Raw genomic sequence first — 56,103 nt, 5'->3', positions numbered from 1 at the left:
GCGATCGTCGCCGGCTCGATGATCGGCACGAGCAGCACCACCGCCTATGTCGAAAGCGCCTCGGGCGTGCAGGCCGGCGGCCGCACGGGCCTGACCGCCTTCGTCGTCGCCATCCTGTTCCTCGCCGCCCTCTTCATCTCGCCGCTCGCCGGCTCCGTGCCGACATACGCGACGGCACCGGCGCTGCTTTACGTCGCCGGCCTGATGATGCGCGAACTGACTGAGGTGGAATGGGAAGATCTGACGGAAGCGGCACCCGCCGCGCTCACCGCGCTCGTCATGCCCTTTACCTATTCTATCGCCAACGGTCTTGCTTTCGGCTTCATCAGCTATGCGGTGCTGAAGCTCTTCACCGGCAAGTGGCGGCAGATCCATCCGGCAACGGCCATCGTCGCCGTGCTCTTCATCATCCGCTTCGCCTTCTTCGCGGAGTAGGCGAACAACCAAAATGAAAAGGGCCGCGTCATCGACGCGGCCCTTTTTTCCTTTCCGGTCGTCCCTGATCTCAGCGGATCAGGAACGGTTCGTCGTAGAAATGCTCCTCCAGGTTCACGCCCTCACCGCCGCGGTCGATGACGGCAAAGTCGGAGACCGCGTCGAGCGGCGTCAGGATGCCGTGCCAGACATTGCGGCCGATATTGACGCCCTGTCCGGGCGCCGTGCGGAAGGCGATGGGATCGGCTGGGCCATCGGCGGTTTCGTGCGCCACCACAACGAGGAAGGATGCATCGCTGAGCGGGATGAACGCCTGGCTGCCGAGCGGATGGCGCTCGACCATGGTCAGTTCCAAAGGCAGCGGATAGGGTTCGCCGCGCAGCAGGCTGATCATCGGGCGGGCCTTTTCGCCCGTCGTCTCGATGTAAGCGAGGTCGTGGTAGCGCGTGCACTTGCCCGCATTGATGGGGAACTGGTGCGCGCCCTGTTGCTCGATGACCTGGCCGAAGGGCGCGAAGGCCTCCCGGGTCAGCGGCTTTATGTCGATGGTCTTCATGTTTCCTCCCACGGCGCAACGGCCAGATGCGGACAGGCACGATTGCCGTCCGGATGTGATGGCGACGGGGTGGGGAGATGCCCCGTCGCCCTATGGATACCAGAACTTTGTCAGCCTGGCAGCAGAGCTTTCAACCGCAGCAGCGCGATCCGCTCGACCTGCTTGCAGGCGGTGGCGAATTCCGTATCGCGGTCGTTGGCGATGCGCGTTTCGAAGGCGGCGAGAATGCTCTCCTTGGTGTTATCGCGCACGGCGATGATGAAGGGGAAGCCGAACTTCGCGACATAGGCATCGTTGAGCGCGGTGAAGCGGTCGCGCTCGGCGTCGGTCAGCGCATCGAGCCCGGCGGAGGCCTGCTCTTCGGTCGAGCTTGCCGTCAGCCGCTTCGCCTGCGCCAGCTTGCCGGCGAGATCGGGATGCGCGACGAGCACGCCCAGCCGCTCCTCGGCGCTGGCGGCACGGAACTGGAACGTGAGGGCTGCGGCAAGGCCGATGGCCGTATCGTTGGCCGGCGAAAGTTCACCGGCAAAGGCGCGGCGCGCGATCCACGGCGAATGCTCGAAAATATCGCCGAAGCGCGCCACGAAGGCCGCCTCATCCATGCGCGACGGGCGCTCGGCCACGGCCTGCGGCGGATGGGTCCTCGCCCAGTGTTCGGCGATATCGACGCGGCGGGCAACCCAGACCTTGTCATGGCTCTGCACGTAGTCGATGAAGCGGGCAAGCGCCATGACGCGGCCGGGGCGGCCGATCAGCCGGCAATGCAGGCCGATCGACATCATCTTCGGGCTGCCGGCCGCGCCCTCGGCATAGAGCGCGTCGAAACTGTCCTTGAGGTAGCTGAAGAACTGGTCGCCGCTGTTGAAACCCTGAGGCGTGGCAAACCGCATGTCGTTGGCGTCGAGCGTATAGGGAATGATGAGCTGCTGGCGGCCTGCGTGCTCGTACCAGTAGGGCAGGTCGTCGGAATAGGTGTCGGAGATATAGTCGAAGCCGCCGGTCTCGGTGACGAGGTCGACGGTATTGACCGAACAGCGGCCGGTATACCAGCCGCGCGGCCGCTCGCCGGTGACGAGCGTGTGCAGGCGGATCGCCTCGGCGATGGCCTGGCGCTCCTCGTCGGCCGGCATGTCCTTGTGCTCGACCCATTTGAGGCCGTGCGAGGCGATTTCCCAGCCGGCCTCGAGCATGGCGGCGACCTGCGCCGGCGACCGCTGCAGCGCGGTTGCCACGCCGTAGACCGTGACGGGCACGGCCTTTTCCGTCAACAGCCGGTGCAGGCGCCAGAAGCCGGCGCGCGCGCCGTATTCGTAAATGGATTCCATGTTCCAGTGGCGCTGGCCGGCCCATTGCGCCGCGCCGACGATCTCTGAAAGGAAGGCTTCGGACGCCGCGTCGCCATGCAGCACGCAGTTTTCACCGCCCTCCTCGTAGTTCAGCACGAACTGCGCCGCAATGTGGGCGCCGTCAGGCCATTGGGCTGCCGGCGGGGTCTCGCCATAGCCATGCATGTCGCGGCAATATCGCATGAACGCTCCTCCAACGTTGGTATGGCGCATGTCTAGCCGAAAACCGCGCGCGTAATTTCCCCGGAAAATTTGAAAGTCTCGAACGATCTCGCTGCTTTTCAGCGGATTGGGGCTGACAGATAGTGAATGCAGGCGCATTGTGTTCGGGAGGGTAACATGCAGTCTCATCGCCAGGGAGCCGGACGGCTCACGACCCATGTTCTGGACACGGCGCGCGGCAGGCCGGCAGAGGGCCTGCGCATTGATCTCTATCGGGTAGACGGCGACGCATTCCACCTGATCGCCACGACGAAAACCAATGACGACGGGCGTTGCGATGCGCCCTTGCTTGCGGGCGAAACGATGAAGGCCGGCACCTACGAACTGCGCTTCCATGCCGGCGATTATCTGGGCCGCAGCGCGGAAGGGCCGCTTTTCCTCGATATCATCCCGATCCGCTTCGGGCTTGCCGACGAGGACGCGCATTACCATGTCCCTCTTCTCGTCTCGCCTTTCAGCTATTCCACCTATCGCGGGAGCTAGAGCCATGACAGCCGCAACGATCCGCTCCGAACTGCGCTTCGTCCTCAACGGGCAGGATGTGACGCTGCGGGATGTCGCGCCCGACCAGACGCTGCTCGACTGGCTGCGCGTCTCGCGCCTGCTCAAGGGCACCAAGGAAGGCTGTGCGGAAGGCGACTGCGGCGCGTGTACCGTGCTCATCGGCCGGCTGACCCCGGCGGGCGGCCTCGTTTATGAGGGCGTCAATGCCTGCATCCGCTTCATGGGCTCGCTTGACGGTTGTCACGTCGTGACGGTGGAGCATGTCGCCGCGCGCGACGGCACGCTGCATCCCGTGCAGCAGGCCATGGTGGATTATCACGGCTCGCAATGCGGCTTCTGCACGCCTGGCTTCGTCATGTCGCTCTATGCGCTGTGGATGGAGGCGCCGAACCCCAGCGATCAGCAGATCGAGACGGCGCTGCAAGGCAATCTCTGTCGCTGCACCGGCTACGAGCCGATCCTGCGCGCCGCCCGCGCCATTTCGAGCTATGGCGGCACGGACAGGGATCCGCTGCTTGCCGAGCGCGCCGCGATGATCGAACGGCTCAAGGCGCTGAAGGACGGCGCGCGCGTCGAGATGGGCACCGGCAGGAACCGCTTCGTGGTGCCGGCAAACCTTGACGACTTCGCGGCTCTGCTGGCGGCCGAGCCCACCGCGACCGTGGTCGCCGGTTCCACCGATGTCGGCCTGTGGGTGACGAAGCAGATGCGCGACATCACGCCCGTCGTCTTCATTGCAGGGCTTGACGAACTCAAGTCGATCGCGATGCAGGACGGCACGGTGTCCATCGGCGCTGGCGTCACCTACAGCGAGGCCTTCGAGACCCTGTCCGCGCAGATCCCGGCACTCGGCCCGCTGATTGCCCGCATCGGCGGCCAGCAGGTGCGCAATATGGGCACGATCGGCGGCAACATCGCAAACGGCTCGCCGATCGGCGACACGCCGCCCGCACTGATCGCGCTCGCCGCCACGCTGACCTTGCGCAAGGGCGCGGAGCGGCGCACCATCCGCCTTGAAGATTACTTCATCGCCTATGGCAAACAGGACCGCCAGCCGGGCGAATTCGTCGAGGCCGTGCATGTGCCCGTGCCGAAGGCGGCGGAGCGCTTCGCCGTCTACAAGGTGACCAAGCGGCGCGACGAGGACATCACGGCCACGCTCGGGGCTTTCCGGCTTTCGCTCGCCGCCGATGGCACGGTCGAGGATATCTGCATCGCCTATGGCGGCATGGCGGCGACACCGAAGCGCGCCTTTGCCGTGGAAAAGGCGCTGATCGGCCAGCCGTGGAACGAGGCCACCGTGGAGGCAGCCATGGCGAAATATGCCGAGGACTACCAGCCGTTGACCGACATGCGTGCCACGGCCGAATACCGCGCGCTGGTCGCAAGGAACCTGCTGATGCGGTTCTTCCTGGAAACGACATCCGCCGCGACGCCCGCCCAGGTGTCCAGATACGAGGCTGCGTGAGGCCATGAACAAGCACACCCCCGACCTCAAGGCCGAGAAGATCGAAGGCGGCGTTCATGCGAGCGTGCGCCACGATTCCGCGCACAAGCATGTCGCCGGCAGCGCCGTCTATATCGACGACATCACCGAGCCCGCCGGCACGCTGCATGCCGGGCTCGGCCTTTCCACCGTCGCGCATGGCACGATCCGGGCGATCGATCTTTCGGCGGCGCTTGCCGCCCCGGGCGTCGTCGACGTGCTGACCCATGCGGACATTCCCGGCGAAAACGACATCTCGCCATCGGGCATGCATGACGATCCCGTGCTTGCCGCCGGCAAGGTGCAGTTCCACGGCCAGCCGATCTTCTGCGTGATCGCCGAGACGCGCGAGCAGGCGCGTCGCGCCGCGCGCCTCGCGAAGGTCGATTATGAGGAAATGCCTGCCGATATCGACATCTGGGATCTCGATGCCGCGACCCACCCGCAGGTCTTCCCGCCGCTCACGCTGAAGCGCGGCGAGGCGGCGGTTGCGCTTGAAAGCGCGCCGCGTCGCATCAAGGGCCGCATGCGGCTCGGCGGGCAGGATCACTTCTACCTTGAGGGACAGGTGTCGCTGGCGGTGCCCGGAGAGGACGACGAAGTTCTCGTCTACTGTTCTACGCAGGGGCCGAGCGAGACGCAGCACATGGTCGCCCATGCTCTGGGCGTGCCGAGCCATGCCGTGACCATCGAGGTGCGCCGCATGGGCGGCGGCTTCGGCGGCAAGGAAACCCAGGCCAACCAGTGCGCAGCGCTTGCCGCCATTGCCGCCAAGCGCCTGAACCGCGCGGTGAAGCTCCGGCTCGACCGCGACGAGGACATGGTGGCGACCGGCAAGCGGCACGATTTCGCCATCGATTACGATATCGGCTTCGACGATGAAGGCCGCATCCACGCCGTCGATTATACTTTTGCACTCAGAGCCGGCTTTTCGGCCGATCTTTCCGGGCCGGTCGGCGACCGCGCGCTGTTTCACTGCGATAACGCCTATTTCTTCCCGCATGTGCACGCAAAGACCGCGCTGCTGCGCACCAACACCGTCTCCAACACCGCGTTCCGCGGCTTCGGTGGCCCGCAGGGCATGGTGGGCGCCGAGCGCGTCATCGACGAGATCGCCTTTGCAACTGGCAAGGACCCGCTGGACATCCGCAAGCTGAATTTCTACGACGCGATGGGCGTCGAAGGGGAACGCAACCTCACGCCTTATCACCAGAAAGTTGGGGACTGCATCATCCAGCGCATCGTCGCGGAGCTGGAGGAAAGCGCCGATTATGCCGGTCGCCGCAAGGCGATTGCCGACTTCAACGCCGGGAGCCGCATCGTCAAGCGCGGCATCGCGCTGACGCCGGTCAAGTTCGGCATATCCTTCACCAAGACGGAATCCAACCAGGCCGGCGCGCTGGTGCATGTCTATACGGACGGCTCCGTGCACATGAACCACGGCGGCACGGAAATGGGCCAGGGCCTGCACCTGAAGGTCGCGCAGGTGGTGGCCGAGGAGTTCCAGATCGATCTCGACCGGGTGAAGATCACGGCGACGACAACGGCCAAGGTGCCGAACACCTCGCCGACGGCGGCTTCTTCGGGCGCGGACTTGAACGGCATGGCCGCGCAGGACGCAGCGCGTCAGATCAAGAACCGGCTGATAGACTTCGCCGCCGAAAGCCATCAGGTGCCGCGCGACCAGGTGGTGTTCCTGCCCAACCGGGTGCGCATCGGCAATTCGGAAATGGCCTTCAACGATCTGGTGAGGAAGGCCTATGTGGCCCGCGTCCAGCTCTCGGCCGCCGGCTTCTACAAGACGCCGAAAATCCACTGGGACCGCTCCAAGGGGCGCGGCCACGCCTTCTATTATTATGCCTATGGCGCGGCCTGCTCGGAGGTCTCCGTCGACACGCTGACCGGCGAATATGTCGTCGAGCGCACCGACATCCTGCACGACGCCGGCCGTTCGCTGAACCGGACCATCGATATCGGCCAGGTCGAGGGCGGCTTCATCCAGGGCATGGGCTGGCTGACGACGGAGGAATTGTGGTGGGATGGCAAGGGCCGGCTGCGCACGCATGCGCCTTCCACCTATAAGATCCCGCTCGCCTCCGACCGCCCGAAGATCTTCAACGTCGCGCTGACGGACTGGTCGGAGGCCTATGAGCCAACGATCCACCGCTCGAAGGCGGTGGGCGAGCCGCCGCTGCCGCTCGGCCTTTCCGTGTTGCATGCGCTGTCGGATGCCGTGGCAAGCGTCGCCGACCACTCGATCTGCCCGCGCCTCGATGCGCCAGCAACGCCTGAGCGCGTACTGATGGCCATCGAGCGCCTCAGGGCCGAAAAGCGGGGCTAGGGCAATGTCCGGCGCGCGCGAAGATATCCGCGATTTCCTGCGCCGCGTGCCGGCCGCCGTGCTGGTCGAGGTGACGGGCGCGGCGGGCTCGACGCCGCGCGACACCGACGCCTGGATGCTGGTGTCGGAACGGGCGATCTTCGCCACCATCGGCGGCGGCCAACTCGAATATATGGCGATCGATCAGGCTCGCCGGGCGCTGCGCTCGGGCCTGGCCGCCGAGCCGATGACCGTGCCGCTCGGGCCTGACATCGGCCAGTGCTGCGGTGGGCGCGTCGGCCTGTCCTTTGCAGCCGTCACGCCTGATATCGCAGCGCGGCTGATCGCGAAAAGCGACAGCGAGATGGCGTCGCGCCCGCATGTCTACGTCTTTGGTGCCGGCCATGTCGGCGATGCGCTGGCTATGGCGCTGTCGCTTGCGCCGCTGCGCGTCGTGCTGGTGGATACGCGCGAGGATGCGCTGGAGGCCTCGACCGTTCCGCGCATCGAGACCTGCCTGACGCCCATGCCGGAAGCCCTGGTGCGCGATGCGCCTGATGGCAGCAGCTTCGTCGTCCTCACCCACGACCACGCGCTGGATTTCCTGATCGCCGCCGAGGCGCTGAAACGGCCTGACGCCGCCTATGTCGGCATGATCGGATCGAAAACCAAGCGCGCCACCTTCCGCAACTGGCTGTCGCGCGAAAGCGCAAACCCCGCCCTGATCGAAAACCTCGTCTGCCCCATCGGCGGCGCCACGGTGAAGGACAAGCGCCCCACCGTCATCGCCACACTGGCCGCCGCAGAAATCCTGACGGCGGCGCTGGCGTGGCGGGCGGGAAACCTTCAGTCCGCCGGAGAGGCGCCAGCCGGCTCATCATCGAGCAGCTTGCCGATCAGACGCTGACAGCGTTCGGCCATGAAGTCGATCATCAGGCGGACCTTGGGGTCCTGGAAGCGCTTGTGCGGATAGATGGCTGCGAGCTGGGCGGAGGCGGGCGGGGCGTCCTTGAGGATCTCCACAAGGCGGCCCTCCGAAAGATGCGCCTTCACTTCGAACAGCGGCTTGTTGATGATGCCGCGGCCCTCCAGCGCCCATTGGGTCAGCACGTCGCCGTCGTCGCTGTCATAGGGGCCGGCCACCTCGAACTTGCGCGGGCCCTCGGCCGTCACCAGCGTCCAGTAATATTCCTTCGATCCGGGATAGCGCAGCAGAAGACAGTCATGCTTGTCGGAAATCAGCGCATCGGCGTTGGTGGGCGTGCCGCGGCGCGCCAGGTATTCGGGCGCCGCGCACAGCACGCGCTCGCATTTGAGGATGCCGCGCATACGCAGATTGGAATCCTCGAGCACGCCGAGCTTGAAGGCGATATCGACGCCTTCGGCGAGGATATCGACATTGTGGTCGGACAGGCGCAGGCGCACCTCGATATCGGGATACTGGTCGTGGAATTCGGGAATGCCCGATGCGATAAGGCGCCGGCCGATGCCGAGCGGCGCGGTGATCCTGAGCGAGCCCTTCGGGTTGCGCGACAGGTCGGCAATGGCGCCTTCCGCCTCGTTCACCGCCTCGATGATCTTGACCGCACCATCGTAGAAGACGCGGCCATGCTCGGTGGGCGATAGCTTGCGCGTCGTGCGGTTGAACAGCCGCACGCCGAGATGGCGCTCCAGTTCCTTGATGCGATTGCTGGCGACGGCCGGGGTCACGCGCTGGTCGCGCCCTGCTGCCGAGAGCGTACCGAGTTCGACCACGCGAACGAAGACGCGCACATTATCGAGATAGGACATGCGTCTTTCTACCACATCGCCGTGTAGAGCAAAGAGCCGTCCATCTTATAGATTTTTTTGAAAGTGTTCGGGACTTCCCGGGATTTCAGCGAAAATCACTTGATGGCACACAAGCCGGTGAAGATCGGGAGGAGGCCCCCATGTACGAATACGCCATCGCCTGGGACTGGCTGATGTTCGCCGTCCGCTGGCTGCATGTCATCACCGCCATCGCCTGGATCGGCTCGTCGTTCTACTTCGTCGCGCTCGATCTCGGCCTGAAGAAGCATCCCGCGCTGCCGCCGGGCGCGCATGGCGAGGAGTGGCAGGTGCATGGCGGCGGCTTCTACCACATCCAGAAATACCTGGTGGCGCCGGCCAACATGCCCGAGCACCTCGTCTGGTTCAAATGGGAGAGCTACGTCACCTGGCTTTCCGGCTTCGGCATGCTCTGTCTGGTCTATTATGCCGGGGCGGATCTCTATCTGATCGATCCGGCCGTGCTGGACGTTTCCAAGCCCGTGGCCATCGCCATCTCGCTCGCCTCGCTCGGCATTGGCTGGATCCTCTACGATCTCATCTGCAAATCGCCCTTCGGCAACGACAACACGCGGCTGATGGTGGCGCTTTATTTCATCCTCGTCTTCGTGGCCTGGGGCTACACACAGCTCTTCACCGGCCGCGCCGCGCTGCTGCATCTCGGCGCCTTCACGGCCACGATCATGTCGGCCAACGTGTTCTTCATCATCATTCCCAACCAGAAGATCGTCGTCGCCGACCTCATCGCCGGCCGCACGCCCGATCCGAAATACGGCAAGATCGCCAAGCAGCGTTCCACGCACAACAACTACCTGACGCTGCCCGTGCTCTTCCTGATGCTGTCGAACCATTATCCGCTGGCCTTCGGCACGCAATTCAACTGGATCATCGCCTCGCTGGTCTTCCTTATGGGCGTCACCATCCGCCACTATTTCAACACCCGCCATGCCAACGCCGGCAACCCGACCTGGACCTGGCTGGTCACCGCGCTTCTCTTCGTCGCCATCATGTGGCTGTCGACGGTGCCGAAGGTGCTGACGGGCGAGGCTGAGAACGCAAAGGTTTCGGCCGGCCAGCAGCCCTTTGTGACGGCGGAGGCCTTCCCGAAAGTGCGCGATACCGTGCTCGGTCGCTGCGCCATGTGCCATGCCAAGGAGCCGGGCTGGGAAGGCATGGTCGCGCCGCCCAAGGGCGTCGTGCTGGAGACCGACGGCGAGATCGCCGCCCATGCCCGCGAAATCTACCTGCAGGCGGGCCGCTCGCATGCCATGCCGCCCGCCAACGTGACCCAGGTGTCCGACGAGGAGCGCCGCCTGTTCGTCGCCTGGTACGAAAGCACCGTAAACGGGGAGAAAACCCAATGACCGAACGTCTCATTCGTGGCCGCGTGCTGAGCTTCGTGGCCGAACCACAGGGCATAGACGACACCGCCTCCTATCGCTACTTCGAGGACGGCGCCGTCCTCGTGCGCGACGGCCGGATCGTCGAAACCGGCGACCACGCGGATGTGCGCCGCGGCGTCGGTGCCGATGTCGAGATATGCGACCACCGGCCGAACCTCGTCCTGCCGGGCCTCATCGACACACATCTGCATTTCCCGCAGACGCAGGCGATTGCCTCCTACGGCGCACAGCTTCTCGAATGGCTGAACACCTATATCTTCGTCGAGGAGCAGAAATTCGCCGAGGCCGCCCATGCGGGCGCTGTGGCGGATCGCTTCATGGACGAGCTTCTGGCCAATGGCACGACGACGGCCGTCGCCTATTGCTCGGTGCATCCCGAAAGCGTCGACGCCTATTTCACGGCGGCCGAGGCGCGCGGCATGCGCATGATCGGCGGGAAGGTGATGATGGACCGCAACGCGCCGGATGCGCTGCGCGACACGCCGCAGCAGGGTTATGACGAGACGGCGGCGCTGATTGGGAAATGGCACGGCCGCGGCCGCGCTCGCTACGCCATCAGCCCGCGTTTTGCCATTACCTCGACGCCGGAGCAGATGGAGATGAGCCAGGCGCTCGTCGCCGAAAATCCGACCTGTTACGTCCAGACCCATCTTTCGGAAAACCACGACGAGATCGCGTTTGCCACCTCGCTCTATCCTGACGCGAAGGACTATACGGACATCTATGCGCGCTATGGCCTGCTCAACGAGCGCATGCTGCTCGGCCATTGCATCCATCTGAGCGACCGGGAGATCGGCGTCCTGGCGGAAACGCGCAGCGTCGCCGTCTTCTGCCCCACGTCGAACCTTTTCCTCGGTTCGGGGCTCTTCGACCGCGACCGCTTCGACAAGGCGGGTGCCCGCTGGTCGGTGGCGACCGATGTCGGCGCCGGCACCAGCTTCTCCATGCTGGAAACGATGGACGAGGCCTACAAGGTGCTGCATCTCAACGGCCAGAAGCTGACCCCGTTCAATTCCTTCTACCGCATGACGCTGGGCAATGCCCGTGCGCTCGGGCTGGAAAAGGAGATCGGCACCCTCGACGCAGGGACCGAGGCCGATATCGTCGTGCTCGATTCCCGCGCCAAATCGGCGATGGAATACCGCATGCGCACGGCGAAATCGCTGCTCGAGGAACTGTTCATTCTGCAAACGATGGGCGACGACCGCTGCGTTGCGGAGGTCTACGTCGCGGGCAAGCCGATGAAGGGGCGCAGCCTGAAGCGAGAGGCGGCGACGGGCCGCCAGCTCGAGAACGCCTGATTACTTGACGGTGCAGATGCCGTTGGCGCCGCCGTGTCCCGTATAAGAGACGGCGACCGAGCCGTCGGGGTTGATGCTCAGCGAGATCGTCACCCCGTACCCCTTGGCCTCGTAGTAGTTGTCGTTGAAGACGTGCAGCTTGGCTTCCTTGCCGTTGATGTAGATCGGCCCGCCCTCGTCCGCATGCACCTCGATGTTTCCGGGACAGGTGGCATTGACGAGCGGGACTTTCGCCAGCGCCGGGCCGACGGCGATGACAATGGCGGTGGCGATGGCAAGACGGGCACGGGTCATCGTAGAATCCTCTCTTATCCGGTCCTGCAGACTGACGTGTGTGCTGCCGGAGTCAAGCGCGCCGGGAACGCCCGCCCATCGCCTTTGTCAGGCTTGCCGCCGCTGCCATGACGACCGGGCCGAAGGCTTCGATCTTGCTGTCGGGCAGGCGAACGGCCGGGCCGGAGACGGAGATGCCGGCGACAGCTTCGCCATATTCGTCGAAGATGGGCGCGGCCACGCAGCGCATGCCGAGCGTATGCTCCTCGTCATCGATCGACCAGCCGCGTGTGCGGATCGCCGCGATGTCGTCCAGCAGCGTCGGGATCGTGTCGCGGGTCTTTTCCGTGAAATGCTGCAGCGTGCGGCCGGCTAGCAGCGCCTCGATGCGGGCATCCGGCCAGGTCGACAGGATCGCCTTGCCGATGCCCGAGGCATGGATCGGCCCGCGCCGGCCCGGCCGGAAAAAGGCGCGCATCGGCGCATGGCTTTCCACCTGAGAGATGAACACCACGTCGCCGTCGTCCTCGATGGCGATGTTGGCTGTTTCGCCGCAACCTTCCATCAGCTGTTTCAGGAAGGGCCGGCTGATCGTGCCGAGCTTGCGGAAGCGCAGATAGGCGGTACCGATCTCGAAGGCCTTTACGCCGATTGTCCAGGCGCCGGTCTCCGCGTCATGGGCGACCATGCCATGCTGGGCAAGCGAGGTCAGCAGCCGGTGCACGGTCGAAGGCGCCATGCCGGACTGGTCGGCAAGGTCGCTGAGGCCGGCGCCGTCTGCCTGCGCGACGAGGTCGAGCAGCTTCAGGCTCCTGTCCAGCACCTGCACGGAGGAGGGCGCCGAATCCGCCGCCGGTTTGCGACCGGGGCGTCCCCGCGTCTTCTCCTGATGCTCCGCCATGCGCTTTTCTCCTGTCACCGCCGTCATGACATAGCCGCCCCGGATCGATTGTTCCAGATTTGTTGAAAATGTTTATTTCCACATAATGGGATTGATTTCCATTTTATGATTGCGCACCGCCCGGGATGCGATACCTTTGTCATCAGAGACGGAGGAAATCCCATGGCGAAAATGCGAGCTGTCGATGCAGCGGTGCTGGTTCTGGAGAAGGAAGGCATCGATTGTGCCTTCGGCGTTCCCGGTGCAGCGATCAATCCTTTCTATGCGGCGCTGAAGGCGCGGGGCTCCGTGCGCCACATCCTTGCCCGGCATGTCGAGGGCGCAAGCCACATGGCCGAGGGCTATACCAGGGCGCGCGCCGGCAATATCGGCCTGTGCATCGGCACGTCGGGGCCGGCCGGCACCGATATGATCACCGGCCTCTATTCGGCCTCTGCCGATTCGATCCCGATCCTCTGCATCACCGGCCAGGCGCCGCGGGCCCGCCTCGACAAGGAGGATTTCCAGGCGGTGGATATCGCCAAGATCGCGGCTCCCGTCACCAAATGGGCCGTCACGGTCATGGAGCCGGGGCTTGTTCCCTATGTCTTCCAGAAGGCGTTCCACACCATGCGGTCAGGCCGTCCCGGCCCTGTTCTCATCGACCTGCCGATCGACGTCCAGCTTGCCGAAATCGAATTTGATATCGATGCCTATGCGCCGCTCGAGCCCTACAGGCCGGCGGCGACGCGCGCCCAGGCGGAAAAGGCGCTCGCCATGCTGAACGCAGCCGAGCGGCCGCTGATCGTGGCGGGCGGCGGCATCATCAATGCGGATGCCTCGGACCTGCTTGTCGAATTCGCCGAAATCGTCGGTGTGCCCGTCATTCCGACCCTGATGGGATGGGGCGTCATTCCGGACGATCACCGTCTGATGGCCGGCATGTGCGGCCTGCAGACCTCGCATCGCTACGGCAATGCCACGCTGCTCGCGTCCGACTTCGTGCTCGGCATCGGCAACCGCTGGGCCAACCGCCACACCGGCAACATCGCAACCTATACGGAAGGCCGGACATTCGTGCATGTCGATATCGAGCCGACCCAGATCGGCCGTGTTTTCACGCCGGATTTCGGCATCGTCTCGGATGCGGGTGCCGCGCTGAAGGTCCTGCTCGATGTCGCCACCGAATGGAAGGTCGCCGGCAAGCTGCGCGACTGGTCTGCCTGGGGTGACGAATGCCGCGAGCGCAAGCGCACCATGCTGCGCAAGACGCATTTCAACCAGACCCCGCTCAAGCCGCAGCGTGTCTACGAGGAGATGAACAAGGCTTTCGACCGCGACACCTGCTACGTCTCGACCATCGGCCTTTCCCAGATCGCCGGCGCGCAGTTCCTGCATGTCTACAAGCCGCGCAACTGGATCAACTGCGGCCAGGCCGGCCCGCTCGGCTGGACGCTGCCGGCAGCACTCGGCGTGCGAGCGGCCGATCCCGACCGCCCCATCGTCGCGCTGTCGGGCGACTACGATTTCCAGTTCCTGATCGAGGAACTGGCCGTCGGCGCCCAGCACAAGCTGCCCTATCTGCATGTGGTCGTGAACAATTCTTACCTGGGGCTGATCCGCCAGGCCCAGCGCGGCTTCAACATGGATTTCGAGGTGTCGCTCGCCTTCGACAACATCAATGCGACGGCTGATTCGGAAGCCGGCTATGGGGTCGATCACGTCGCAGTCGCCGAAGGCCTCGGCTGCAAGGCGCTGAGGGTGCGCAGCCCGAACGAATTCCAGGAGGCGTTCGCCACCGCGCAGCGGCTGATGAAGGAGCATCAGGTGCCCGTCGTCATCGAGTTCATCCTTGAGCGCGTCACCAATATCGCCATGGGCGCCGACATCAACGCCGTGGTCGAGTTCGAGGAACTGGCCGAGCGCGGCGAGGATGCACCCACGGCGACACTTGCGGCCCTTCTGGATTAAGAGTGGGTCGGATTGAATTCGGGAGACAATGACATGCCGAAATTTGCGGCCAACCTGACCATGCTATTCAACGAAGTGCCCTTCATGGAGCGCTTCGCGCTTGCCGCCAAGGCCGGCTTCGAGGCGGTGGAATATCTCTTCCCCTACGATTTCGACCGCGAGGCGCTGCGTGCCGCGCTCGATCTGCACGGTCTGACGCAGGTGCTTCACAACCTGCCGGCCGGAAACTGGGCCGGCGGCGAGCGCGGCATTGCCGTGCTGCCCGACCGTATCGACGAATTCCGGCGCGGCGTTGCGACCGCCATCGACTACGCCACGGCGCTGGGCTGCAAGCAGGTCAACTGCCTGTCCGGCATCGCGCCGGTCGGCGTGTCGGACGACGTGCTGCGCAACACGTTCGTTTCGAACCTGAGGCTCGCCGCTGATGAATTCGAAAAACACGGAATCCGGCTTCTGATCGAGCCGATCAACCGGTTCGATATTCCCGGCTTCTACCTCAATACGCCCGATCAGGCCGCCTCTGTTATAGCGGAGGTGGGCTCCGGCAATCTGTTCATCCAGTACGACCTCTACCACCAGCAGCGCACCGAGGGTGAGCTGATCGGTACGTTCCGGAAGCACCAGGCGAAGATCGCCCATATCCAGCTGGCCGACAATCCGGGCCGTAACGAGCCGGGCACCGGCGAAATCGCCTGGCCCTTCGTGTTCCGCACGCTGGATGCGCTGGGCTACGACGGCTGGATCGGTTGCGAATACAAACCGCGCACCACCACCGCAGAAGGCCTCGGCTGGCTGACGGATATCGGCCGCTGAGCCGGCAAAGAGTTTCAGGATCGGGAGTAAATCATGGCAAATATCGGTTTCATCGGCCTCGGCATCATGGGCACGCCCATGGCGCGCCATCTTCAGGATGCCGGGCACACGGTCGTCACGTCGCGGCACTCGGTGGCGCCACGCCAGGAGCTGATCGATAACGGCCTTGAGGTCGTCGACAGCCCGAAGGTGCTGGCCGAAAGCGTCGATACGATCATCCTGATGTTGCCCGACACGCCGGAAGTGAAGGACGTGCTGTTCGGCGAAAACGGCGTGGCACTCGGCCTCTCCGCCGGCAAGCTCGTCATCGACATGAGCTCGATCTCACCGATCGAGACGAAGGAATTTGCAAAAAAGGTCCGTGAGACGGGCGCGGAATATATCGATGCGCCGGTCTCCGGCGGTGAGGTCGGCGCGCGCAACGCCTCGCTCTCCATCATGGCGGGCGGATCGCAGGCAAGTTTCGACCGGGCGCTGCCGCTGTTGCAGCTGATGGGCAAGAATATCACGCTGGTCGGCGATTGCGGCGACGGGCAGGTGACCAAGGTCGCCAACCAGATCATCGTGGCGCTGACCATCGAGGCGGTCGCCGAGGCGCTGGTCTTCGCCTCCAAGGCCGGTGCCAATCCGGCCCGCGTGCGTGCTGCGTTGATGGGTGGCTTCGCCTCTTCTCGCATTCTGGAAGTGCATGGCGAGCGCATGGTCAAGCGCACCTTCGATCCTGGCTTCCGTATCGCGCTGCACCAGAAGGATCTCAATCTCGCGCTGCAGGGCGCCAGGGCGCTTGGCGTATCGCTGCCCAACACGGCGGCCACGCAGGAGCTTTTCAACCAGTGCGCCGCCCATGGCGACGCGGGTCTCGATCACTCAGGTCTCGTCACGGCGCTGGAGCGCATGGCGAACCACGCCGTCGCCTGACGACGGCCTGGCCGGGCGGGGAGGGGAGCCCCGCCCGGCACCCTTTCCACCCGGTAGAGCCAGCGTATGGGCATGAGGTATGGTCGGGCGTTTCCCCCTCTCCCCCAAGGAGGAAAGGGGAAGGTGGCGTGCTTCCGATTTTATACGCGACGGCCCGTTTGCCAGATAACCATAACCTCCGCCCGGCCGCGTCGTTGCCATCCGGGAGGCGACGCCGGCTTGCGGATGAGGGGTTATGTTTTATAAGAGCAGCGCAGACCCGGAGGAGCCAGATGCCCGTAATCGCAGACCCGCGTGCCTTTCTCGAAGAGCTGTTCTCCGTCGCGGTCGCTGCCGCTGATCCCGAGAAGGTGCTGGCGGCCAATCTGCCGGAAAAGCCGAAAGGCCGCACGGTGGTGATCGGTGCCGGCAAGGGCGCCGCGCAGATGGCGCGCGCTTTCGAGCGTCTGTGGGACGCGCCGCTGACCGGCGTGGTCGTCACGCGCTACGGCTACGCCGTCGCCTGCGAGCGCATCGAGGTCCTTGAAGCCGCCCATCCCGTGCCCGACGAGAGCGGGCTGACCGCCTCCGGCCGGCTGATGGCCGCCGTGCGCGATCTCACTGCTGACGACCTCGTGGTCGCGCTGATCTGCGGCGGTGGCTCGGCGTTGCTGCCGGCGCCGGCTGGCGACCTGACGCTGGCCGACGAGATCGCCGTCAACAAGGCGCTGCTTGCCTCCGGCGCGCCGATCAGCGCCATGAACGCCGTGCGCAAGCAGGTCTCGCGCATCAAGGGCGGCCGGCTGGCCGAACTGGCCCACCCCGCCCGCGTCGTCTCGCTCGTCGTGTCGGATATTCCGGGCGACAATCCCGCCCTCGTGGCCTCCGGCCCCACCATTGCCGACGAAACCACCCGCGCCGACGCGCTGCGCCTCATCGAACGCTACCGCCTCGATCTGCCCGAGGTCGTGATGCGTCATATCGAGGCCGGCCAGGATGAGCCCCCGCTGCCGGGCGATGCCTGCTTTGCCCGCAACGAAGTGAAGCTGGTGGCGTCTGCCGCGGTCTCGCTGGAAGCCGCGGCGGATGCCGCCCGTAAGGCCGGCGTCGAGGCCGTCATCCTGTCCGATGCCATCGAGGGCGAAGCGGCCGAGGTGGGCCGCGTGCATGCCGCCATCGCCGCCGAGGTGGTGCGCCGCGACCGGCCGTTCCACAAACCCGTCGTCGTCCTGTCGGGCGGTGAGACAACGGTGACGATCAAGGGCAAGGGCAAGGGCGGCCGCAACGGCGAATTCCTGCTCTCCTTCGCCTGCGCGACGGATGGTCTGGACGGCCTTTCGGCGCTTGCCGCCGATACGGATGGCATCGACGGTTCCGAAGACAATGCCGGTGCTTTTGCCGACGGCACCACGGTTGCGCGCCTTGCCGACAAGGGCAAGGACGCCGCCGAATTCCTGGCGCGCAACGACAGCTGGACCGCCTTCGATGCGCTGGGCGACCTCTTCGTGCCCGGCCCGACCGGCACGAATGTCAACGACTTCCGCGCCATCCTCATCCAGTAGGCAAAACAAAACCCCGCCGGAAGCGGCGGGGTTGAAAGTGTCGTTCCGTCTTGAAGCGTGGCTCAGTGCGCGCCGGACATGTCGCCGAGAACGTCCTTCGACTTCACCGTGGAATCGGCATTCAGCACATAGACCATCGGTACGCCGGTCGCGAGGTTGAGCTTGAGGATCTCCTCCTTGCTCAGCTTGTCCAGCACCATCACCAGCGAGCGCAGCGAATTGCCGTGCGCGGCGACCAGCACCTTTTCGCCGCGCAGCACGCGCGGCAGGATGTCTGTGAGATAATAGGGCCAGACGCGGGCGCCGGTGTCGCGCAGGCTTTCGCCGCCCGGCGGGGGAACGTCATAGGAGCGGCGCCAGATATGGACCTGCTCCTCGCCCCACTTGGCGCGGGCATCGTCCTTGTTGAGACCCGAGAGATCGCCATAGTCGCGCTCGTTCAGCGCCTGGTCGCGGATCGTCTCGAGGCCCGGCTGGCCGATTTCGTCAAGGATGATCTTCAGCGTCTTCTGGGCGCGCGACAGGTCCGACGTATAGGCAACGTCGAACTTGATGCCGGTCTCGGCCAGCGCCTTGCCGCCCGTCTTGGCTTCCTCGACGCCAAGCGCGGTGAGGTCAGGGTCGCGCCAGCCGGTGAAGAGGTTCTTCAGGTTCCACTCGCTCTGGCCGTGGCGAACGAGGACAAGGGTTCCGCTCATAAGGTTGTCTCCCGAGGTTGCGGCACCGTCTCGAAAACGGTGCGAAATGAGGTCGATGGGTCAGCCGAGCCCGAGCACGTCGAGCATCGAATAGAGGCCGGGTTTCTTGTCGCGCGCCCACAGTGCCGCCTTGACGGCGCCGCGCGCGAAGATCGTGCGGTCTGTCGCGCTGTGCGACAGCGTCACCGTCTCGCCCTCGCCGGCAATCATGACGGAGTGTTCGCCGATGACGGAGCCGCCGCGCAGCGTGGCAAAGCCGATCGTGCCGGTAGGGCGCGGGCCGGTATGGCCGTCGCGTACGCGCACCGAATGGTCGGCAAGCGAAATGCCGCGACCCTTGGCGGCGGCCTGGCCGAGCAGCAGTGCGGTGCCGGAGGGCGCATCGACCTTGTGCTTGTGGTGCATTTCCAGGACTTCGATGTCCCAGTCATCGGGTCCGAGCGCGCGCGCAGCGGTCTCGGTCAGCACGCTGAGCAGGTTCACGCCGAGGCTCATATTGCCCGACTTCATGATGCGGGCATGGCGCGCGGCGGCCTTGATCTTCTCGTCGTCGGCAGCCGAGCAGCCGGTGGTGCCCACGACATGCACGATGCGAGCCTGCGCGGCGAGGCCGGCGAATTCGACGGTCGCGGCCGGCGCGGTGAAGTCGAGCACGCCTTCAGCCGCGACAAAGGCCTCGAGCGGTTTGTCCGTTATGGCAACGCCGATCGGGCCGAGGCCTGCAAGTTCGCCCGCGTCACGCCCGACGAAGGGCGAGCCCTCGCGCTCGATGGCGGCGAAGAGTTCCGCGCCCTCGATGGCGTTGATGGCGCGGATCAGCGTCTGGCCCATGCGGCCGGCTGCGCCGACGACGACCAGCTTCATTGCGTTGCCGCTCATATCCCGGCTCCCGTTTCCTGTGATGTCTGCGCGGCGCCGGCAGTGGGCGCCTGAAGGTTGTTGAGGCGAGCGTAGAGCCCGTTTTCACGCGCCGCAAGCGCCGCATGCGTGCCTTCCTCGACGACCTGGCCGGCCTGCATGACGATGATCTTGTCGGCGCGCACGACGGTCGACAGCCGGTGCGCGATGACGACGACGGTGCGCCCGCTCATTGCCTCGTCCAGCGCCTTCTGCACCGCCTGCTCCGATTCCGTGTCGAGCGCGGACGTGGCCTCGTCGAGCAGCAGGATCGGTGCGTTTCGCACCAGCGCGCGGGCAATCGACAGACGCTGGCGCTGGCCGCCGGAGAGCGTCACACCGTTTTCGCCGACCGGGGTGTCGTAGCCGAGCGGCTGGGCGAGGATGAAATCGTGCGCATAGGCATGGCGCGCGGCTTCCTCGATCTCGGCATCGGTGGCGTCCGGCCGGCCGTAGCGGATGTTGTCGCGGATCGTGCCTTCAAACAGGTAGGGCTGCTGGGACACATAGGCGATGGCGTTGCGCAACGACTGCTTCGTCACATGCGCGATGTCCTGCCCGTCGATCAGGATTTCGCCCGCCGCCGGATCGTAGAAGCGCGGTATGAGGCTGATGACGGTGGATTTGCCGGCACCCGAGGGGCCGACAAGCGCCGTCGTCTTGCCGCCCTCCGCCGTGAAGGACACGTCCTTCAGGATGGTGTCGTTATCCGTATAGCCGAAACGCACGTCGCGGAAGGTGATCGTCGCATCGCTGATCGCCAGCGGCCTGGCATCGGCGCGGTCGGCCTGGCGCGGCTGGATGTCGAGGATCTCGTAGATCATGCGGGCGTTGACGGCGGCGCGTTCGAGCGAGACCTGGAGGCGGGCGAGGCGCCGTGCCGGATCGTAGGCCATCAGCAGCGCCGTGACGAAGGAGAAGAACGCGCCCGGCATCACGCCGTCATAGATCGAGCGATAGGCGGCATAGGCAAGGACGCCCGAAATGGCGAAGCCGGCGAAGGTCTCGGTCATCGGTGCCGTGCGCTCGGTCAGCCGCGCGATGCGGTTGGAGCGGCTTTCCGCCTGGCCGATGATGGTCTCGACCTTATCCTTGAGCTGGGCCTCCATGGTGAAGGCCTTGACGATGGTGATGCCCTGCACCGTCTCCTGCATGGCGCCCAGCACGTGGCTGTTGAGTTCCACGGCGTCGCGTGTCGCGCTGCGCAGGCGCTTCGACACATAGCGCAGGCCAAGCAGCAACGGCGGCGCGACAACGAAGACCAGCAGCGTCAGCAGCCAGTCCTTGGAGATCATCACGCCGATCAGCGCCACGAGTGTGAGCACGTCGCGGGCAAGCGAGGTCACCGTCATGTTCAGCACGTCGCGAATGCCGGTGACGTTCTGGCTGATCTGCGCGGCCAGATAGGCCGAGCGGGATTCGTTGTAATAGCCGACGCTGAGCGCCATCAGGTGCGAATAGAGGCGGCGCTGGTAGCGCGCGACGATGTTGTTGCCGATCTTCGAAAGGATGACGGCTTCGAAATAGGTGGCAAAGCCGCGCAGCACGAAGGCCACGAAGATCGCGCCGCAGATGATCATGACGAGGTCGGCGCGCTTGTTGGCGAAGGCCTCGTTGACGACCGATTCCATGATCCAGGCGGTGAAGGCCGTGGTAAGCGCCACCACCACGAGGCAGCCGATCGCTATGGCATAGCCGCGAACGTGATCACGGCCGTTTTCGGCAATCACACGCTTGAGCACGGTGGCGACGGTGTCGGAACTGATGGATTTGCGCTCGGTTCGACTCTGATCGGCCAATGACTTGCTTCCTGAACGGTCTCGACGGCGGGCGATGGAAAAACCGCCCTGCTGGCCGCTCTATAGGGGCTCGATCCCCCTTTGGCTACTCTGCCGGGCTGTCCGGCGCGGCGTGGGACGTCACCTTTTCCAGCGGCGTCCCTCGGTTGCAACACCAAAACGGTCCGGCATGCGCGCGAAGGCGGCAAGCCCTGCGAGCGCGGCGACGGGGTGGGTGACGACATAGGTCGGGATGGTTTTGAGCAGCGCGCTGTGCGGCGCCTTGTCCTCGAAGGCGGCGCGGAATTCCGGGCCGCGCAGCGCCGGCAGGATCTTCTGCGAGATGCCGCCGGCGAGGAAGACACCGCCCTTGGCCATGAAGATCATCGCCATGTCGCCCGCGACGCGGCCAAGATAGGTGGAAAACAGCGCGATGGTCTCGATGGCGGCACGGTCGTCCTGTGCCAGCGCCCGGGCCGAAACGTCGGACGGTTTCTGCAGCGGCGCATCCACGCCGTCGGCGGCGCAGACGGCACGGTAGATGTTCATGATGCCGCGGCCGCAAAGCAGCTGTTCGGCGGAGATGCGCCCCTCGATGGGCTCCAGGAAAGGCCAGATATGATAGTCGCGCTCGCTGCGCGGGCCGACATCGATATGGCCGCCTTCGCCAGGCACCGGGATCCAGCTATGGCGGGCGTAGACCAGGCCGGCCACACCGAGACCCGTACCGGGGCCAAGCACGGCGCGCGAGGCCGTCTGACGCTCCGTGCCTGGGCCGATCTTCTCGCGGTTGGCGTCGTCGAGCGAGGCCACGGCCAGCGCCTGCGCCTCGAAATCGTTGACCAGCAGTATATCCTCGAAGCCGAGATTGGCGATCATGTCGCGCGGCCTGACCACCCAGGGGCAATTGGTCAGCGGTACCTCGTCGCCCTCGATGGGGCCCGCCAGCGCCAGAATGGCCGAGCGCGGCTGCACGGAACTCTTGTCGAGGATGCACTGCTGCAGGGCCTGATCGATATTGGCGAAATCGGCGGTCTGGACGATGGGGAACTGCTTGGGCTCGGCAAAGGCGTCGAGCAAAAGCGAGAAGCGCGCATTGGTGCCGCCGATATCGCCGACGAGGATGGGGAAGGGGAAATTCGCGTCGTTGTCGGCCGGCCGTGCCATCGAGCTGTTCCGTTCTGCTGGTGGGGTCCGCTTTTTCGCTACCGTCGCTGAGGGATGTCGTCAACCGGTCGTGGCGGCGACGAGCAGATCTTCGGCCGTCGCACGGTTGAGCGCCATCGGGATGTCGTAGACGATGGCGAGCCGCATCAGCGCCTTCACGTCCACGTCATGCGGCATGGGCGTCAGCGGATCGACGAAGAAGATGAGAAGATCGACCTCGCCGGTGGCGATGAGGGCGCCGATCTGCTGGTCGCCGCCGAGCGGTCCGCTTTTGAGCCGCGTCACGTCGAGGCCTGGGCAGGCCTCCAGCACCCGTCCACCCGTTGTGCCGGTCGCGACGATCCGCGCCTGCGACAGCATTTTTTCGTGCCGCGCCGCAAAGGCTGCCATATCGTCCTTCTTCTCGTCATGCGCGATGAGCGCGATGCATTTCTGGCGAGACATGGACGTTTCTCCGGGAGTGGCGGGGAAATTTAAATCGATTTGATCGCTTTATACAAAAGCGGCAGGACCTTGAAAAGCCCTGTGCGTGGTGCCCCTCATCCCGTTGCCGCCATCTCTCGGCGCGGAGAAGGTACCGACAGGCGGAGGAGGGGCTTTTGAAGCGCTGGCTGTTAGTTGAACGGACGCGGGATCGGGATTGGCACGATGGCCGGCAGGGTGGTATCGGCGTTGATGATGGCCTCGACGGCTGCGCCCGCGCTCTGGTCGCTGCCCGAGAAGGCGAGCGCCGTTGCCGCGCTGCCGCCGCGATAGGTCACTTCCTGTTCGGAGGCGGGTGATGCGCCGGCGAGAACCGTGCTGCAGGCCTTCGGAAGGTCAGACAGGGTGACATAGCGCGGCTTGACCGGCTTGGCGCCGGGGTTCGGCTTCGCCTTGGCCCACGGCTCCTTGGTGAACCACCAGGCGAGCGAGGCGTCGCAGCCGTCACCCGGCGGCACCTTTGCCTGCGGCTTGCAGCCGGGCGAACCTTCAGGGCACTTGATGCGGATATGGAAATGCGCATCGTGGCCGTAGATCGGCCGCACCTTGCCGAGCAGTGCACGGTCGCCCTGCCAGGTCTCGCAGAGTTTCTTCTTGATTGCCGGATTGACGAAGACGCGGTCGACCTGCGGATAGCTCGCGGCCTTCATGACGAGGCGGGCATGCGTGGAGGTCCAGCGCCGCGAATCGACCGTCAGGAACTTGCTTTCGTCGAGCATGGAGGTGAAGGGCAGCTTCTCGCGCTCCTCGGCCGACAGCCGGTGATCGGGCATCGGCGTGAACCAGATGTCGGCATCGAGACCGACCTGGTGCGAGGCGTGGCCCGACAGCATCGGTCCGCCGCGCGGCTGTGAGATATCGCCGAGCAACAGGCCGGGCCAGCCGATCTGCCGGGCATCCTGCGAAAACTGCTCCAGAAGCGCGATCATGTTGGGATGGCCCCAGCGCCGGTTGCGCGACAGGCGCATCGCCTGCCAGCCCGGCCCGTCCGTGGGAATGGCAACCGCGCCGGCAATGCAGCCCTTGGCGTAGGAGCCGTAGGGCGCCGTCGCCATCTTGGCCGGCAGGCGTTTGGCGCCGAACAGCTCCTTGGCGGGCCGTTCCTCGGCGGCGAGCGGCAAGGCGAGCGCCGTCAGCGTCATGCCGGCGGCGATCAGGCAGGTTGTCAGTCGGGCAAGCATGGGCATGGGTCCGTCTCGATGCGTCATCGTTGCGAAAGGCTAAAGGATCATCCTTTCGCAGAAGTGAATCGTCGTGCCGGATAGGGGCGGCAAAAATCGCCGCTTTCATGGCAGGCCTGTCATTTGCCCGGATTTTGCCTATTCTCTGCGGCAAGCTTCGGCAAACATCATGAAAGGGTAAACGCATGAAGGTAGCCTTCGGGAGAACATTGGTCACGGCGGCGCTGGCTCTGGCGCTCACGGCCACGACGGGCGCGGCGCAGGACGCCGCAAGTCCCGTCTGGCGCACCGGCATCTCCACGATCGGCGACCTCAAGCGCCCCGACGGTTTCGAGCGCTTCGACTATGTCAATCCCGATGCGCCGAAGGGCGGCGAGCTGAAGCTCTCCGAAACCGGCACCTTCGACACGTTCAATCCGATCCTCGCAAAGGGCGAGGCGGCGACCGGCGTCGGTTCCCTCGTTTTCGACACGCTCCTGAAGTCCGCCGAGGATGAGATCACGGCCTCCTACGGCCTGCTGGCCGAGGGCGTCTCCTATCCCGACGACTTTTCGAGCGCGACTTTCCGGCTGCGCGCGGAGGCGAAGTGGGCGGATGGCCAACCGGTGACGCCGGAGGACGTGATCTTCTCCTTCGACAAGTCGAAGGAGCACAATCCGCTGCTCGCCAACTACTACCGCCATGTCGTTTCGGCGGAAAAGAGCGGTGAGCGCGACGTCACCTTCCGCTTCGACGAGAAGAACAACCGCGAATTGCCCAATATTCTCGGCCAGTTCCCCATCGTGCCGAAGCACTGGTGGGAAGGCACGGACGCCAAGGGCAACAAGCGCGACATCGGCCGCACCACGCTGGAGCCGGTCATGGGGTCCGGTCCCTACAAGATCGCGTCGTTCCAGGCCGGGGGCTCGATCCGCTTCGAACTGCGCGACGATTATTGGGGCAAGGACCTCAACGTGAATGTCGGCCAGAACAATTTCCGCATCATCAGCTACACGTTCTTCGGCGACAAGAACGTGGAATTCGAGGCCTTCCGCGCCGGCAATGTCTCGTTCTATCAGGACAACAGCGCCAGCCACTGGGCGACCGCCTATGACTTCCCGGCCGCGAAGGACGGCCGTGTGATCCGCGAGGAGATCGAGAACCCGCTGCGAGCCGCCGGCATCATGCAGGCCTTCGTGCCGAACATGCGGCGCGACAAATTCAAGGACCAGCGGGTGCGCGAGGCGCTGAATCACGCCTTCGACTTCGAGGACCTTAACCGAAGCCTCGCCTACAACGCCTATCAGCGCGTCGACAGCTATTTCTGGGGCACCGAGCTTGCCGCGTCCGGCCTGCCCGAGGGACGCGAGAAGGAAATCCTGGAAGAACTGAAGGATAAGGTGCCGGCGTCCGTCTTCACCACACCCTATACCAACCCCGTCAACGGCGAGCCGAAGAAGGTGCGCGAAAACCTGCTCAAGGCGCTCGCGCTCCTGAAGGAGGCGGGATACGAACTCAAGGGCAACAGCCTCGTCGATACCAAGACCGGCCAACCCTTCACCTTCGAGATCCTGCTGCCCAGCGCTTCCTTCGAGCGCACGGTCTCGCCCTTCGTCAACAGCCTGAAGAAGATCGGCATCACGGCGACGATGCGCACCGTCGATGCCTCGCAATACACCAACCGCGTGCGCAGCTTCGACTATGACATGATCTACGGCATCTGGGCGCAGTCGCTGGTTCCCGGCAACGAGCAGAGCGACTACTGGGGCTCGACCTCCGTCGACAAGGAAGGCTCGAAGAACTATGCCGGCATCGCCGATCCCGCCATCGACGCGCTCATCCGCAAGATCATCTTCGCCCCGGACCGCGAGGAACTGATCGCGACGACCCATGCGCTCGACCGCGTGCTGCTGGCGCACAATTATGTGATCCCGCTGTTCTATTCGAAGGCACAGCGCGTCTCCTACTGGAACAACCTCGCTCACCCGCAGGAACTGCCCTATTACAGTCTCGGCTTCCCGGGCGTCTGGTGGTCGAAAGACGCGGCGAACTGAGGCGGGGGTTGCGCCGGCCCGCCGGCTGGGCTCCATATAGCGATGACGAATCACCGCCTCGATGGCGGCGGAAGAACGGAAGGATCGGGCTTGAGCGGCTTGACATCGACGCGGTGCATTCCGGAGGGTGATCGCTGATGGGCGCCTATATCCTGCGCCGCATCCTGCTGATGATTCCGACGATCTTCGGCATCATGGCCATTTCCTTCGCGATCGTGCAGTTCGCGCCCGGCGGGCCGGTCGAGCAGGTCATTTCCGACCTGACCAGCCAGGGCGGCGGCGACCGGCTTTCCGGCGGCGGCAGCATGGTCCAGGAGGTCGGGCAGGACAGCGCCTATCGCGGCGCGCGCGGGCTCGATCCTGAATTCATCGCCAAGCTCGAAAAGCAGTTCGGCTTCGACAAGCCGCCGCTCGAGCGCTTCTTCACGATGATGTGGGACTACATCCGCTTCGATTTCGGCGAGAGCTTCTTCCGCAACACCTCGGTGATCGACCTCATCGCGCAGAAGATGCCGGTCTCGATCTCGCTCGGCGTGTGGATCCTCATCTTCTCCTATGCCATCTCCATTCCGCTCGGCATCAGGAAGGCGGTCAAGGACGGGTCCACCTTCGACGTCTGGACATCGGGCGTCATCGTCGTCGGCTATGCGGTGCCGAGCTTCCTGTTCGGCATCCTGCTGATCGTGGTCTTCGCCGGCAATTCGTTCTTCAACTGGTTCCCGCTGCGCGGCATCGTTTCCGACAATTTCGACAGCCTGACCTGGTGGCAGAAGCCGCTCGACTACATGTGGCACATGACGCTGCCGCTGATCACGCTTCTGCTTTCGGCCTTCGCCACGACGACGCTGCTCACCAAGAACTCGTTCATCGACGAGATCAAGAAGCAGTATGTCACGACGGCGCGCGCCAAGGGACTGACCGAGCGGCAGGTGCTGTACGGCCACGTCTTCCGTAACGCCATGCTGATCATCATCGCCGGCTTCCCGGGCGCCTTCATTTCGGCCTTCTTCACCGGCTCGCTGCTCATCGAATACATCTTCTCGCTCGATGGCCTCGGCCGCCTCGGCTATGATTCCATCGTGCGCCGCGACTATCCCATCGTCTTCGCCACGCTCTTCATCTTCTCCCTCATGGGCCTCGTCGTCAGCCTCGTCTCCGATCTCATCTATACCTGGGTCGATCCGCGCATCGATTTCGACCGGAGGGATGTGTGATGAGCGCCGTTGCCGACACGCAACCCGTCGCCCCGCCGCGCAAGGGTCTGCTGAACCCGACAAACCTGCGCCGCTGGGAGAACTTCAAGGCGAACCGGCGCGGCTACTGGTCGCTCTGGATCTTCCTCGTCATCTTCGTCTTGAGCCTGTGCGCCGAGCTGATCGCCAACGACCGGCCGATCATCGCCTCCTACAAGGGCGAAATCCTCTTTCCCGTGGTGGTCGACTATCCGGAAGAAAAATTCGGCGGCTTTCTCGCGACGACGGACTACCGCTCCGATTTCATCGCCGAGGAGATCGAGGCCAATGGCTGGATGATCTGGCCGCCGATCCGCTATTCATACAGCACCACCAATTCCAACATCCCGCATTCCGCGCCGACCGCGCCGTTCTGGCTGATGTCGAAGGAAGAGCGCTGCGCCGGCTATCCCGGCGGGGCGGCGGACCCGAACTGCACCCTCAGCAACCTCAACTGGCTGGGCACGGACGACCAGGCGCGCGACGTGCTCGCCCGCGTCATCTACGGCTTCCGCATTTCCGTGCTGTTCGGCCTCACCCTGACGATATGCTCGGCTGTCGTCGGCGTCACCGCCGGTGCCGTACAGGGCTATTTCGGTGGCTGGACGGACCTTCTGATGCAGCGCTTCATCGAGATATGGTCCTCGATGCCGGTGCTCTACATCCTGCTCATCATCGCTTCGATCCTGCCGCCCGGTTTCTGGATTCTGCTCGGCATCATGCTGCTGTTTTCCTGGGTCGGCTTCGTCGGCGTGGTGCGCGCGGAATTCCTGCGCGCGCGCAATTTCGAATATGTGCGGGCCGCCCGCGCGCTCGGGGTTGGCAACGCCACGATCATGTACCGGCACCTGCTGCCGAATGCCATGGTCGCCACGCTCACCTTCTTGCCCTTCATACTGTCCGGCTCGATCACCACGCTGACCTCGCTCGACTTCCTCGGTTTCGGCATGCCGCCGGGATCGCCGTCACTGGGCGAGCTGATCGCGCAGGGCAAGGAAAACCTCCAGGCGCCGTGGCTCGGCCTCACCGCCTTCGTCGTCATGTCCGTCATGCTGTCGCTGCTGATCTTTGTCGGCGAAGCGACGCGCGACGCCTTCGATCCGAGGAAGACCTTCCGGTGAGCGCTCCCGAAACCATTCTGTCCGTCCGCGATCTGTCGGTTGCCTTCCACCAGGGCGGCAACACGACGCTTGCAGTCGACCGTGTCTCCTTCGACATCAGGCGCGGCGAGGTCGTGGCGCTGGTCGGCGAATCCGGCTCCGGAAAGTCGGTGACGGCCAATTCCGTGCTGCGCCTGCTGCCCTATCCCGCCGCCAGCCACCCGTCCGGCGAAATTTTCTTCAAGGGCCAGGACCTGTTGAAGGCGTCGGATGCCGCGTTGCGCGACGTGCGCGGCAACGACATCACCATGATCTTCCAGGAGCCGATGACCTCGCTTAACCCGCTGCATTCCATCGAGCGGCAGATCGGCGAGATCCTCAAGCTGCACCAGGATATCGAGGGTGCCGCCGCGCGCACGAAAATCCTGGAACTGCTGAACCAGGTCGGTATCCGCGAGCCGGAAAAGCGCCTTGCCGCCTATCCGCACGAACTGTCCGGCGGTCAGCGCCAGCGCGTGATGATCGCCATGGCGCTCGCCAACCGGCCCGAACTGCTGATCGCCGACGAGCCGACGACGGCGCTCGACGTGACCGTGCAGGCGCAGATCCTCGAGCTGCTGAAGAACCTCAAGGAAGAGCACGGCATGTCCATGCTCTTCATTACCCACGACCTCGGCATCGTTCGCAAGTTCGCCGACCGGGTCTGCGTGATGACCAAGGGCAAGATCGTCGAGACCGGCCCGGTCGAGGAGATCTTCACCAACCCGCAGCATCCCTATACGCGCCATCTCCTGGCCTCCGAGCCGAAGGGCGAGCCGCGCCCGGCCGACGACAGCCAGCCGGTCATCATGCAGGCCGAGGACGTCAAGGTCTGGTTTCCGATCAAGGCGGGCTTCCTGCGCCGCGTGGTCGACAATGTGAAGGCGGTCGACGGTATCGATCTTACTTTGCGCGCCGGCCACACGCTCGGCGTGGTCGGTGAATCCGGCTCCGGCAAGACGACGCTCGGCCTCGCCCTGACGCGGCTCATAGCCTCAAAGGGCCGCATCGCCTTTGTCGGGCAGGACATTGCCGGTCATTCCTTTGCCGAGATGCGGCCGCTGCGCAGGCGCATGCAGATCGTCTTCCAGGACCCCTTCGGCTCGCTGTCGCCGCGCATGTCGGTCGCCGATATCGTCGCGGAGGGCCTGAAGATCCACGAGCCGTCACTGTCGGAGGGCGAGCGCGACCGGCGCGTCGCCGCAGCCCTTGAGGAAACCGGCCTCGATGCGGCCACCCGCTGGCGTTATCCGCACGAATTCTCCGGCGGCCAGCGACAGCGCGTCGCGATTGCCCGTGCCATGGTGCTGAAACCGGAATTCGTCATGCTCGACGAGCCGACCTCCGCACTCGACATGAGCGTGCAGGCGCAGGTGGTCGAACTCCTGCGCGACCTGCAGGCAAAGCACAATCTCGCCTATCTCTTCATCAGCCACGATCTCAAGGTCGTGCGGGCGCTCGCCAACGATATCATCGTCATGCGCAGCGGCCGCGTGGTGGAGAAGGGTCCGGCAAAGGACATCATAGAACGGCCGACAGAAGCCTATACCAAGGCCCTGATGGCCGCCGCCTTCAACCTCGAAGCCATCCGCAGCGAGGCAATCAGCCAGTAGCAGGCATAAAGCAGGACACAGCATGCACACGAAAAGCCCCGTCATCATCGATCTGAAATTCGATCAGGAGCAGGTCGCAGCCGCGCTGAAAGGGGCCTTTCCGGACCGCGAGGTCATCAATCTCCTGCATCCGGCCAGCCGCAAGCGCGATCTTTCCGGCATCGACTATGCGGTGGTCTGGCGCCCGGGCGCCGATCTTTTCGAGCGGGCGAAGGATTTGAAGGTCGTCTTCTCCGGCGGTGCCGGCGTCGACCATGTGCTGACACTGCCCGGCCTGCCGGATGTGCCGCTGGTGCGCTTCGTGGACGAGACGCTCACGACGCGCATGAGCGAATGGGTCGTCATGCAATGCCTCCTGCATCTGCGCCAGCATACCGCCTATGAGGCACTGCGCCGCGACCGTATCTGGCGCGAACTCGACCAGCCGGAGGCAAGCGACATGACCGTCGGCATCATGGGCTTCGGCATTCTGGGGCAGGATGCGGCGCGCAAGCTGAAGACGCTGGGCTTCAATGTCATCGGCTGGTCGAAGAGCGGCCGCGCGGTCAAGGGGTTCGAAGTCTTCGATGAGGCCGGGCTGAACACCTTCCTGGCCAAAACCGATATTCTCGTCGGCCTGCTGCCGTTGACGCCCGATACGAAGGGCATCTTCAACACCGGCCTGTTTACCCGGCTTTCCCGAAAGGGCCCGTTCGGCGCGCCCGTCTTCATCAATGCGGGGCGCGGCGGCAGCCAGGTCGAGGCCGATATCGTCGCCTCCATTAACGACGGCACGCTGCGCGGCGCTTCGCTCGACGTCTTCGAACAGGAGCCGCTGCCGCTGGAAAGTCCGTTCTGGTCGATGGACAGGGTGTTCCTGACGCCGCATGCGGCGGCGGCGTCCGATGTCGGCGCGCTGTTCGACCACGTCGCCATCCAGATCGCGCGTTACGAGAGCGCCAAGCCGCTGGAGCATCTGGTCGACCGCAGCGCCGGCTATTGAACGCCTCAGGGGCGGCGATAGCCCGTCGGCTGCTGGTAGAGCCAGCCGATCCGCTCGATCGCCGCATCCAGCCCCTCGCGCGCCACGCTCATCGTGTGGCCGTTGGCATGCAGGATGGTCTTGTCGTCCTCCATGATGGCGACATGGCCCTTCCAGAACACGAGATCGCCACGTTGCAGGTCTGCGCGGTCGATGGGTCTGCCGAGGCCGGCGGCCTGCATGTCGGAATCCCTTGGCGCGGTGCGGCCCACCATCATCATGGAGAGCTGCACCAGGGCCGAGCAATCGAGCCCGAAGCCGGAGCGCCCGCCCCACAGATAGGGTGTTTCGAGAAAGCGCGCCGCCACGCCGACATAGTCGTCGCCCGACATGGCGTCGATGGGGAGGCAATGGCCCGCCACGACGGATTGCCCGCCTTCCAGCGTCAGATAGCGCGTGCCGCGCGTCTCGCTTTCGCCCACAACGGTTAGCCGGCTTCCGATGGAAAGCGCAAATGCGGCCGGCGTGCGCAGATCCCCGCCCGTATAGGCAAAGGTGCGCGGGACCGCGACGCGATGGGTGGCGGCACCGCCTTCACCCAGCGCCGCCTCTTCGACATAGCCGACATAACCGTCGAAATCCGACTTCACCCACGCCCAGCCGTCCGCCCGGTCGAAAACGCGCACGGTCTCGCCGAACAGCACTTCGGTATCGATCCCTGCAGCAAGGTCCGGGCGCGGTCGTAGCGCCGCGACGGGTGCGCAGATGCGCGCCGGCGTGCCGGTGACATAGCGTTCGGCGGGCACATTGCCGCGCAGCGCCTCCTCCGCAAGGTCGGGGCGATAGGCGTTGAGGCGGCGGTCGGGCAGGGTGGTCATGGCAGTCTCACAGCGGCTGTGTGCGTCCCTTGGCGATGATGAGGTCGCCCAGGCGCTCGAGATAGAGCGCACCATCCACGGTGCGCTTGATGATGACGTTGCGCCGGTCCCGCTCGTCGCGGACCCGCGTGACGAGACCGAGCTCGCCCATCGTATCGAGTGCGCGGGTGATGACCGGCTTCGTGACGGCGAGCTTGGCTGCCAGCCCCCGCACGGTATGCGGCGGCGGCACGAGGTAGATTTCGAGCAGGATGGCGAGCTGGCGCAGCGTCAGGTCGCGCCCGTCCTCCTGTACCTGCTGCAGCGTCACGGCATGCCAGAGGCCGAGCGCCTGCGATGGGGTCAGATCTACCGGCAAGGGGCCTCCGGGGGCGAACGCGATTTCGTTACGCTACCGTATCGTTCGCATCCTGACAATCGCCTGCCGGTTTCCCTCTCAGGCCGCGAAGCCGCGCATGTGATGGTAGAGCGCGCGGATCGCCTGCGCTTCGCCGCCGATGGGCGAATGCGGACGCTCGCTTTGCGCCCAGGCAAAGATGTCGAAATGCGCCCAGTGGCGATTGCGCGTCACGAAACGCTTGAGGAAGAGGGCGGCGGTAATCGCGCCCGCCATGCCGCCGGCCGGCGCATTGGTGAGGTCGGCGATGCGGGCGGACACGTCCTTGTCGTAGCCCATATAGAGCGGCATGCGCCACATCGGATCGTCGACCGAAAGGCTCGCCTCGGCAAGATCCTGGGCGAGATCGTCGTCGTCGGTGAAGAAGGGCGGCAGGTCCGGCCCGAGCGCGACGCGCGCGGCCCCCGTCAGCGTCGCCATGTCGATGATGAGATCGGCGTCTTCCTCGTCGGCATAGGCGAGCGCGTCGGCAAGGATCAGCCGACCCTCGGCATCGGTATTGTCGATCTGCACGGTCAGGCCCTTGCGGCTTCTGTAGATATCGCCGGGGCGGAAGGCATTGCCGGAGATCGAGTTCTCCACGACAGGCACCAGCACGCGCAGGTCCACCTTCAGCTTGGCGTCCATGATCATCAAGGCCAGGCCCATCACATTGGCCGCGCCGCCCATATCCTTCTTCATCAGCAGCATGGACGCAGCCGGCTTGATGTCGAGGCCGCCGGTGTCGAAGCACACGCCCTTGCCCACCAGCGTCACGCGCTTGTGGCCCTTCTTGCCCCAGCGCAGCTCCAGCAGGCGCGGCGCCTGTTCGGAAGCGCGGCCCACCGTGTGGACGAGCGGGAAGTTCTCCTTCAGGAGGTCGTCACCGGCGATGACGGAGACCTTGGCCTTGTAATGCGCACCGAGGCCCCGGAACACGTCTTCCAGCGCGTCCGGTCCCATGTCGTTGGTCGGCGTGTTGATGAGGTCGCGTGCCAGGAAGACGCCGGCGAGCTGGCGCTTGATATCGGCCGCGTCCGCATCGGCCGGAATGAGCAGGGTCGGCGCTTCGGAGGCGGATGCCTTGTAGCGCTCGAAGCGATAGCTGCCGAGGCCGTAGCCCAGCGCGAGCCGGTTTGCCGTCAGCGGTGCGGTCTCGATATGCCAGTCGCCGGCCGGCAGCGTGCGGGCGAGCTTGCCGGTGAGATAGGGGGCGTCGGAGGGGTTCTTGCCAAGGCCGAAAAGCGCGCCGCCGAGATGGCCGTCCGCCGTCGGCACCATCAGCAGACCGCCGGATTCCGCCTTGAAACCGGCCTTCTTCGCCCAGTCCAGCGCAACCGGATCGATGGTCCCCGTCTCGATATGCGCGGGCGTGATCGCGAAGATCGGCAGCGTCTTCCCGTTCTTCGTGTTGAAGGGGGAGGGCCGGTCGATGAACTGGAAGGGGGCCATGGCGGAACCTTTGGAAGAGCCTTGAGAATCGCAGCAATTAACACTCTGTTAGGGTTAACAGATTATTGCTGGAGCGGAGATTGCGGCGTGATTCCTTAACCGCCGCGATGTTGGGGAAACCGCTTCGGGGACTGATCATGGCTGCACGCCGCCTGCCTTCGTCAATTCGACCGGCGCTTTTGACGGGCGCGGCACTCGTGGTCATCGGCGTCGCGCTGGCAGGCTGCGCCGGCAAGAGCAACCTGACCACCGGTTCCATCCGGCCGTCCTCCGCCGCTACAGGCACGATGAACGCGACAGAGCTGCGCGGCGCTGCCGACAGCATCGGCCGGGCCTACGAGAAAAACCCCAAGGACGCGGCGACCGGCATCAACTACGCCACGGTGCTGCGCATGAACGGCCGCAACACGCAGGCGCTCGCCGTCATGCAGCAGGTCGCCATCAGCAATCCGAACAACCGCGAGGTCCTGGCCGCCTATGGCAAGGCGCAGGCCGCCGCCGGGCAGCTGGAGCAGGCGCTGAACACCATTCTGCGCGCCCAGACGCCGGATCGGCCGGACTGGCGGCTGAAATCGGCCGAAGGCGCGATCCTCGATCAGCTCGGCCGTTCGAACGAGGCACGCCAGCGCTATCGCGAGGCGCTGGATATCCAGCCCGACGAGCCTTCGGTCCTCTCCAATCTCGGCATGTCCTATCTTCTGGCGAAAGACCTGAAGACGGCCGAAACCTATATGCGCGCTGCCGCCAGGCAGCCGGGCGCCGACAGCAGCGTGCGGCAGAACCTCGCGCTGACTGTCGGTCTCCAGGGCCGTTTCCAGGAGGCCGAAACCATCGCCCGGCAGGAACTGACCTCGGGACAGGCGGAAGCCAACGTCGCCTATCTGCGCTCCATGCTGGCCCAGCAGAACGCCTGGAAGAAGCTCGCCGCCGACGACGCCGGCAGCACCAACTAAAGACCCAATCGTCCTCCCAGGACAAACGAAGAAGCCCCGGCCGATCGTCTCGCGCCGGGGCTTCTCTATTTTTCTGCGAAGCGATCAGAAGCGGTCGGAGACCTGGATGCCGGCCGGGCCGAGAATGACGGCCACCAGAACGGGCAGGAAGAACAGGATCATCGGCACGGTGAGTTTCGGCGGCAGCGCGGCGGCCTTCTTTTCCGCCTCGTTCATGCGCTGGTCACGGCATTCCTGCGCCAGAACGCGCAGCGCCTGGGCGAGCGGCGTGCCGTAGCGCTCGGCCTGGATGAGCGCCTGCGTCACGGATTTCACAGTGTCGAGGCCGATACGCGTACCCAGGTTCTCATAGGCCTGGCGGCGTTCCTGGAGGAAGGAAAGCTCCGCTGTGGTCAAAACGAGTTCCTCGGCCAGTTCCGGCGAGGCCATGGCGATTTCGTCGGCCACGCGCTTGAAGGCGACCTCGATCGAGATACCCGATTCCACGCAGATGAGCATGAGGTCGAGCGCATCCGGCCATGCGCGACGGATCGATTGTTGGCGCTTGGAGACCTTGTTGGAAATGAAGATGTTCGGCGCGTAGAAGCCGAGATAGGCGATGCCCAGCGTTGCCAGGATGCGGATCGAGAACGGTTTGTCGCCGAGAAAGCCGAGATAGAAGATGTAGAAGGCCGCGATCGCCAGGAACAGAAAGGGCAGGGTGAAGCGGGCGAAGAGGAAGATGTTGAGCGCGTTCTGCGAACGATAGCCGGCCTGTCGCAGGCGGTTCATCGTGTTGGCGTCGACGAGGGCCTCGCGCAGGTTCAGCCGCTCCACCACGTTGCGCACCGATGTGTTGTGCTGCGCTCTGAGCGATGCCTTGTTCTGGACCGTTTCGGCCGACAGCCGCGCCCGCTCGCGCGCCCGCATCTGCTCGCGCTCCAGCGCGACGCTCTTCATGCGCTTGTCGAGATCGCCCCGTTCGAAATAGGGCATCGCCAGCGTGTAGAACGTGGCGAGCACGGCGATCACCACGAAGGCGGGCAGGAGAACCGCGGGATCGGTGAGCATGGCGATCATGATCTGGGTTCCTAGATGTCGAAGTTGATCATGTTGCGCATCACGAGAATGCCGATGGACATCCACACGCCCGATATGCCGAGAATGAGATGACCGCGGGGATCCTGGAACAGCACCATGATGTATTCCGGCGATGTCAGATAGACGAGCAGCGTCACGATGAAGGGCAGCGCCCCGATGATCGCGGCCGACGCCTTGGCTTCCATAGACAGCGCACCGACCTTGGCACGCATCTTCCGCCGTTCGCGCAGCACGCGCGACAGGTTGCCCAGCGCTTCGGAAAGGTTGCCGCCGGCCTGGCTCTGGATGGCGATGACGATGGCGAAGAAATTGACTTCCTGAAGCGGAATGCTCGTGAACATGCGCGCACAGGCATCCGACACGCTGAGGCCGACCTGCTGGCTTTCGACGATCTTGCGGAACTCGGTCCTGACCGGTTCCTGGCCCTCGGCCGCGATCAGCCGCAGCGCGTCCGTCAGCGGAAGGCCGGACTTGATGGATCGCACCATCACGTCGAGCGCGTTGGGAAACTCCTCGAGGAACTTGTTCTGCCGGCGCTTGACGAGAAAGCCGATGAACCAGCGCGGAAGGCCGGCGCCGGCGATGAACGCGATGCCGAGCGCGACCAGCGGCCCCATGCCGCCGATGAGTGCGACGACGAAGGCGAAGACGCCGAAGATCGCGCTGAACACGTAAAACTTGGTCTCGGTGATCGACAGGCCCGCCTGGGACAGCCTGGCTTTCAGCGTCGTGGCGATCCGCTTGGATTGCTCCTGCTGCTTCTTTTCGAGGTCCTTCAGCGAATCCTGCACGGACCGGCGGCGCTTGGAAAGCTCCTGCACGCGGTCGCGCGCGGCCTTGGCCCGCGACTGATCGGTCTCGGCGGACTGGACACGGCGCATGCGGCTTTCGGTCTTCTTCTCCGTCTCGATGCGCGAGAAGAGCAGGCCATAGGCAAGGCCGGCGGTGGAGAGTGCCGCCAGCGCGAAGATCGCCACGATGGTGATATCCATTCCGAACATCGCGTCTACCCGCCCCTTACGGCTTCTCCATCGCGTCGAGCGTTGCCGCCAAACGCTTGTCCTCGTTGAAGTAGCGGGCCCGATCCCAGAAATGCGGTTTGCCGATGCCGGTGCCGGTGTGCTTGCCGATGAGCCGCCCGTTGGCGTCCTCGCCCTGGATCTCGAAGCGCATCAGGTCCTGGGTGACGATGACGTCGCCTTCCATGCCTACCACTTCGGTAATGTGGGTGATGCGGCGCGAGCCGTCGCGCAGGCGCGAGGCCTGGATGATGATGTCGATGGAGCCGGCGATGATCTCGCGCACGGTCTTGGCGGGCAGCGTGTAGCCGCCCATGGCGATCATCGATTCCATACGCGAAAGGCATTCGCGCGGCGTGTTGGCGTGGATCGTGCCCATCGAACCGTCGTGGCCGGTGTTCATTGCCTGCAGAAGGTCGAAGACTTCAGGTCCGCGCACTTCGCCCACGATGATGCGCTCGGGGCGCATACGCAGGCAGTTCTTGATGAGGTCGCGCATGGTGATCTCGCCCTCGCCCTCGATGTTCGGCGGGCGGGTTTCGAGACGCACGACATGCGGCTGCTGCAGCTGAAGTTCGGCCGAGTCCTCGCAGGTGATGACCCGCTCGTCCCGGTCGATATAGTTCGTCAGGCAGTTCAGCAGCGTCGTCTTGCCCGAGCCCGTACCGCCGGAGATGACAAGGTTGCAGCGCACACGGCCGATGATCTGAAGAAGGGCCGCGCCCTCGGGCGTGATCGATCCGAACCGGACGAGCTGGTCGAGGGTCAGCTTGTCCTTCTTGAACTTTCGGATGGTGAGCGCCGTGCCGTCGATGGCGAGCGGCGGGGCTATGACGTTGACACGCGAGCCGTCGGGAAGGCGCGCGTCGCAGATCGGGCTCGATTCGTCGACGCGGCGACCGACCTGGCTGACGATGCGCTGGCAGATGGAGAGAAGCTGGGCATTGTCGCGGAAGCGGATTTCCGATTCCTGCACCTTGCCGCCCACTTCGATATAGGTCTTGCCCGCACCGTTCACCATGATGTCGGCGATGTCGTCGCGCGCCAGAAGCGGCTCCAGCGGGCCGTAGCCGAGAACGTCGTTGCAGATGTCGTCGAGCAGTTCCTCCTGCTCGGAAATCGACATCGCGAAGTTCTTGATGGTGATGATGTCGTTGACGATATCGCGGATTTCCTCGCGCGCGCTTTCCGTGTCGAGCTTGGCAAGCTGCGACAGGTCGATCGTGTCGATCAGCGCGGAGAAGACCTGGCTTTTGGTATCGTAATAGTCTTCGTTGCGCGGCGTGCGACGACGCACGGCCGCGGCGGGTGCAGGACTGGGCGCGGCAACCGGCGACGGCTCTGCGACGGGTTGTGCGACAGCGGCGGCAACCGGCCGTTCCGCCGTCACGGTCGCGCCGGAGGCCGCACCGGCATGGGCCGTCTGGCCTGCCGTGCCGCTCTTGCCGAAGCCTTCATTTCCGCGTTTGCCGAACATTCCACTCATCCAGTCTGTTGCACCGCCCGTCCGGGCTTACTTGCGGCCGAGGAGACCCAGCATCTTGCCGATCCCGGCCTTCTTGGGCTTCTTCACCGTCGCGCGCCCCGTCACGAGATGGGCGATCTGCGAGAAGGTTTCCGCCGTCGGTGACTTGCGATCCATTTCCGCGATCATGCGTCCGCTGTTGGAGGCCGCGCCGAAGAGCTGGGCGTCGAACGGGATGATGGCGACGGGCTCCACGCCAAGTGGCTCGCAGAAGTCGGAGGGCGAGATCTCCGGCCGTTTCGGCAGGCCGACCTGATTGAGGATCAGGTGCGGTGGCTTGTCGTTGGGCCTCAGCTTCTTCAGCGCGTCGAGCATGTTCTTGGCGTTGCGAAGGTTGGCGAGATCGGGAACGGCGGTGATGACCAGCTCGTCCACTTCCGAAAGCAGCGTGCGCGTCCATTCCGACCACGCATGCGGCACGTCGAGCACGGTGACCGGCGCGCTGCGCTGAAGCACTTCGAGGATCGGCTGGAACGAGCCGCGCTCGAGGTCATAGCCGCGGTCGAGCATGGAGGGTGCGGCCAGCAGGGAGAGATGCTGCGAGCACTTGGCGAGCAGACGATCCAGGAAAACCTCGTCGAGGCGATCGGGCGCATAGATCGCCTCGGATATCCCCTGCGGCGGATCCTGGTCGAAGTCGATATTGGCGGTGCCGTAGGGCAGATCGAGATCGGCCAGAATGACTTCGGTCTGGAACAGGTTCGAAATGTCGAAGGCGCAATTGTGCGCGATCGTCGAGGAGCCGCAGCCGCCCTTGGCGCCGATGAAGGCGACGCTGCGCCCGAGCGGCTCGGCATCGGGATCGACGAAGATCGCCGACATGGCGGCCAGCACGTCGGCCATGCCGACGGGGCCCACCATATATTCCGAGATGCCGTTGCGGATCAGCTCGCGGTAAAGCGGGATATCGTTGTAGCGGCCGACGATGATGACCTTGGTGCTGGGATCGCAGACCTCGGCAAGCGGCGCCAGCTCCTCCATGATATCGCCGGGCTGCGCGGACGTTTCAAGGATCAGCAGGTTCGGCGTCGGCGCGGAGGCGAACATGTTGGCCGCCGCCGCGATGCTGGCGCTCGATATCTTCAGGCTCACCTTGGCCAGGCGCCGGTCCTGGGCGCAGCGCTCCATGGTGCGCAGCATCGCCTCGCTCTCGCAGAAGGCGTGCACGGAGATGCGCGGCAGCGGGCGCATCGCTTCCAGCTCCGCCGGACGGATCGCGTCATCCGCCTCGTCTGCGGCATCGTTCTTGAAAGTGTAGTCGACCGTGCTCATGGCGTTACCTGGCTTGGAGACGCAAGCAGCGTCAGTTCATTTCTCTAAGTTCGGTATAGGACTCGCGATAGCGCTTCATGGCATTGCCACGCTGGGTCGCGTCGGCCGGGGTCATGCGGCGCGGACCGAGCAGATCGTTGGGGTCGGCGATCTGGGCCGCAAGGTTGTTCTGCTGGGCGCAACCGAAGTTATGATAGTTCTTGTTCCCGTATGTATTGATCAGCAGGTCCTCCGGCCACTGGCCGCAGGCCGGCGTCGAGGCCGTGATAGCGAAATAGCTGAGGCGGATCGGCGCCGCTTCGGCCGGGTCGGCGGCGGTGTAGCTCTCGACGATCACCTTGCTTGCGGGAACGCCCTGGCGCGTGACGACCTTGCGGATATGTCGGCTGGTCACGGCGGCTGCCGCGTCGTTGCGGGCACCGTGCGGCACGATGATACGGAACGTGCCCGACGTGCTGGAGGTGTAGCCATCAGCGAAGCCGGCGATCACCTCGGCCTGGCCGCGCGTCAGTTGTGTTGCGCCGGTCGCGATCGGGATATCGATGGTCTTCTCCTGCTCGCCCACCACGATCGGGTGGCGTGTGCGGTAGTCGTCCGGCAGCGAACCGGTCGTCGTGGCATCCCGGTTGGCGCAGCCTGAGGCGACCGCGACGAGCGCCGCCATCGCGAACAGGGTAACGGCTCGTCCGGCGTTAAGACGCCGGGTGCGGTTCGTGGAGTGCATTTCGTTTGCCATCGGCTGGGCCCGTCCCTTTTTCACGTCGCACCCGTTCACTTGTAGATGAAGCCAACGCTGCCTTCGTAGCGCTGGGCGGGCAGGTTGCTCTTCCTGCCGTAGATCTGGTTGACCTGGCCGAGGAAGACGCTCGCCGCGTCATTGGCCGGATTGAAATTGTCGTCCGGCCGCGCCAGCGCGTTGCGGTTGACCGGCTTCACGAGATAGGGCGTGGCGATGATCACCAGCTCGGTCTCGTTGCGTTCGATGGTTTTTTGCCGGAACAGCGCGCCGAAGATCGGAACCTTCGAGGCGACCGGTGTGCCGTTCATGCTCTGCTGCACGTCGTCACGGATGAGACCGGCAAGCGCGATGGAGCCTCCGGAGGGCAATTCGACAACGGTTTCGGCATCGCGGCGGCGATATTCGGCGCTTGTTGCGCCGGCAACCGGCTCGGAAACCTTCGTCTGGATGCGCAGACTGATGCGCCCCGAGGACAGCACCGTCGGTGTGAAGCCGAGCGAAATGCCATATTGATAGGTCGTCGTGGTATAACCGCCGTCGCCATCGCGAACCGCATAGAGCCGCTCACCGCCCGAATTGAATGTAGCCGCCTGGCCGGAGACCGCCGTAAGCGTCGGCTCGGCCAGGGTGCGGATTGCCTTGGCCTGTTCCAGGGCGTTGACGACGGCATCGATGCCGAGCTTGCCGACATTGCCGGAAATCGCGCCGCTCAGTCCGCTCGCCGCGCTGTTGAAGGAGAGCACGTCGAGATTGGAGCCGGACGCGCCGGCGACACGGCTGAACGTGTTGTCGAAGCCAAGCTGCTTGAGAACCTCGCGGCGGATTTCGGCCACCGTGACCTTCAGCGTCACCTGGTCCTCGCCCTGAACCTGGAGCATGTTGACGACCTGCGAGGCCTGGCGTCCTTCGCCGAAGATCGCCGCGTCACCATTGTTGCCCTGGGACACGACCGTTCGCGTGGTCGCCTCGCCGCCCTTGAGGAAGATCTGCGCGAGGTTGACGGCCTGCGTGGCGTCCTGCGGCGTGCGCACGCTGCCGCTCAGGACGATATTGTCGGAGATGATCTCGACCTGAATATCGGAGTCCGGGATGAAGCGCCGCAGGTTTGCCTGAAGATTGGAGACGTCGCGCTCGACATTGAGATCGATGCTGACGATTTCCTCGCCGCCGGGTCCGAAGACGAAGATATTGGTCTGGCCGACTTCCTTGCCGAAGAGATAGATGCGTCGCGATGTGCGCGTTACCGCATCGGCCTTCACCGGGTCGGCCACGAGAATGTCATGCGCGTCGGAGGGCAGGTCGATGACGACGGCCTTGTTGAGGCCGAGATTGATCGTCTTGCGCGCGCCCGGGCCGGCATTCTGGATGCGGATGATCGACGCGCTGGCCGCCTCGGCCGTGGCGATGACCTTGCCCGTGACGATGGCGGCAGGCAGACCGGAAAAGGCCAGGCAGAACGTCAGTCCGCCGGCGACAGAAGCCCGAAAAGTCTTTGAGAGTGCGAACACGGGTCAGCTCCTGATCATTTACTGCGCTTCAGACGCATTGCCGTTGACGATCTTGCCGGTCTTGATCACCTGCACCTGCGGTACGCCATCGGCCCCGCTGAGCAGGTAGTCTGCCGCGCCCGTATCGGGCTCCTGGGCATCGGCGACGCTGCGCAGCGCAAGCGACAGCCGTTCGGCCATCTGCTGGGCGACGCTCATCACCTTTGCCTGGTCCGGCGTGAGTTCGAGTGTGGCGGTGGTGCCCAGCACGGTCTTGGATCCGTCCGGATTTTCCTGGATCTGCTGGTCGATGGCCAGAACGCGCACATTGGACAGCACGTTTTCCGTGAGGAAGTTACCGGTGCTGCTCTTGCGCACCATGATGACGTCGACGCGGTCGTTCGGCAGGATGAAGCCGCCGGCGCCGGTCGCTACGGTGATCTCGGTGGCCACCGCGCGTTTGCCCGAAGGCAGCAGGGAGGACATGATGCGGCTGGAGGAATCGACGATCTTTTCCTGGCGAACCGGCTCGCCGTTGAAGATCGGCATGCGGGCGATGGCGCCCTCGAGCGTCTGGATCGCGTCCGGCCGGTTTTGTTCAGTAATGAAACCGTCGACGACGGAGCCCTTCGGCCATTCGGCCCAGGCAACGGAGCCGGCATTGAGCCGCGTGCCGACAGGCAGGCTTTCGGTCGCGACGAGAACCTTGATGGTCGGCTCGCGCTCGAGGACCGTCTGCGTCTCGACAACCGAAACACCACCCTTGCGGGCGACCTGCAGCGCCAGGAAACCTGCAACGCCAGCCGACACGACGGCCACTGCCAGAATGATGATTCGCGCCGGTTTCATTTGGTTTCCCTGAGCTGCGGACTCTTCTATCCGCCGACATTGCCCGGGAAAGGTATAATTATGGTTAATAGTCGCCTTACGGTTATGGTTAACGACCGGTTGATGGCGTTGCGACCTTTAGTTGCCGAGGGCGGCGAGCATGAGCGGTGAGGACGGGTAGGCGATGAATGCGCCGACGCCGATAGCAATGCCGTAAGGAATCTTCTTCGCCATGACGAGTGAGTCAGGCACAGGAAGGCCGCTGGCCAGGATCGTGTTGGTGTGCGCACGCACCGAGAGGATCGCCAGCGTCAGCACGCCGCCGAGGAACGAGACATAGACCAGGAACTCGAACAGCGAGAAGGTCAGGCCAAACCACACCGCGCTCGCGGTCAGAAGCTTCGCATCACCGCCGCCCATCACATTAAAGGCAAAAAGGGCAAAACATACGGAAAAAACGATCGCGCCGGCCGCAAGATGCGTCGCGATTTCCATCAGGCCCAGCCCGGCAAGTGGGGCCACGATGAAGAACGACGCGAGAAGGATGGCCGAAACCCGGTTGGGAATGAGCATTGTCAGGAAATCGGAACAGGCCGCAACCGCAAGGCAAAGCGGGAAAACCACGAAGATGATGGCTTGGGCCAATTGATGCCTCCACTCGACAGGAGCCTGTCATCCAAAGCGACTGATTACAAACAAAGAAAGCCGCCTCTCGGCGGCTTTCTCTCAGTTTGCAAGTATCAAGGCGCCTGATAGTTGTCAGATGTCGTCTTGGCAGTGGACATCTTTGTCGAAAGCGAGCTGAACGTATTGTTCAGCGTGCCGCCGAGCGAAGTAGCGCCGGCAATCAGGGCAACGGAAATCAGGGCAGCGATCAGGCCGTATTCGATGGCGGTTGCACCCGATTCGTCCTTCATAAGGCGAGCGAAAATCTTGGTCATGGTATTCTCCTAGCTCCACGATGTTGGTTCAGCACGTCCGCCAACTGTTTCCGTTGTTCGGATGACTGCAACCTACAGGCTCGCCATTTCCATCGACTTAAGGAAGTGAGTTAATATTTCCTTGCCGCGGTCCCGCCGGAATTATGGTCAAAAAATGGTTGATGGGGCTTTTCATATAGTTTTTCGCTCCGGATGGCCCGATAATGAACGGAAGTGCCGGAAAACGTGGAAGTTGAGTGGGTTCGGATTGCACGGCGTTTAAGCCTTCATTTACCATTCGCGGCGATGCTGTCCCTGCCTTATCTTCGGGATGACTGTTTATGGGACGCCACCGCACCTTCGCCGTTCACGCTGCAAAGCTTGTAACGGCTGCTTCTATCCTGCTCTCGGCCGGCGCCTCCGCCATGGCCCAGGAGCAGCTGATGCGCGTCTATATGGATCACGCCCGCGTGCTGAGGCTCGACCGGCCGGTCAGCAAGGTCATCATCGGCGATGCCGAAGTGGCCGATGCCACGGTCGCAGATGCCAAGACGATCGTCATCACGGGACGCAGTTTCGGAACGACCAATCTGGTTCTACTGGATGCCGACGGCAACGCCATCGTTGACGAGCGTATCCTCGTTTCTATCGACGAAGGCAACACGGTGCGTGTGTTCCGTCAGACGGAGCGGTCGGTTCTCTCATGCACGCCGAACTGCGAGGAGCACGTTTCCCGCAACAAGGCGGCCGGCAACTGATACAGCGTGCGAATGCGGGAAACCGTTCAAGTCTTCGTCGCCGCACACACGAAAAATAAACAGTCTGCCTTCTATTCTGACACGATCTGGGATTTTGGAACGGATCGCGATGTCGCTCGATCAGGATATATCCAGCCGCCGACAGCCCATGAAGGGGCTGTTGAAGCGCTTCTACCGTCGCCGCGACGGCGCGACCGCGATCGAATTCGCTATCCTTGCCATCCCTTTTTTCGTGATGATCTTCGCGTCGCTTGAAACCTTCGTGGCATTCACCGGCGAACAGCTGCTCGCCAACGCGACCGAAAACATGGCGCGCAAGATCCGCACCGGCCAGATCAAGCCGGGATATTCGGAGAAAGATTTCCGGAAGCAGTTCTGCGAAGAGATCAGCATCCTCATGCCCTGCTCGGCCAAGGAAATCGATACGCCGGACAAACTGCTTCTCGATGTCCGCAGCTTTGAAAAATATACGGATATCCCGAAGGCGGTTCCTCTCGCCGATTCCGACATCGATACGAGATCTTTCAAGTTCGCGCCGGGCGGCAAGAAGACGATCAACATCGTCCGCGCCTATTACCGGTGGGATGTCATCACCGATCTCGTGCGCCCGCTGCTCTCCAACATCAAATCGGCGAACGGCTCCCGGCAGAACTACCTGATGATCGCCACGGCAGTCGTCCAGAACGAGGATTATCCTTGATGACCGGGATTGTTTCTCGCGTGTTTACTCGCAGGGGTGAAGCCCGGTCGATGGGGGGCGTACTGTTGCGCTTGCGCCGCTTTGTCGACGATCGCCGGGGTGTCGGCGCCATCGAATTCGCGATCGTCGCGCCGCTGCTGATCATCACCTATATCGGCGCCTTCGAAGTCTCCGTCGCCGTTTCCATGTCGCGCAAAATCAGCCGTGCCTCCAGCACCGTCTCCGATCTCCTGACCCGCAGCGAGAACACCACGAAGGCTGTCCTCGACAGCATGAAGGATGTCACGCGCAACGTCATCACGCCCTTCACGCAGGACGGTTATACGCTGAAGATCACCGGTGTCGCCATCGATGCTGGCGGCAATGCGACGGTGGCCTGGTCGCGTGATCAGAATGCCGCGACGCCCTATGCCAAGGGCAGCACGGTCACATTGCCGCCGGATATCGCGGTGAAGGACGCCTTCATCGTGCGCACGGAATACACCGTGCCGCACAAGATCCTGCTGATGGCACCGGGATTGAGTTCGCATATCAACAACATCACGCTCGGCAAGACGAGCTACTTCCGCAAGCGTGCAGGCGAGAAGATCACCTGCACCGATTGCTGACGCTATCCGTTTCACCGCGCGATTTCGCTTGAACCGCCTGTCATGGCCGTGTCATGTCACCCGAATGCGGGCAGATAGTGGGTGACCATGGCAAGAGCCTTTCTCTTTGTTCTCGATTCCTTCGGCATCGGCGGCGGCCCGGATGCGGCCGCGTTCGGTGACCTCGGCGCCGACACGCTCGGGCATATCGCGGAATTCTGCGCTGCCGGTGCCGGCGACCGGCAGGGGCTGCGTCAGGGCCCTCTGAAGCTTCCCAACATGTCGGCACTCGGTCTGCTGCATGCCGCGCGCGCGGCAACGGGCAGCTTTCCCATCGGCATGGACGTGCCGCAACGCGTCTTCGGTTATCACGGCGCGGCCAGCGAGGTCTCGAACGGCAAGGACACGCCGTCGGGTCACTGGGAAATCGCCGGCACGCCCGTCACCTTCGACTGGGGTTACTTTCCCGCCGAGGGTGATGCTTTCGAACCCGATCTGGTCGCGGCCATCCGTGTGGCCGGCAAGGTGCCCGGCATCCTCGGCAACTGCCATGCGTCAGGCACGGATATCATTGCGCGCCATGGCCTCGAGCACATGCGCACCGGCAAGCCCATCTGCTACACCTCGATGGATTCCGTCTTCCAGGTCGCCGCGCATGAGGGGACTTTCGGGCTGGAGCGGCTGCTCGCCTTCTGCGAAACCGTGCGGAAGATCCTCGACGAGCGGCCGGGCGGGCGCATCGGGCGGGTCATTGCGCGTCCCTTCGTCGGCGAAAGCCCGGAGCATTTCAGACGCACCGGAAACCGTCGCGATTATTCCGTGCCGCCGCCGGAACTGACCCTGCTCGACAGGCTGACGGAGGCCGGCCGCACGGTGCACGCCGTGGGCAAGATCGGCGATATCTTCGCCCATCAGGGCATCGGCACACTGACCAAGGCCGACGGCAACATGGCGCTGCTCGACGGGACATTGCGCGTGATGGACGAGGCGAAGGACGGCGATCTCGTCTTCGCCAATTTCGTCGATTTCGACATGCTCTACGGCCATCGCCGTGACGTCGCCGGCTACGCGGCGGCGCTCGAGGCCTTCGATAGGCGCCTGCCGGAGGTGGACCGCAAGCTGAAGCCGGGCGATCTCGTCATCCTGACGGCCGATCATGGCTGCGACCCCACCTGGCGCGGCACCGACCACACGCGCGAGCGTGTGCCGATCCTGAGCTTCGGACCCGGCATCCGTTCCCGGCTGATCGAGACCCGCACCACCTTCGCCGATATCGGTGAAAGCATCGCCCGCCATCTCGGCATCGCGCCCGGCAAGCATGGACGGAGTTTTCTGTGACGACATCCATGCCCAAGGCCGAACTGCACTGCCATATCGAAGGGGCCACGCCGCCGGCACTCGCGCTGTCACAGGCCGCGCGCTACGGCATCGATACGTCCGCCTTCATCCGCGACGGCGCCTATGCCTGGCAGGATTTCACGAGCTTCGTGCAAAGCTACGACGCGACCGCCAACCTCTTCCGCACGGAGGAGGATTACGCGCTGCTTGCCGAAACCTACCTGACGGAGATCGCGCAGGCCGGCGCCATCTACAGCGAACTGATCGTTTCGCCGGACCAGGGCGACGCGATCGGGATCGGGGCAGACGCCTATATCGCCGGCCTCGCCGAGGGGGCGCAACGGGCGAGGGCGAAAACGGGTATCGAGACGCGGTTCATCATCGTCGGCATCAGGCATTTCGGGCCGGAGCGCGTGGTAAAAGCCGCGGAATATGCCGCGCGCCGGCCCCATCCGCTGATAACGGGCTTCAACCTTGCCGGCGAGGAGCGCATGCACCGCGTGGCGGATTTCGCCCGCGCCTTCGATATCGCCCGTGACGCGGGCCTCGGCATCACGATCCACGCGGGCGAGCTCTCGGGCGCCTTCAGCGTGCGCGATGCGCTGGATCATGTCCGCCCGTCGCGCATCAGCCACGGCGTGCGCGCCATCGAGGACGCCGACCTCGTAAGGCGGCTGGCCGAAGAGGGCGTGGTGCTGGAAGTCTGCCCGGGCTCCAATGTGGCGCTCGGCGTCTTCCCGGATTTCGAGAGCCATCCGCTGCGCGCCCTGCACGCGGCCGGCGTACGTGTCACGCTCAACTCGGACGATCCGCCCTTCTTCCACACCTCGCTTGCCCGCGAATACGAGGTTGCCTCCACCGTGATGGGCTTCAGCGATGTAGAAATCCTCGGCGTGACGCGGACGGCGATCGAGGCGGCCTTTGTCGACGAGCCCACGCGCCAGAGGCTTCTGGCAGCACTTTGAGGCAAGCCGGCTGGGGATGTTGCCTGGCTCCCGCTGTCTTCACTTGCGGGCCCGCGCCGTTCCGTGGAAAAAGAAGCGTTCAGATATTTTCGGAAGGTTGGCCATGGACGGCGTCACAGTCATCGATCACCCGCTCGTGCAGCACAAGCTGACCATCATGCGCAAGGAGGAGACGTCGACCGGCAGCTTCCGCCGCCTGCTGCGCGAAATCTCCACGCTGCTCTGTTATGAAGTCACGCGCGATCTGGAACTGACGACCGCACGCATCAAGACGCCGCTCGAGGAGATCGATGCGCCGGTGCTGGAAGGCAAGAAGCTCGTCTTCGCCTCCATCCTGCGCGCCGGCAACGGCCTGCTCGAAGGCATGCTGGAACTGGTGCCGTCGGCCCGCGTCTCCCATATCGGCGTATATCGCGATCACGAGACGCTGGAAGCGGTCGAATATTTCTTCAAGGCGCCCGATAGCATCGACGAACGCCTCGTCATCGTCGTCGATCCGATGCTGGCGACCGGAAATTCGGCGATTGCCGCCATCGATACGCTGAAGAGCCGCGGCGCGACGAATATCCGCTTCCTCTGCCTGCTGGCGGCGCCCGAGGGCATCAAGAGCTTCCGGGCACATCACCCCGACGTGCCGGTCTATACCGCGTCCATCGACCGCCAGCTCAATGAAAAGGGCTATATCGTGCCCGGCCTCGGCGATGCCGGTGATCGCATGTACGGCACGAAGTAGGCGTTAACCGCCGCTTTACCAAGTCGAGCGAAGATCGTGGAGAGGGGTGCCGCCAGGCGCCCCTTTTTGCCGTCCGTTAGCCGATGCTGTGCTAGTTCGGGACAAGTTGTTCCGGAGACCGGCCATGTTTGTTCGAAGCCTCGTCCTTCTTGTCGGCGGCGTGCTTGCCGCCGCGGCCTTCGTGCCAGACCTTGCCAGCCGTTATGTCGGCGAAACGCAGACCCCGACGCCCGAGGCCAGGGTGGAAACCGCTTCGGTGCAGCCGGGGCAGGGTGCCGCGCGCTATACCGGCAACCGCAGCGCCACGATCAATGCCGATGCGGGCGGTCATTTCACCGGGCTTTTCGCCATCAATGGCCGCAAGGAACAGGGCATGGTCGATACCGGCGCCAGCATGGTCGCCATCAATGTCTCGACCGCCCAGCGCCTCGGCATCGACAGGGCCGATCTCGACTTCCGCTACGCTGTGGATACCGCCAACGGCAAGGCGCGCGCGGCTTACATCCGTCTCGACAAGGTCGAAATCGGCCCGGTGCGCATGGACAATGTCGGCGCCATGGTTCTCGATGACAAGGCGCTATCAGGCACGCTGATCGGCATGAGCTTTCTGAAGGGTCTCTCGTCCTACAGGGTCGAGGACGGCAAGCTGCACCTCACGCGCTGACGCGCGACAGTATCTCGGCTGCCGGCGCCGGTGGCTCGGGGCTTATCCGGTAGAGCGCCGTCAGCCGTTGGACTGCACGGTCGGCATCTGCGTCGGTTGCCGCGTGAACGCGACCGATCACGTCGCCCTTCTCCACTTTCGCACCCAGCGGCAGAAGGCCGTCGAAGCCCACCCGGTGGTCAATGACGTCATCCGGCCGGCTGCGCCCGCCACCCAGTTCGATGACGGCCAAGCCGATGCCGCGGGTGTCGCAGGCGGCGAGATAACCGGCCTGCGGTGCTGCCACCGGCCGGATGACGGGTGCGGAGACAAGATGTCGTTCCGCTCTATCGATGAGATCGGCGGGCCCGCCAAGCGCGTGCACCATGCGCGCGAAGGTCTCGGCCGCCGCGCCGCTCGCCAGCACCCCGGCCGCCTTGGCTGACGCGGCCTCGACATTCGTTTCCAGACCTGATGACACGAGCATTTCCGCCGCGAAGGCCAGCACGATGCGCTCGAGCCGCGTGCCGGCCTTCTCACCCTTCAGGAAGGCGATGCAGTTGGCGATCTCGAGCGCATTGCCGGCGGCGTCCGCCAGCGGCTGGTTCATGTCGGTGATGAGCGCGGTGGTGCGCACACCGGCGCCATTGGCCACCTCGACCAGCGCACGGGCCAGGCTTTCCGCCTCGGCGGTATCCGCCATGAAAGCGCCGTTGCCGACCTTGACGTCGAGCACGAGGGACTGAAGCCCGGCCGCGAGCTTCTTGGAAAGGATGGAGGCGGTAATCAGCGGCACGGAATCGACCGTCGCCGTCACGTCGCGGATGGCATAGACGCGCTTGTCGGCGGGGGCGAGATCGCCGGTCTGGCCGATGATCGCGCAGCCGACATCCTTCACGGTTCGGCGGAAGCGTTCCGCCGAGGGCATGATCGTATAGCCCGGGATCGATTCCAGCTTGTCGAGCGTGCCGCCTGTATGACTGAGCCCGCGCCCGGAGATCATCGGCACGGCAAGCCCGCAGGCGGCGGCGATCGGCGCCAGCATCAGCGAGACATTGTCACCGACGCCGCCCGTCGAATGCTTGTCGGCAATCGGCCGGTCGATGTCGGGCCAGTCGAGCACATCGCCGGAATCGCGCATCGCAAGCGTCAGGGCGACGGTCTCGTCGCGCGTCATCCCGTTGAACCAGACCGCCATGGCGAGCGCGGCGACCTGTCCCTCGGACACGCTGCCCTCCGTCACGCCGGCAATGAAGGCGGCAATCTCCTCCCGGGAGAGCGCATCGCCGTTGCGCTTGCGGCGGATCGTCTCCTGCGGCAGCATCTCAGCCACCGCCGGCGATCATTTCGGCGAGAATGGCGGCAAGCCGCTTGCCGCCGATGGGCGCCATGTCCTTCGTCTCGTGGTGGCTGAGCTCATCGCCCGTCATTCCCGCACCGAAATTGGTGATGACGGAGGCGGCGGCGACCTTCAGGCCGAGATGACGCGCGATCAGCACCTCCGGCACGGTAGACATACCCACGGCGTCGGCGCCGAGCACGCGCGCCATGCGGATTTCGGCCGGCGTCTCGAAGCTCGGACCGGAGAACCACATATAGACGCCGTTCGAGAGCGGGATATCGAGCGTCTGTGCTGCCGCCTCCATGCGGGCGGCGAGGTCTGCGTCATAGGCATTGGTCATGCCGACGAAACGGTCGTCGCCGTCGAGGCCGACAAGCGGGTTGGTGCCGGAGAAGTTGATGTGGTCGGAAATCCGCATCACCGAGCCGGGCGGCATGTCGTCGCGCAGCGATCCGGCCGAGTTGGTGAGAACGAGTTCGGTGACGCCCAGCCCCTTCAGCACCTCGAGCGGTGCGCGCATGGCATTGGCGTCGCCGCGCTCATAGTAGTGCACGCGGCCCGACAGCATGATGACGGGCACGGCCCCGAGATAGCCGATGACCATCTCGCCGGCATGGCCGGACACCGAACTGACGGGAAAGCTCGGCAGGTCCGCATAGGGAATGCGGATGGCGTTCTCGACGGCATCCACGAGCGAGCCCAGGCCGGAGCCGAGCACGATGCCGTAGCGCGGTACGACGCCGCCGAGCCGGGCCAGCAGAAGGTCTGTTGCCGCGCCACTCATCCGATCACGTCCGTGCTGAAGCCGTGCGGCAGGAGTTCTTCCATGGTCATGGTCTTCTTCACGCCGGTCTCGTCGCACAGATAGATCGGCGTCGTCGCGCTGGCGAACTCCGCAATCTTCTGCCGGCAGCCGCCGCAGGGCGGGCAGAGCGGCAGCTTTTCGGCGATCACGGCCATCTCGACGATCTTCTTCGCGCCGCCCATGATCATCTGACTGATGGCGGTGGGCTCGGCGCACCAGCCCTGCGGGAAGGACAGGTTCTCGATATTGGCGCCGGCATAGATCTTTCCGTCCTCGGCGCGGATCGCCGCGCCCACGGGGAACTTGGAATAGGGGGCATGCGCAAAGGCCATCGCCGCGCGCGCCGCCTCGAACAGGTCATGGGACATTCTAGCGCTCCTTCACATAGGGCACGCCGCCGGCCTTCGGCGGAATGGCCTTGCCGATGAAGCCTGCAAGCAGGATCACGGTGAGGATATAGGGCAGTGCCTGCATCAACTGTACCGGCACCTTGCCGATCAGCGGGAAGGCATAGCCCTGGTAGCGGATGGCGAAGGCATCGAGGAAGCCGAAGAGCAGGCAGGCGAAGAGAATGTTTTTCGGCCGCCACTTGGCGAAGATCAGCGCGGCGAGCGCGATATAGCCCTTGCCGGCCGTCATGCCCTTGGTAAAGCCGGCGCCGGCGGCAAGCGACAGATAGGCGCCGGCGATGCCGCACAGGATGCCGCAGCAGATCACGCCGCGGTAGCGCAGCCAGATCACCGAAATGCCGGCCGTATCGACGGCACCCGGATTTTCGCCGACGGCGCGCAGGCGCAGGCCAAAGCGCGTGCGGTAGAGGATCCACCAGCTGACCGGCACCATCAGGAAGGCGAGATAGGTGAGCGGCGAATGGCCGGAAAGCAGGCCGGAATAGAGCGGTCCGAGGATCGGCACGTCGCGCACGGCATCGGCGAAGGGCAGCGTGACCGTGCCGAAGCGGCCGTCCGCCGAAAGGGCGGGCGTGCGCCCGCCCTGCCGGAACCACGCCTCGCCGAGGATGACGGTGGAGCCCGCCACAACGAAGTTGATGGCGACGCCCGAGACGATCTGGCTGCCGCGCTGGGTGATCGAGGCGTAGCCGTGCACCAGCGAGAGCAGAACCGACACGAGCACGGCGGCAAGCAGGCCCATATAGACCGACTGGCTGATATAGGCGACGCAGCCGGCGGCAAATGCCGCCCCCAGCATCTTGCCTTCCAGCCCGATGTCGAAAATGCCGGCGCGCTCGGTGAAGAGGCCGGCGAGTGCGGCGAGGATCAGCGGCGTGGAGAGGCGAACGGTCGATTGCGCCAGCTCGATGAAGACCTGAAAGACATCCATGATCAGGCTCCCTTCGTCACGGCGGCGTCGCGCGTCTTCGGCGACAGGCCCAGGATTACGCGGGTGATGGCCGGGCGGAACATGTGCTCCAGCGCGCCGGCAAACAGGATCACCAGACCCTGGATGATGACGATCATGTCGCGCGAGATCGAAGGCATCTCGAAAGAGATTTCCGCCCCGCCCTGGTAGAGCATGCCGAACAGCAGCGCTGCGGGAATGATGCCGGCCGGATGCGAGCGGCCCATCAGCGCTACCGCGATGCCGACGAAGCCTGCCCCCTGCACGAAATCGAGCTGCATGCGGAACTGCTCGCCCATGATCGGGTTCAGCGCCATCATGCCGGCAAGGCCGCCCGAGATCATCATGGCGATGACGATGATCTTGGCCTCCTTGATGCCGGCATAGCGGGCCGCCGCGGGGCTGTGGCCCATCGTGCGCATCTCGTAACCGAGACGCGTGCGCCAGATCAGCACCCACACGCCGAAGGCCGCGAGAAGAGCGAGCACGAACGAGATGTTGAACGGCGCCGAACCGACCGAAAGGCCGAAGATCGACATCAGCCAGTCGAGTTTCGGCAACTGGCCGCCCGTATCGAAGGTGCGGGTCTCCAGCGACATCGAGCCCATCGGCTTGAACACCCGGTTGAGCAGGTAGTTCATCAGGCTTGCCGCGATGAAGTTGAACATGATCGTCGTGATGACGATATGGCTGCCGCGCTTGGCCTGCAGCCAGCCCGGGATCATCGCCCAGAGCGCGCCGAAGAAGGCCGCGCCGACAATTGCGATCGGGAAGACGAGATACCAGGGCAGCGTGCGATCGAAGGCAAGGCACGCCAGCACCACGCCGATGCCGCCGATATAGGCCTGGCCTTCCCCGCCGATATTGAACAGCCCGCAGTGGAAGGCGACGGCGACGGCAAGGCCGGTGAAGATGAAGGTCGTCGTGTAGTAGAGCGTGAAGCCGATATATTCGCCGCGGCCGAAGGCGCCGTTCACCATGTGATAGGCGGCCTCCAGCGGACTTTCTCCGACGATCAGCACGACAAGGCCGGAAATCAGGAAGGCGACGGCGAGGTTCACCAGCGGGATCAGGCCGTATTCGGCCCAACCGGGCAGCTTCGCATAGGGAACACTCATTCAGCGGCCTCCTTGCGGCCTTCCACACCGGCCATCAGCAGGCCGAGTTCTCCTTCGGTGGCGTCGGGGGTACGCTCGCCCACCACGCGGCCGGCAAACATGACGAGGATACGGTCCGACAGCGCGCGGATCTCGTCGAGCTCGACGGAGACAAGCAGCACGGCCTTGCCCTGATCACGCATTTCGATGATGCGCTTGTGAATGAATTCGATGGCGCCGACATCCACGCCGCGCGTCGGCTGGCCGATGATCAGCACATCAGGATTGCGCTCCATCTCGCGCGCCAGCACGATCTTCTGCTGGTTGCCGCCGGAGAAGTTGGCGGTCTTGAGCCGCGGGTTGGGCGGGCGGATGTCGTAGGCGGCGATCTTCGCTTCGGCATCGGCGCGGATGGCGTCGACATCGAGCAGCATGCCCCTGCGGTATTTCGGATCGTCGTGATAGCCGAGGATCGCGTTTTCGCTTTCCTCGAATTTCAGCACGAGCCCGACATGGTGGCGGTCCTCCGGCACATGGGCGAGGCCGCGCCGGCGCAGGTCGGCCGGATCTGCATTGCCCGTCACGTCGATTTCCCTACCGCTCAGCAAAACCGTGCCGGACTTCGCGCGGCGGATGCCGGAAATCGCCTCCAGCAGCTCGGATTGCCCGTTGCCGGCAACACCCGCGATACCGACGATTTCGCCGGCCCGGATGTCGAAGGACACGTCGTCCACCATCGTCACGCCGCGGCCGTCGCGCACCGTCAGGTTCTTCACCGAAAGCTTGACGTCAGCGGGTTTCGCCTCGCCCTTCTCCACGCGCAGCAGAACCCGGCGGCCGACCATCAGCTCGGCCAGTTCCTCCACGGAGGTGTCTTTCGTCGTGCGCGTCGCCACCATCTCGCCGCGGCGCATGACGGACACCTCGTCGGTGATCGCCATGATCTCGCGCAGCTTGTGGGTGATGAGCAGGACGGTCTTGCCCTCGTCCTTGAGCTGGCGAAGGATGCGGAAGAGATGGTCGGCCTCGGCCGGCGTCAGCACGCCGGTCGGCTCGTCCAGAATGAGGATATCGGCCTTGCGGTAGAGCGCTTTCAGGATTTCCACGCGCTGCTGGATGCCGACCGGCAGTTCCTCGATCACCGCGTCTGGATCGACCTCCAGCGCATATTCCTTTTCCAGCCGCTTCAGCTCGGCGCGCGCCTTGGTGATGCCGGCATTGAGGATCTGGCTTTCCTCGGCGCCCAGCATGATGTTTTCCAGCACCGTGAAGTTTTCCACCAGCATGAAATGCTGGTGCACCATGCCGATGCCGGCGGCGATTGCCGCATTGGGATCACGGATTTTGATCGTCTTGCCGTCGATGATGATGTCGCCGTAATCGGCCTGGTAGAAGCCGTAGAGGATCGACATGAGGGTGGATTTGCCGGCGCCGTTTTCACCGATGATCCCGTGAATGGTGCCTTTGCGGACCTTCAGGTTGATGTTCCGGTTGGCATGGACGAGGCCGAAGCTCTTGTCGATGCCCTTCAGTTCGATTGCCAGTTCGCTCATGACGATCCACTCTGACGGGGATTTCAGGCCGACAGGCCGTTCTTCGGCCTGCCGTGTCGCAGTCTTGTTTCTTCCGCAGCGCTTGTCCAGTGCGATTGCGGCGCGGTGGCCTGCCCGCTATAGCTCATGCCGGCCGCATGAAGCCGAGAGGACAGCCATGACCGATCTTTCCGACGACACCGCCGATGCACGCATCGCCCGCCTGGAAGAGCATGTCGCCCACCAGGCCCATACGATCGAGGAACTCTCCGACCAGCTCGCCGAACAATGGCGTGTGGTCGAGCAGATCAGGACGAAGCTCGACCGTCTGACGGAGCGCTTTCTCATGCTGGAAGAAGGGTCTCGCGAGGCCCCGGCCATCACCCGCCCGCCGCATTACTGAGCCAGCAGCGCCGAAGCGGTTTGCGGAAAAAGGGGTCCGTGTCCGGAAACGGAATCGGCCCGTCTGCTTGGCGCAAACGGGCCGTCCGATACCCTTAGTAGGGGCAGGTCTCGTCCGACATGTAGTCGTGAACCTTCACCGTACCGGCGATGATGTCGGCGCGCGCCTTGTCGATGGCGGCCTTCATTTCCGGGGTGACGAGCGAGGCGTTGTTGTCGTCCATGGCGACGTCGACGCCGTTCTCCTTGAGGCCGAGCACGTTGATGCCGGGCTGGAACTTGTCGTCCTTGGCCGACATGAAGGCGTCGTAGACGGCGACATCCACGCGCTTGACCATGGAGGTCAGCACCTT

General features: G+C 64.4%; 55 protein-coding genes (2 of these 55 running past the window's edge). 25 read left to right on the top strand and 30 right to left on the bottom strand.

Going from position 1 to position 56,103, the window contains the following annotated elements:
- Positions 1 to 435, top strand: the final stretch of a protein-coding gene (locus tag MNR02_RS16905; protein ID WP_241947599.1) for an NCS2 family permease. Its footprint begins 858 nt before the window's first position; 435 of the gene's 1,293 nt are visible here — the last part of the coding sequence; the start codon falls outside the window, past its left edge; it ends in the stop codon at positions 433 to 435.
- A gap of 70 nt (positions 436 to 505) precedes the next feature.
- Here the strand turns inward: MNR02_RS16905 and MNR02_RS16900 are convergent, their stop codons facing one another.
- Positions 506 to 991: an ureidoglycolate lyase gene (locus tag MNR02_RS16900; protein WP_241947598.1), complete on the bottom strand. Its 486-nt coding sequence runs from the start codon at positions 989 to 991 to the stop codon at positions 506 to 508.
- A gap of 110 nt (positions 992 to 1,101) precedes the next feature.
- Positions 1,102 to 2,520 carry an allantoinase PuuE gene (puuE, locus tag MNR02_RS16895; protein WP_241947597.1) on the bottom strand — a complete coding sequence of 473 codons (1,419 nt, stop codon included), beginning with the start codon at positions 2,518 to 2,520 and terminating at the stop codon, positions 1,102 to 1,104.
- Positions 2,521 to 2,676: 156 nt separating this feature from the next.
- Here puuE and uraH point away from each other — a divergent pair, with 156 nt between their 5' ends.
- Genes uraH through xdhC form a run of 4 tightly spaced genes read left to right on the top strand, consistent with a single transcriptional unit; the run spans position 2,677 to position 7,776 of the window.
- Positions 2,677 to 3,042: a hydroxyisourate hydrolase gene (gene uraH, locus MNR02_RS16890; RefSeq protein ID WP_241599328.1), complete on the top strand. Its 366-nt coding sequence runs from the start codon at positions 2,677 to 2,679 to the stop codon at positions 3,040 to 3,042.
- A 4-nt stretch (positions 3,043 to 3,046) separates the two neighbouring features.
- Positions 3,047 to 4,531 carry a xanthine dehydrogenase small subunit gene (gene xdhA, locus MNR02_RS16885; RefSeq protein ID WP_241947596.1) on the top strand — a complete coding sequence of 495 codons (1,485 nt, stop codon included), beginning with the start codon at positions 3,047 to 3,049 and terminating at the stop codon, positions 4,529 to 4,531.
- Positions 4,532 to 4,535: 4 nt separating this feature from the next.
- Positions 4,536 to 6,890, top strand: a complete 2,355-nt coding sequence (xdhB, locus tag MNR02_RS16880; protein ID WP_241947595.1) for a xanthine dehydrogenase molybdopterin binding subunit — start codon at positions 4,536 to 4,538, stop codon at positions 6,888 to 6,890.
- Between the two features lie 4 nt (positions 6,891 to 6,894).
- Positions 6,895 to 7,776 (top strand): xanthine dehydrogenase accessory protein XdhC, encoded by an 882-nt coding sequence (xdhC, locus tag MNR02_RS16875; RefSeq protein ID WP_241599337.1) that lies wholly within the window; start codon positions 6,895 to 6,897, stop codon positions 7,774 to 7,776.
- Here the strand turns inward: xdhC and MNR02_RS16870 are convergent.
- Positions 7,716 to 8,660 (bottom strand): LysR family transcriptional regulator, encoded by a 945-nt coding sequence (locus MNR02_RS16870; protein WP_241599340.1) that lies wholly within the window; start codon positions 8,658 to 8,660, stop codon positions 7,716 to 7,718. The genes xdhC and MNR02_RS16870 overlap by 61 nt on opposite strands.
- A gap of 140 nt (positions 8,661 to 8,800) precedes the next feature.
- Between MNR02_RS16870 and MNR02_RS16865 the strand changes: the two genes are divergently transcribed.
- Together MNR02_RS16865 and guaD are read left to right on the top strand one after the other, a co-directional pair.
- On the top strand, positions 8,801 to 10,042 hold the full coding sequence (locus MNR02_RS16865; RefSeq protein ID WP_241947594.1) for a urate hydroxylase PuuD: 1,242 nt from the start codon (positions 8,801 to 8,803) through the stop codon (positions 10,040 to 10,042).
- Entirely contained in the window at positions 10,039 to 11,382 is a 1,344-nt protein-coding gene (gene guaD, locus MNR02_RS16860; RefSeq protein ID WP_241947593.1) for a guanine deaminase, read from the top strand. The genes MNR02_RS16865 and guaD overlap by 4 nt, the downstream gene beginning before the upstream one ends.
- On the opposite strand, the gene MNR02_RS16855 is transcribed toward guaD, so the two are convergent.
- Together MNR02_RS16855 and bhcR are read right to left on the bottom strand one after the other, a co-directional pair.
- The gene (locus MNR02_RS16855; protein ID WP_241947592.1) at positions 11,383 to 11,676 is read right to left on the bottom strand and encodes a hypothetical protein; all 294 of its coding nucleotides are present in this window, start codon (positions 11,674 to 11,676) and stop codon (positions 11,383 to 11,385) included.
- A gap of 52 nt (positions 11,677 to 11,728) precedes the next feature.
- Positions 11,729 to 12,556: an HTH-type transcriptional regulator BhcR gene (bhcR, locus tag MNR02_RS16850; RefSeq protein WP_241599350.1), complete on the bottom strand. Its 828-nt coding sequence runs from the start codon at positions 12,554 to 12,556 to the stop codon at positions 11,729 to 11,731.
- Between the two features lie 162 nt (positions 12,557 to 12,718).
- Here bhcR and gcl point away from each other — a divergent pair, with 162 nt between their 5' ends.
- The 4 genes from gcl (at position 12,719) to MNR02_RS16830 (ending at position 17,778) form a co-directional block, all read left to right on the top strand.
- Positions 12,719 to 14,506, top strand: a complete 1,788-nt coding sequence (gcl, locus tag MNR02_RS16845; RefSeq protein WP_241947591.1) for a glyoxylate carboligase — start codon at positions 12,719 to 12,721, stop codon at positions 14,504 to 14,506.
- Positions 14,507 to 14,539: 33 nt separating this feature from the next.
- The gene (hyi, locus tag MNR02_RS16840; RefSeq protein WP_241947590.1) at positions 14,540 to 15,319 is read left to right on the top strand and encodes a hydroxypyruvate isomerase; all 780 of its coding nucleotides are present in this window, start codon (positions 14,540 to 14,542) and stop codon (positions 15,317 to 15,319) included.
- A gap of 33 nt (positions 15,320 to 15,352) precedes the next feature.
- A complete protein-coding gene (locus tag MNR02_RS16835) occupies positions 15,353 to 16,237 on the top strand; it encodes a 2-hydroxy-3-oxopropionate reductase (RefSeq protein WP_241947589.1) in 885 nt (294 codons plus the stop codon).
- 272 nt (positions 16,238 to 16,509) lie between these two features.
- Complete coding sequence (locus tag MNR02_RS16830; protein WP_241947588.1) at positions 16,510 to 17,778, top strand: glycerate kinase; 1,269 nt, start codon at positions 16,510 to 16,512, stop codon at positions 17,776 to 17,778.
- Between the two features lie 62 nt (positions 17,779 to 17,840).
- Here MNR02_RS16830 and MNR02_RS16825 read toward each other — a convergent pair whose 3' ends face one another.
- From MNR02_RS16825 to mepA, 6 genes are all read right to left on the bottom strand, one after another.
- A complete protein-coding gene (locus MNR02_RS16825) occupies positions 17,841 to 18,476 on the bottom strand; it encodes a 2,3-bisphosphoglycerate-dependent phosphoglycerate mutase (RefSeq protein WP_241599365.1) in 636 nt (211 codons plus the stop codon).
- 60 nt (positions 18,477 to 18,536) lie between these two features.
- Complete coding sequence (dapB, locus tag MNR02_RS16820; RefSeq protein ID WP_241947587.1) at positions 18,537 to 19,355, bottom strand: 4-hydroxy-tetrahydrodipicolinate reductase; 819 nt, start codon at positions 19,353 to 19,355, stop codon at positions 18,537 to 18,539.
- Positions 19,352 to 21,172 carry an ABC transporter ATP-binding protein gene (locus MNR02_RS16815; RefSeq protein ID WP_241947586.1) on the bottom strand — a complete coding sequence of 607 codons (1,821 nt, stop codon included), beginning with the start codon at positions 21,170 to 21,172 and terminating at the stop codon, positions 19,352 to 19,354. Before MNR02_RS16815 ends, dapB begins: the two co-directional genes overlap by 4 nt.
- Before the next feature lie 120 nt (positions 21,173 to 21,292).
- Positions 21,293 to 22,318, bottom strand: coding sequence for a glucokinase (locus MNR02_RS16810; RefSeq protein WP_241947585.1), 1,026 nt, complete (start codon positions 22,316 to 22,318; stop codon positions 21,293 to 21,295).
- A gap of 60 nt (positions 22,319 to 22,378) precedes the next feature.
- Entirely contained in the window at positions 22,379 to 22,762 is a 384-nt protein-coding gene (locus MNR02_RS16805) for a methylglyoxal synthase (RefSeq protein ID WP_241599375.1), read from the bottom strand.
- Between the two features lie 170 nt (positions 22,763 to 22,932).
- Positions 22,933 to 23,943, bottom strand: a complete 1,011-nt coding sequence (gene mepA, locus MNR02_RS16800) for a penicillin-insensitive murein endopeptidase (protein WP_241948906.1) — start codon at positions 23,941 to 23,943, stop codon at positions 22,933 to 22,935.
- Positions 23,944 to 24,167: 224 nt separating this feature from the next.
- Between mepA and MNR02_RS16795 the strand changes: the two genes are divergently transcribed.
- The 5 genes from MNR02_RS16795 (at position 24,168) to MNR02_RS16775 (ending at position 30,981) form a co-directional block, all read left to right on the top strand.
- Positions 24,168 to 26,015 (top strand): extracellular solute-binding protein, encoded by a 1,848-nt coding sequence (locus MNR02_RS16795; protein WP_241947584.1) that lies wholly within the window; start codon positions 24,168 to 24,170, stop codon positions 26,013 to 26,015.
- A 137-nt stretch (positions 26,016 to 26,152) separates the two neighbouring features.
- Positions 26,153 to 27,229, top strand: a complete 1,077-nt coding sequence (locus tag MNR02_RS16790) for a microcin C ABC transporter permease YejB (protein ID WP_241599380.1) — start codon at positions 26,153 to 26,155, stop codon at positions 27,227 to 27,229.
- Positions 27,229 to 28,368: an ABC transporter permease gene (locus tag MNR02_RS16785; RefSeq protein WP_241599383.1), complete on the top strand. Its 1,140-nt coding sequence runs from the start codon at positions 27,229 to 27,231 to the stop codon at positions 28,366 to 28,368. The genes MNR02_RS16790 and MNR02_RS16785 overlap by 1 nt, the downstream gene beginning before the upstream one ends.
- Complete coding sequence (locus MNR02_RS16780) at positions 28,365 to 29,999, top strand: ABC transporter ATP-binding protein (RefSeq protein WP_241947583.1); 1,635 nt, start codon at positions 28,365 to 28,367, stop codon at positions 29,997 to 29,999. Before MNR02_RS16785 ends, MNR02_RS16780 begins: the two co-directional genes overlap by 4 nt.
- 22 nt (positions 30,000 to 30,021) lie before the next feature.
- Complete coding sequence (locus MNR02_RS16775; protein ID WP_241947582.1) at positions 30,022 to 30,981, top strand: glyoxylate/hydroxypyruvate reductase A; 960 nt, start codon at positions 30,022 to 30,024, stop codon at positions 30,979 to 30,981.
- Between the two features lie 5 nt (positions 30,982 to 30,986).
- Here MNR02_RS16775 and MNR02_RS16770 read toward each other — a convergent pair whose 3' ends face one another.
- The 3 genes from MNR02_RS16770 to MNR02_RS16760 form a co-directional block, all read right to left on the bottom strand.
- Positions 30,987 to 31,838, bottom strand: coding sequence for a C40 family peptidase (locus MNR02_RS16770; RefSeq protein WP_241947581.1), 852 nt, complete (start codon positions 31,836 to 31,838; stop codon positions 30,987 to 30,989).
- 7 nt (positions 31,839 to 31,845) lie between these two features.
- Positions 31,846 to 32,196 carry a MarR family transcriptional regulator gene (locus tag MNR02_RS16765; RefSeq protein WP_241947580.1) on the bottom strand — a complete coding sequence of 117 codons (351 nt, stop codon included), beginning with the start codon at positions 32,194 to 32,196 and terminating at the stop codon, positions 31,846 to 31,848.
- A 78-nt stretch (positions 32,197 to 32,274) separates the two neighbouring features.
- A complete protein-coding gene (locus MNR02_RS16760; protein WP_241947579.1) occupies positions 32,275 to 33,666 on the bottom strand; it encodes a M17 family metallopeptidase in 1,392 nt (463 codons plus the stop codon).
- Between the two features lie 137 nt (positions 33,667 to 33,803).
- Here MNR02_RS16760 and MNR02_RS16755 point away from each other — a divergent pair, with 137 nt between their 5' ends.
- On the top strand, positions 33,804 to 34,619 hold the full coding sequence (locus MNR02_RS16755) for a tetratricopeptide repeat protein (protein WP_241599399.1): 816 nt from the start codon (positions 33,804 to 33,806) through the stop codon (positions 34,617 to 34,619).
- A gap of 84 nt (positions 34,620 to 34,703) precedes the next feature.
- On the opposite strand, the gene MNR02_RS16750 is transcribed toward MNR02_RS16755, so the two are convergent.
- The 9 genes from MNR02_RS16750 to MNR02_RS16710 form a co-directional block, all read right to left on the bottom strand.
- Entirely contained in the window at positions 34,704 to 35,678 is a 975-nt protein-coding gene (locus MNR02_RS16750) for a type II secretion system F family protein (RefSeq protein ID WP_241599402.1), read from the bottom strand.
- An 11-nt stretch (positions 35,679 to 35,689) separates the two neighbouring features.
- Positions 35,690 to 36,700, bottom strand: a complete 1,011-nt coding sequence (locus tag MNR02_RS16745; protein ID WP_241947578.1) for a type II secretion system F family protein — start codon at positions 36,698 to 36,700, stop codon at positions 35,690 to 35,692.
- A 16-nt stretch (positions 36,701 to 36,716) separates the two neighbouring features.
- Positions 36,717 to 38,195, bottom strand: coding sequence for a CpaF family protein (locus MNR02_RS16740; RefSeq protein WP_241947577.1), 1,479 nt, complete (start codon positions 38,193 to 38,195; stop codon positions 36,717 to 36,719).
- A 36-nt stretch (positions 38,196 to 38,231) separates the two neighbouring features.
- Positions 38,232 to 39,515 carry a CpaE family protein gene (locus MNR02_RS16735; RefSeq protein WP_241599409.1) on the bottom strand — a complete coding sequence of 428 codons (1,284 nt, stop codon included), beginning with the start codon at positions 39,513 to 39,515 and terminating at the stop codon, positions 38,232 to 38,234.
- 31 nt (positions 39,516 to 39,546) lie between these two features.
- A complete protein-coding gene (locus MNR02_RS16730; protein ID WP_241947576.1) occupies positions 39,547 to 40,251 on the bottom strand; it encodes a CpaD family pilus assembly protein in 705 nt (234 codons plus the stop codon).
- Positions 40,252 to 40,286: 35 nt separating this feature from the next.
- Entirely contained in the window at positions 40,287 to 41,762 is a 1,476-nt protein-coding gene (locus tag MNR02_RS16725; protein WP_371746687.1) for a type II and III secretion system protein family protein, read from the bottom strand.
- Between the two features lie 18 nt (positions 41,763 to 41,780).
- Positions 41,781 to 42,590 carry a Flp pilus assembly protein CpaB gene (gene cpaB, locus MNR02_RS16720; protein WP_241947575.1) on the bottom strand — a complete coding sequence of 270 codons (810 nt, stop codon included), beginning with the start codon at positions 42,588 to 42,590 and terminating at the stop codon, positions 41,781 to 41,783.
- Between the two features lie 117 nt (positions 42,591 to 42,707).
- Entirely contained in the window at positions 42,708 to 43,214 is a 507-nt protein-coding gene (locus tag MNR02_RS16715; protein WP_241947574.1) for a prepilin peptidase, read from the bottom strand.
- Positions 43,215 to 43,309: 95 nt separating this feature from the next.
- The gene (locus tag MNR02_RS16710; protein ID WP_241947573.1) at positions 43,310 to 43,510 is read right to left on the bottom strand and encodes a Flp family type IVb pilin; all 201 of its coding nucleotides are present in this window, start codon (positions 43,508 to 43,510) and stop codon (positions 43,310 to 43,312) included.
- 320 nt (positions 43,511 to 43,830) lie between these two features.
- Between MNR02_RS16710 and MNR02_RS16705 the strand changes: the two genes are divergently transcribed.
- From MNR02_RS16705 to MNR02_RS16675, 7 genes are all read left to right on the top strand, one after another.
- Entirely contained in the window at positions 43,831 to 44,247 is a 417-nt protein-coding gene (locus MNR02_RS16705; RefSeq protein WP_241947572.1) for a pilus assembly protein N-terminal domain-containing protein, read from the top strand.
- 109 nt (positions 44,248 to 44,356) lie between these two features.
- Positions 44,357 to 44,947, top strand: a complete 591-nt coding sequence (locus tag MNR02_RS16700) for a TadE/TadG family type IV pilus assembly protein (RefSeq protein ID WP_241599426.1) — start codon at positions 44,357 to 44,359, stop codon at positions 44,945 to 44,947.
- A 50-nt stretch (positions 44,948 to 44,997) separates the two neighbouring features.
- Positions 44,998 to 45,555 carry a TadE/TadG family type IV pilus assembly protein gene (locus tag MNR02_RS16695; RefSeq protein ID WP_241947571.1) on the top strand — a complete coding sequence of 186 codons (558 nt, stop codon included), beginning with the start codon at positions 44,998 to 45,000 and terminating at the stop codon, positions 45,553 to 45,555.
- An 87-nt stretch (positions 45,556 to 45,642) separates the two neighbouring features.
- Positions 45,643 to 46,872 carry a phosphopentomutase gene (locus MNR02_RS16690; protein WP_241948904.1) on the top strand — a complete coding sequence of 410 codons (1,230 nt, stop codon included), beginning with the start codon at positions 45,643 to 45,645 and terminating at the stop codon, positions 46,870 to 46,872.
- 8 nt (positions 46,873 to 46,880) lie between these two features.
- Positions 46,881 to 47,837, top strand: coding sequence for an adenosine deaminase (locus tag MNR02_RS16685; protein WP_371746757.1), 957 nt, complete (start codon positions 46,881 to 46,883; stop codon positions 47,835 to 47,837).
- Between the two features lie 103 nt (positions 47,838 to 47,940).
- Positions 47,941 to 48,570 (top strand): uracil phosphoribosyltransferase, encoded by a 630-nt coding sequence (gene upp, locus MNR02_RS16680; protein WP_241599432.1) that lies wholly within the window; start codon positions 47,941 to 47,943, stop codon positions 48,568 to 48,570.
- A 124-nt stretch (positions 48,571 to 48,694) separates the two neighbouring features.
- On the top strand, positions 48,695 to 49,234 hold the full coding sequence (locus MNR02_RS16675; RefSeq protein ID WP_241947569.1) for a TIGR02281 family clan AA aspartic protease: 540 nt from the start codon (positions 48,695 to 48,697) through the stop codon (positions 49,232 to 49,234).
- On the opposite strand, the gene deoA is transcribed toward MNR02_RS16675, so the two are convergent.
- Genes deoA through MNR02_RS16645 form a run of 6 tightly spaced genes read right to left on the bottom strand, consistent with a single transcriptional unit; the run spans position 49,224 to position 55,369 of the window.
- Positions 49,224 to 50,537 carry a thymidine phosphorylase gene (gene deoA / locus MNR02_RS16670; protein ID WP_241948903.1) on the bottom strand — a complete coding sequence of 438 codons (1,314 nt, stop codon included), beginning with the start codon at positions 50,535 to 50,537 and terminating at the stop codon, positions 49,224 to 49,226. The two genes, MNR02_RS16675 and deoA, sit on opposite strands and share 11 nt — an antisense overlap.
- Position 50,538: 1 nt before the next feature.
- Positions 50,539 to 51,339 carry a purine-nucleoside phosphorylase gene (locus tag MNR02_RS16665; RefSeq protein ID WP_241947568.1) on the bottom strand — a complete coding sequence of 267 codons (801 nt, stop codon included), beginning with the start codon at positions 51,337 to 51,339 and terminating at the stop codon, positions 50,539 to 50,541.
- A complete protein-coding gene (locus tag MNR02_RS16660; RefSeq protein ID WP_241599442.1) occupies positions 51,336 to 51,728 on the bottom strand; it encodes a cytidine deaminase in 393 nt (130 codons plus the stop codon). The genes MNR02_RS16665 and MNR02_RS16660 overlap by 4 nt, the downstream gene beginning before the upstream one ends.
- Position 51,729: 1 nt before the next feature.
- A complete protein-coding gene (locus tag MNR02_RS16655; protein WP_241947567.1) occupies positions 51,730 to 52,701 on the bottom strand; it encodes an ABC transporter permease in 972 nt (323 codons plus the stop codon).
- Positions 52,702 to 52,703: 2 nt separating this feature from the next.
- On the bottom strand, positions 52,704 to 53,837 hold the full coding sequence (locus tag MNR02_RS16650) for an ABC transporter permease (protein ID WP_241947566.1): 1,134 nt from the start codon (positions 53,835 to 53,837) through the stop codon (positions 52,704 to 52,706).
- Entirely contained in the window at positions 53,834 to 55,369 is a 1,536-nt protein-coding gene (locus MNR02_RS16645) for an ABC transporter ATP-binding protein (RefSeq protein WP_241947565.1), read from the bottom strand. The genes MNR02_RS16650 and MNR02_RS16645 overlap by 4 nt, the downstream gene beginning before the upstream one ends.
- Positions 55,370 to 55,526: 157 nt before the next feature.
- Here MNR02_RS16645 and MNR02_RS16640 point away from each other — a divergent pair, with 157 nt between their 5' ends.
- A complete protein-coding gene (locus tag MNR02_RS16640; RefSeq protein WP_134650449.1) occupies positions 55,527 to 55,751 on the top strand; it encodes a SlyX family protein in 225 nt (74 codons plus the stop codon).
- A 94-nt stretch (positions 55,752 to 55,845) separates the two neighbouring features.
- Here the strand turns inward: MNR02_RS16640 and MNR02_RS16635 are convergent, their stop codons facing one another.
- Positions 55,846 to 56,103: the final stretch of a BMP family protein gene (locus tag MNR02_RS16635; RefSeq protein ID WP_241947564.1), read on the bottom strand. The gene runs 735 nt beyond the window's last position; only the last 258 of its 993 coding nucleotides appear in the window; its start codon lies beyond the right edge, outside the window; its stop codon occupies positions 55,846 to 55,848.

Source organism: Shinella sp. H4-D48, from assembly GCF_022637395.1.
In the GTDB taxonomy this organism is placed as follows: Bacteria; Pseudomonadota; Alphaproteobacteria; order Rhizobiales; family Rhizobiaceae; genus Shinella; species Shinella sedimenti.
Note: the sequence above shows the minus strand (reverse complement) of the source record. Positions and strands in the feature narration are given on the sequence as shown.

Excerpts from the sequence above, each read along its gene's own strand:
- MNR02_RS16900 (WP_241947598.1), bottom strand. The coding sequence starts at position 991 with ATGAAGACCATCGACATAAAGCCGCTGACCCGGGAGGCCTTCGCGCCC.
- puuE (WP_241947597.1), bottom strand. The coding sequence starts at position 2,520 with ATGCGATATTGCCGCGACATGCATGGCTATGGCGAGACCCCGCCGGCA.
- uraH (WP_241599328.1), top strand. The coding sequence starts at position 2,677 with ATGCAGTCTCATCGCCAGGGAGCCGGACGGCTCACGACCCATGTTCTG.
- xdhA (WP_241947596.1), top strand. The coding sequence starts at position 3,047 with ATGACAGCCGCAACGATCCGCTCCGAACTGCGCTTCGTCCTCAACGGG.
- xdhB (WP_241947595.1), top strand. The coding sequence starts at position 4,536 with ATGAACAAGCACACCCCCGACCTCAAGGCCGAGAAGATCGAAGGCGGC.
- xdhC (WP_241599337.1), top strand. The coding sequence starts at position 6,895 with ATGTCCGGCGCGCGCGAAGATATCCGCGATTTCCTGCGCCGCGTGCCG.
- MNR02_RS16870 (WP_241599340.1), bottom strand. The coding sequence starts at position 8,660 with ATGTCCTATCTCGATAATGTGCGCGTCTTCGTTCGCGTGGTCGAACTC.
- MNR02_RS16865 (WP_241947594.1), top strand. The coding sequence starts at position 8,801 with ATGTACGAATACGCCATCGCCTGGGACTGGCTGATGTTCGCCGTCCGC.
- guaD (WP_241947593.1), top strand. The coding sequence starts at position 10,039 with ATGACCGAACGTCTCATTCGTGGCCGCGTGCTGAGCTTCGTGGCCGAA.
- MNR02_RS16855 (WP_241947592.1), bottom strand. The coding sequence starts at position 11,676 with ATGACCCGTGCCCGTCTTGCCATCGCCACCGCCATTGTCATCGCCGTC.
- bhcR (WP_241599350.1), bottom strand. The coding sequence starts at position 12,556 with ATGGCGGAGCATCAGGAGAAGACGCGGGGACGCCCCGGTCGCAAACCG.
- gcl (WP_241947591.1), top strand. The coding sequence starts at position 12,719 with ATGGCGAAAATGCGAGCTGTCGATGCAGCGGTGCTGGTTCTGGAGAAG.
- hyi (WP_241947590.1), top strand. The coding sequence starts at position 14,540 with ATGCCGAAATTTGCGGCCAACCTGACCATGCTATTCAACGAAGTGCCC.
- MNR02_RS16835 (WP_241947589.1), top strand. The coding sequence starts at position 15,353 with ATGGCAAATATCGGTTTCATCGGCCTCGGCATCATGGGCACGCCCATG.
- MNR02_RS16830 (WP_241947588.1), top strand. The coding sequence starts at position 16,510 with ATGCCCGTAATCGCAGACCCGCGTGCCTTTCTCGAAGAGCTGTTCTCC.
- MNR02_RS16825 (WP_241599365.1), bottom strand. The coding sequence starts at position 18,476 with ATGAGCGGAACCCTTGTCCTCGTTCGCCACGGCCAGAGCGAGTGGAAC.
- dapB (WP_241947587.1), bottom strand. The coding sequence starts at position 19,355 with ATGAGCGGCAACGCAATGAAGCTGGTCGTCGTCGGCGCAGCCGGCCGC.
- MNR02_RS16810 (WP_241947585.1), bottom strand. The coding sequence starts at position 22,318 with ATGGCACGGCCGGCCGACAACGACGCGAATTTCCCCTTCCCCATCCTC.
- MNR02_RS16805 (WP_241599375.1), bottom strand. The coding sequence starts at position 22,762 with ATGTCTCGCCAGAAATGCATCGCGCTCATCGCGCATGACGAGAAGAAG.
- mepA (WP_241948906.1), bottom strand. The coding sequence starts at position 23,943 with ATGACGCTGACGGCGCTCGCCTTGCCGCTCGCCGCCGAGGAACGGCCC.
- MNR02_RS16795 (WP_241947584.1), top strand. The coding sequence starts at position 24,168 with ATGAAGGTAGCCTTCGGGAGAACATTGGTCACGGCGGCGCTGGCTCTG.
- MNR02_RS16790 (WP_241599380.1), top strand. The coding sequence starts at position 26,153 with ATGGGCGCCTATATCCTGCGCCGCATCCTGCTGATGATTCCGACGATC.
- MNR02_RS16785 (WP_241599383.1), top strand. The coding sequence starts at position 27,229 with ATGAGCGCCGTTGCCGACACGCAACCCGTCGCCCCGCCGCGCAAGGGT.
- MNR02_RS16775 (WP_241947582.1), top strand. The coding sequence starts at position 30,022 with ATGCACACGAAAAGCCCCGTCATCATCGATCTGAAATTCGATCAGGAG.
- MNR02_RS16770 (WP_241947581.1), bottom strand. The coding sequence starts at position 31,838 with ATGACCACCCTGCCCGACCGCCGCCTCAACGCCTATCGCCCCGACCTT.
- MNR02_RS16760 (WP_241947579.1), bottom strand. The coding sequence starts at position 33,666 with ATGGCCCCCTTCCAGTTCATCGACCGGCCCTCCCCCTTCAACACGAAG.
- MNR02_RS16755 (WP_241599399.1), top strand. The coding sequence starts at position 33,804 with ATGGCTGCACGCCGCCTGCCTTCGTCAATTCGACCGGCGCTTTTGACG.
- MNR02_RS16750 (WP_241599402.1), bottom strand. The coding sequence starts at position 35,678 with ATGATCGCCATGCTCACCGATCCCGCGGTTCTCCTGCCCGCCTTCGTG.
- MNR02_RS16745 (WP_241947578.1), bottom strand. The coding sequence starts at position 36,700 with ATGTTCGGAATGGATATCACCATCGTGGCGATCTTCGCGCTGGCGGCA.
- MNR02_RS16740 (WP_241947577.1), bottom strand. The coding sequence starts at position 38,195 with ATGTTCGGCAAACGCGGAAATGAAGGCTTCGGCAAGAGCGGCACGGCA.
- MNR02_RS16735 (WP_241599409.1), bottom strand. The coding sequence starts at position 39,515 with ATGAGCACGGTCGACTACACTTTCAAGAACGATGCCGCAGACGAGGCG.
- MNR02_RS16730 (WP_241947576.1), bottom strand. The coding sequence starts at position 40,251 with ATGGCAAACGAAATGCACTCCACGAACCGCACCCGGCGTCTTAACGCC.
- cpaB (WP_241947575.1), bottom strand. The coding sequence starts at position 42,590 with ATGAAACCGGCGCGAATCATCATTCTGGCAGTGGCCGTCGTGTCGGCT.
- MNR02_RS16710 (WP_241947573.1), bottom strand. The coding sequence starts at position 43,510 with ATGACCAAGATTTTCGCTCGCCTTATGAAGGACGAATCGGGTGCAACC.
- MNR02_RS16705 (WP_241947572.1), top strand. The coding sequence starts at position 43,831 with ATGGGACGCCACCGCACCTTCGCCGTTCACGCTGCAAAGCTTGTAACG.
- MNR02_RS16700 (WP_241599426.1), top strand. The coding sequence starts at position 44,357 with ATGTCGCTCGATCAGGATATATCCAGCCGCCGACAGCCCATGAAGGGG.
- MNR02_RS16695 (WP_241947571.1), top strand. The coding sequence starts at position 44,998 with ATGGGGGGCGTACTGTTGCGCTTGCGCCGCTTTGTCGACGATCGCCGG.
- MNR02_RS16690 (WP_241948904.1), top strand. The coding sequence starts at position 45,643 with ATGGCAAGAGCCTTTCTCTTTGTTCTCGATTCCTTCGGCATCGGCGGC.
- MNR02_RS16685 (WP_371746757.1), top strand. The coding sequence starts at position 46,881 with ATGCCCAAGGCCGAACTGCACTGCCATATCGAAGGGGCCACGCCGCCG.
- upp (WP_241599432.1), top strand. The coding sequence starts at position 47,941 with ATGGACGGCGTCACAGTCATCGATCACCCGCTCGTGCAGCACAAGCTG.
- MNR02_RS16675 (WP_241947569.1), top strand. The coding sequence starts at position 48,695 with ATGTTTGTTCGAAGCCTCGTCCTTCTTGTCGGCGGCGTGCTTGCCGCC.
- deoA (WP_241948903.1), bottom strand. The coding sequence starts at position 50,537 with ATGCTGCCGCAGGAGACGATCCGCCGCAAGCGCAACGGCGATGCGCTC.
- MNR02_RS16665 (WP_241947568.1), bottom strand. The coding sequence starts at position 51,339 with ATGAGTGGCGCGGCAACAGACCTTCTGCTGGCCCGGCTCGGCGGCGTC.
- MNR02_RS16660 (WP_241599442.1), bottom strand. The coding sequence starts at position 51,728 with ATGTCCCATGACCTGTTCGAGGCGGCGCGCGCGGCGATGGCCTTTGCG.
- MNR02_RS16655 (WP_241947567.1), bottom strand. The coding sequence starts at position 52,701 with ATGGATGTCTTTCAGGTCTTCATCGAGCTGGCGCAATCGACCGTTCGC.
- MNR02_RS16650 (WP_241947566.1), bottom strand. The coding sequence starts at position 53,837 with ATGAGTGTTCCCTATGCGAAGCTGCCCGGTTGGGCCGAATACGGCCTG.
- MNR02_RS16645 (WP_241947565.1), bottom strand. The coding sequence starts at position 55,369 with ATGAGCGAACTGGCAATCGAACTGAAGGGCATCGACAAGAGCTTCGGC.
- MNR02_RS16640 (WP_134650449.1), top strand. The coding sequence starts at position 55,527 with ATGACCGATCTTTCCGACGACACCGCCGATGCACGCATCGCCCGCCTG.